Source organism: Dyadobacter frigoris (assembly GCF_005280585.1).
In the GTDB taxonomy this organism is placed as follows: Bacteria; Bacteroidota; Bacteroidia; order Cytophagales; family Spirosomataceae; genus Dyadobacter; species Dyadobacter frigoris.
On sequence record NZ_SZVO01000005.1, the window covers coordinates 57,672 to 115,342 of the forward strand.

Consider the following 57,671-nt stretch of genomic DNA (forward strand, 5'->3'; position numbering starts at 1 on the left):
GCAGGATTATGAAGGTCATCATAACTGGCAAACAATTTAAATTGTTTGGAGTCAATTACCTCTTCCGCCTTTTTCGCCGCCAGATCATAATATGTACTGCCTTTTTGAAGGGGATAACCAGCCATAGTAAGATATACTTTCGCCAGCAATGATTTTACCGCCCCTAAACTTACCTTCCCGGAAGGATCAGTCCATGGTAAGCCCGATGCCTCAGCTGTTGTTAAATCATCCACGATTAATTTGTAAACCTCTTCCGGATTTGCTTGTGAAGGTCTCAACTGTTCAGATTGCAATGAAGTAGGTTCAGTAACCAGAGGAATATTGCCAAATAACCGCACCAGATTGAAATAATACCACGCTCTCAGAAAGTAGGCCTCTCCCATCAATCGTTTTGCTTCCACAGCATCCATTGTGATACCTGGGATTTTTGCGATAGAAAGATTTGCATTTGCAATTCCCTTATAGTAAAACTGCCAATAACGAAGCCCGTAACTATTGTCAGAAGTATTTTTTAGATCTTTCACGAAGTAGCTGTTAACGGCCTGTCCTAAATCTGTGGCTGCCTGCCCGGTTGCAAATTCGGTCATTGACCAGTCCGCGCCGCCAAAACCACTCTCCATAATTTTACGCATATTGGCATAAATGGCATTAACAGAACTCCTCGCATGTTCCGGTTTGGTAAAATAATTCTCAACCGTAAAATTGCTCGGATCTGATTCATCCAAAAAATCGGAGCAACTGGCAAACCATAATGTGCCGGCGATTAATACCAGCAATCTATATTTTTTTAATATTCCGTTCATTGTTTCATCTTTAAAAAAGTCTGCAATAAATTATAATCCAATATTAAGACCTACCATAAATACCCGTGGTTTCGGGTAATCGTACAATGTCAGACCTTGATCGAAAGGCGCGCTGGAGTTGGAAACTTCCGGATCAAATCCTTTGTATTTTGTGACCACAAAGAAGTTTTGAATAGAGCCATAAACCCGAAGACGATCCAGTTTTAACCGGGAGGTTACCGTAGAAGGGAAAGTATAAGCAAGCAGAAGGTTACGGCCACGAATAAACGATCCGTCAGTAACTTTGTGACTGTCATTATTGGTAGTATAATAAGCATTAATAGGTCTGATTTGCGCTATTGGTGTATTTTGATTCGTTTCCGTCCACGCGTTTAATACTGTTTTATAACTATTTGCAATACCTTGCCTGTCCTCAGCCGAATGGATACTTCTGTCAAGTACATCATTACCATACATATATTGAAGGTCAACAGTCAGCGTAAATCCTTTATATTGGAAAGTGTTCAGGAATGTTCCAAATCCGTCAGGTATGCCTTTCCCGATAATGGTTCTGTCATTATCGTTTATAGTACCGTCATTATTCAGATCCCTGTATTTTATATCACCTGGCAGCATATTGTATTTCTTAGCTTCATCAACTTCATTGCTCCCCCATGTTCCCTGATTTACCCGGCCGAAGAAAGATCCAACAGGCTCGCCTACCCTAATCACCCCGTTACCTGAGTATATATCACTGCCACCGGATAAAGCCAAAACTCTGTTTTTGTTGACCGAAATATTAAAAGTAGTACTCCATGTAAAATCGCCCGCCTTAATGTTGGTTGAATTTACAGCAAATTCAACTCCTTTATTCTCCATACTGCCAACGTTAGAAAAGATGCTGGTATATCCGCTGCTATATGGCAATGGAGCATCCAGTAACATGTTATTAACTTTTCTACGATAGAGATCGAGCTCAAAATTCAGCCTATTAGAGAACAGACCAAGCTCCAAACCAAAATCTACTTGTTTTGTTTTTTCCCATTGTAAATTGGGATTCGCCATACGGTCAATACCAGTGCCAATATTACGTATACCATTGAAAATAACACTATAATCAATCGCTGATGTGTTATTGCTCAAACCTGCCAGTGACCGATATGCCGGAATTTCTGAATTACCGGTAGCGCCATAACTTGTTCGAATTTTCAAATTCGAAATAGCTGGTACATTCTTCATAAAGTTTTCTTCTGTAACCCTCCAGGCAAGTGCTGCAGATGGGAAAAATGCATATTGATTAGCCGCTCCGAATTTGGATGAGCCGTCTGCCCGTCCGGTAAAGGTTACAAGATATTTATTAAATAAACCATAATTTACACGGGCGAAATATGAATTCAGACCATAAGCTTGTCCATTGGATGACGGAGGCTGAGGACTTGATCCCGCACCAAGGTTATAAAACTGAAAGTAAGTATCGTTAAAGCCTTGTGTTGTGGCCTGATTATCAAAGCGATCAACATGCTGCCATGACAAACCGGCCATGGCGTTCAGAGAATGTATTTTTGCAAATTCTTTATGATAGGTAAGGTAATTTTCAAATTGCCACGAATTGTATCTATTATTACGTACATAGGCATCTCCGTTATCAGAAATGTATTGCATTCCTTTGGCGGCAAAATAGTCAGTCCGCTGGTTGATCACATTCGTACCAATTGTTGATTTCAGCTCCAGACCATCAGCAAGGCGAATGGTGGCGTACATATTCGCCAGCATTGTTTGGGTTCTCAGAAAATATAATCTGTCGGTCGACACCCTTAAAGGATTATCTCCACCTTCCATTCCCGGATAGTCCCGATTACTGGCCCAGGTTCCATCCGCATATTTTACCGGAATAATCGGCAATTCTTCCAAAACCTGCCGCATCATAGTAATACCGCCCCCATCGAGCTGGTCAACCTGTTTTTCGTTCTGATCAGTGTAGCCAAGGGTACCTCCAACTTTCAGCCAGCTTTTTATTTGTGTATCAAATACGAAGCGGCCTGAAAATCTTTTCTGCCACGAACCACGCGCAATACCATCCTGATTGCGATAGTTCAGAAAAGCACCATAACTTCCTTTTTCATTCCCGTTAGTAATGCCCAGCTGATGGTTTTGGGCGAAGGCTTTTTGAAATGATTCGGCTTGCCAATCCGTATCATAAAGCGGGTTTCCCTGCGAGTCAAACAATTTCGGATTGGTTCTTTTGGTTTTAGGATCGGTATATTTTGTCCCGGTTGCCCATCCTACCGGATCATATTTTGCTGCATTGGCATACGCCAGATCTTCAACAGCCAGAAATTCTTTTGAATTAAGTACTGCCAGTTTTTTTGGTGCAATACCAATGCTAAAATCAGTGTCATACGTTATCCTTCCACCTCCGGGAGTTCCGCGTTTGGTAGTGACCAAAATAACCCCGTTGGCGCCACGCGCTCCATAAATGGCTGTGGAAGATGCGTCTTTCAAAACTTCAATGGATGCAATATCATTCGGATTGATGTAGTCAATAGGTGTGCTGCCGTTTTGCAAATCAACTGCATTAAGTATTACACCATCAATTACATACAATGGATTATTAGATACACTCAAAGAGCTCGCTCCACGTATACGAATATTGGCCCGACCTCCCGGCCTACCTGAATTTGAAGATACATTTACCCCTGTTACCCGACCGGAAAGTCCCTGGTTAAGTGAGGACGCCGGACGTTCCTGCAAAGCTTCCGCTTTTACGGTACCCACCGCACCTGTCAAATCAGATTTTTTCACAGCACCATACCCTACCACGACAACCTCGTCCAATGCATTTTCGTCAGGAGCTAAATTCAGAGAAATTTTCGACTGGCTGCCAACAGTGATTTCCTGTGATTTGTATCCAACAAAACTGAAAACCAACACAGCTTTTTCATCCGGAACATCCAGTTGAAATTCCCCTTCGCCATTTGTTGAAGTACCACGCTGGGTCCCTTTTACAATAACACTTACACCAGGTAAACCTGAGCCTTTTTCATCAATAACTTTACCGGTAATGGTTTTATCAATGGCTGTTACCATCGTATGGCCATTTAGCGCATTGATAAGATTTACAGTATTCCCTTCGAAAAGCATCGCAGATTCTTTCCTTTCGACAGGCGCCGATACACTGGTTTTGACAGGTCCTTTACCCTCCACAATCACATAGGTGTTCTTGCGTGTCTTCTTAAATTTTAGTCCGTTTTGCGAAAGTATCAATTCAAGATTCTTTTCAAGTGGCTTGGTGAGATCCATGGATCCGGCAATAATATTAAGCTGTCCAACCAGGCGATCTTCGAAAACAATTTCGACACCGTAATGCTGCTGAAGATCCAGCAATGCATTTTTCAATTTCATTTCCTGCCTGACGGCCAAAGACTGGCGTGCCGGCATAGAGGCAAATGCAACGGTCTGGCTTTGGACTGCCTGCGAAAATTGTGTCGCAAAGACAAGCCCAATCCCCACCCAGTGCTTACGTGATAGTGTTAATTGCATATTGAAAGGGAGTTAGAAATAGTTAGTTATCTGTTATTATTATGGAATTACCGGCGGTTTCAATTCTGAGATCCAGTACTTCAGATATTGTTTTCAGCAATTCGTCTGCATCTTCGGTTTTGAAGTTTCCTGTAATGGTACGCCTCGCAATTCTCTCGTTTGCAATGATGATTTTTTTGCCAAAATTTTCCTGGATCATCGCGCTGATTTCCTTTAAAGAAGTAGCGTTAAATATAAATCGCTGTTCCTTCCAGGCACTGTATCTTTTGGTATCCGTTCCGTTCGTCAATTTAAGTTCACCTGCTTTTTCAAGGGTTACCAAATCTCCCGGATTCATTAGCAGTTGCTGTTTTTCATTTCCATGTGCATAATCAATTCTTATCTTCCCACGGGTAAGCGCTACTTTAGTGCCACGCGGACGGGCAAAAACTGAAAACTGAGTACCTAAAACCTCTACCTGAAAAGTATCCGAAGTTTTTACTACAAAACGCTTATGATCAATGGTATGACTGACAGAAAACTCAGCCTCTCCGTCCAGAACAACATTCCTGACAGTGCCATAAAATCCGAATCGGGGAATTTTTAAACGTGAGTTTGCATTAAGAGAAACGCTGCTGCCATCTTCCAGATAAATTTGTGTGGTCTTTCCGTATCCTGTTTCAAATGTTTTGTACAAAATAAGATTACGCGAAAACCAACCCCAGCAAACCAGCATCAAAACCGAGGCCGCAATCAGCCCGTACCTTTGGATTTGAATTGAATTTAAAGATTTGACATGCGACTTATCTTCTTCGGTTTCTTTTTTTGTTTCCTCATTATCCTGATTTATTCTTTGCAAAAGCCTGCTCATTGCCTTCTCCTGATCCGGTATAAATTGAGGAGAACGAGTTTCCCATTCCAAAAGCCATTGATGGAATATTTCCGTATGTTCAGTATTTTTCAACCAGTCCTCAGCAAGTTGTCTTTCAAGCGGATTCGCCCTTCCGGACAAATACTCAAAAAGAATATATTTCAAAGGTTCTTCCATGTTGTGTTATTTTCAATTCAAGAGATGGGCCAGCAATCGTCAGACAGGCTGGATGCTAAAAGTATCGATGAGCAAAAGAAGGCAGGGTAAAATCCATTCACCGTTCAATGCGATACGCAGATGTTTAAGAGCCTTTGAAATATGTACTTCAACGGTTTTGGGAGATATATTTAATTCTCTGGCAATTTCATGGTATTTCTTACTTTCAAAACGGCTCATCAAAAATACCTTCCGGCATTGTGTGGGAAGCTCACCGATAACTTCGTTTACTTTAAGAAAAAGGTGATTATAATGAATTTCTGCATCAGGCTGCTGTTGCTGAATAGATATTGTATTCTCAGTGGTAAGTTCAATGACATCCGTTTTCCCAAATTCACGACGTAAATGTGTAAAGCATTCATTACGGACCGCACGGAAAAGATAGCTGGTATAGGATGAAGTAATATGCTCGTAAGATTTTGTGCGGTAAAACTGAAAAAACACTTCACTTACCAGATCTTCCGCAATTTGTTTTGAATAAACAAAACGGACAGCATGGCTGCACAACGGTTTATAAAATCTTCTGAACAGAAGTTCCAGTCCTTTCGAGGGATTTTCTTGGAAAGTGGTTTTCAAAAATAACCCAGAGTCTATCCCCTGTGAACGAGGTTTGTCTTCCTGAGAAGGTGACAGAAAAGGATTTTCTGTCTTAGGTTCTTCATGTAGCAAAGGATCGCGCATTGAGTATTTTATTTTGTAATAATTAAAAGACTTTTTTGCACTAAAATTCCCCTAGTACGATAAGAAAATAATTGGAAAAATTTATATTAAATAAGGAAATGACGTTTTTTAGACAGAAAAAATCTTGCATTAAGATGTGACCTTTTTGTTTAGAAAAGTCTAATGTCTAAACCCTAATCAAGATTTTCATATGAAATTGCAGAATAAAATCGGCTTGCTACTAATAGGAACAATACTCGCTTTGGCAGGAATAAATCTTATTATCGATTCAGAAACAACAAAAAATTTCGGTGCAGTACTGGCACTTGCTGGCGTCTTGACTGATATTGTTGTGTTAATAACTTTACTAAAAAATGAAAAGTGGCTTGCTAAACTTTAGAGGATTTTACAAAAAAAGCTGAGTTTGAGAGACTCAGCTTTTGCTTTATGAATACATAAACCTCAAATAGTTTCTATAATTTTTCAATTTCTTTTTCCGACAAACCCGTTAACTCCTGAATAAGGGAAATTTCCATTCCTTTATTCTTCATAGCCAATGCGATTTCTTTTTGATTTTCTACTTTGCCTTCTTTAAAACCTTCTACTTTGCCTTCTTTAAGACCTTCCGCTTTACCTTCCTTCAATCCTTCCTTCAATCCTTCCTTCTTACCCTCAGCTTTACCCTCCTTAATGGCATAACTCATAGTACTGTAGTTATCCCATTTTATTTTCAAACTCTGATCGTAGGCCATTTTTTCTTTTCCCGTTAGATTGCTGACTTCTGCAATGTTAAACAATTTACTAAAAACTGGTTTACGTAAAAATACAGGAATTTTATCTAACCTGCTCATATTCTTCAACAAAAACAACCAGTTGTCCAGTTCTGAGGTTAGCTCATTTTCATTTTTCAAAAATTTGGGAATTTCGATAAAAACAAAACCAAGCTTATCATAAAATACCTCCAGGGTATCCGTCTTCATTAATTGAATTCTATGCAAATACTGTTCACTGTGTGTATCGTCAAAACTGAAATCCATAATGCCAATCAAATAAACCGGCTTCAGATGATAATTCCACTGTGGCCCTCCTTTGGGTGCTTGTTGTGTTATCAAGGATGAAGTGTAGTATAAAGAACGGTCTTTAAAATATTCCTGACGAACACGCTGCATCTCAATTATAAATTGTTCTCCGTTCGAGCCTGTACAAAGCAGATCGAAAATTGTTTTCCGATTTTCGGCCGAGTGACCAAAATGTTCAGTTGGATTGTAGGTCAGATCAACAATTTGCCTGTCTTCTCCCATGACCTGGTTAAGAAAATCTATTAGCAAATCTTTATTGGGCTCGGAACCGAATAATCTCTTAAAACCAAAGTCGGTAAAAGGGTCGATAAATCGTCCTGTCGGTAGCATATCCATATTTTTTAGTGTGTGTAATTTTCAACGCAAACATACAAAAAAGGGAGTCAAGTTTTGAAAACTTAACTCCCTCCGGAAATTTCTTAAATTCTCAATTATTACAAATTCTTCGCCTTCATCTGCTTTACTGCATAATCCACAGAGCGCGCAGAGAACGCCATATAAGTCAGCGACGGGTTCTGAGTCGAGGTTGATGTCATTGACCCACCATCGGTAACAAAAACATTCTTCGCTGCGTGCATCTGATTCCATTTGTTAAGGATCGATGTTTTCGGATCTTTACCCATACGTACACCACCCATTTCGTGAATATCATTACCTGGATTTCTATGTCCGTCGTGTGAACGGATATTTTTGAAACCCGCATTCGTGAACATTTCAGTAACCTGTTCGATATAATCCTTGATCATCTTTTCATCATTATCGTCATAGCCGATATTGATTTTCAGCTGCGGCATTCCGTATGGATCTTTCAAATCCTTATCCAGTGCAACATAACTGCTTTCCTTAGGAATTGTCTCTCCCATCATGTGAGACCCAACATTCCAGTTCCCGTATTTCGTATCAAGCAGACTTGATTTCAAAGATTCTCCGATATCACTGCGATCAGAATAAGTCATGCGGTTTGCACCAAAACCTGCTGCATACCCTCTCAGAAAGTCGGTTTCCTGTTTGTAAACATTTCTGAAACGTGGAATATAACCGCTGTTAGGCCGGCGCCCATCCGTAGTAGAATCCAGAAAACCTTCATATTCACCTGAAACGGAAGCCCGGTAATTATGAAACGCAACATATTTACCCAAAACACCGCTATCATTACCAAGTCCATTTGGAAAACGTGACGAAATCGAATTCATCAGAATAAGATTGGTGTTCAGAGCCGCAGCATTTACAAAAATGATATTGGCATAAAATTCCATCATCTCTTTTGTATTCGCATCAATCACGCGGACACCTGTTACTTTTTGTTTTTTATCATCATAAATAACAGAATGAACAACAGAATGCGGACGCAGTGTCATATTTCCCGTTTTCATTGCCCAGGGAATGGTAGAAGCATTACTGCTAAAAAATCCACCAAAGGGGCAACCTCTTTCACAAATCGTACGATTCTGGCATTGAGCACGTCCCTGATCCAGATGAATTTGCTGAGGATCAGTAAGGTGAGCCGCACGACCAATAATGATATGACGATCTTTGTATTGTTTCGCGACCTGTTCTTTGAAATATTTTTCAACACAATTCAATTCATGCGGTCTTAAAAATTCACCATCCGGCAAAGTATCAATACCATCTTTATTTCCTGTGATGCCGGCAAATTTTTCAACATGGCTATACCAGGGCGCTATGTCATTATAACCAATCGGCCATTCTACTGCGAATTTATCTCTTGCCGGTCCGTCAAAATCAAACTGACTCCAACGCTGGGTTTGTCTTGCCCAAAGCAAAGATTTACCACCAACCTGATAGCCACGAATCCAGTCAAAAGGCTTTTCCTGAACATAGGGATGTTCATTATCCTTTACAAAAAAATGCTGTGAAGATTCCTTGAAATTATAACATCTGCTAACGATCGGATTCGCATCCGTTACTTCCTTGGGCAAGCGCTCCCTGTGATCAAACTCCCAGGGCTGCATGTTCGTAGTCGGGTAATCTTTGATATGCTGAACATCCCGTCCACGTTCAAGAACAAGCGTTTTCAATCCCCTTTCCGTAAGCTCCTTAGCCGACCATCCTCCACTGATCCCTGAACCGATGACGATGGCATCATAGGTACGGGCTTTTTCACTATCAATATTAAAATTCGCCATTTTGGTATTTTCTAATTCTTTTTCTAATCTCTGATCCTGAGTTCTTATCTATTTTCCGGGATAAACTTACCCTTTCACAACAGGAACGCAACCATGATATCTTGCAGGAATAAATTCGAAATGTGTCAGGTTAGTCATCACGTACTCAGACGACATATATCCCTGAATCGTCAGGTTTTTCAATAACCCGAAAAACCCTTTTGTTTCCGGATCAGTGCTTTTTTCCGATTCCTGTAAAAGTTGCAGTTGTTGGTTCTTGTTGGCCTCTGTAAAAGATTTCCCAAAACTTTTATTGCTTTGGACATCCAAACCTGCAATTCCTTTGTTAAAAGTATCCTGCGTCTTTTTATCGTAGCAATCGGTCACCATACGCTGCACAAATATTGCAACACCCAGTTCTCCAGCTCCCGGCGTATTGGTTGCGGGAATAATTGCCTCCACAACCCCTTTCAAAATCTCAGCCTGGCCAGCCTTGGAAAACTTTACTTTTCCAAGTGAAGAGTCATTCCAACCCGAAGCCCACGCTGGCAAACTCACCATCACTCCCATGGCTGCTGCCATACTTTTAAGCGCTACCCGTCTTTCCATTTTATTATTTTTCAATGATTAATAAATCTAAGGAATATGTTGTCTTTCTATTCCTCTAAAAAATCCAGATCACGACCATGCGTTTCCGGAATAGTAAGAATAGAATAAAAGCCCAGTACAAAACAAATCAACCCAACCAGTGCTCCAGAATCAATGACAGAAAAAGAACCTTTAAAGGACGCGAACAACGTCGTCATAACCACCACCATTCCACGTACCATGTTAGGAACAGTAGTTGCAGCTGTGGCTCTAAGGTTTGTACCAAATTGTTCTGCTCCAATGGTAACAAACATGGCCCAGTATCCGATCCCGAATCCAAGTAGCGTTGCAACCGTATATAAACTCGAAGCCGTTTTAATTCCCGTATACAAATAAATTCCGCTGCATATTAACGTAAAAGACATCATAATAAATACAGCCTTTTTGCGTGATTCCAGCCAGTGGCTTAAAAAACCACTTAAAAAATCTCCGACAGAAAGTCCGACATAACACCACATGATCGAAAGACCGGGTTTTATTGGTTCGGTAATACCCAGCGCTTTTCCAAACTCATTACTAAAAGTGGCCAAAATTCCAATTACAAACCAGGTTGGGAGCCCAATACCGATGCATTTCAGATATCTGAAAAATCTGTCTTTGTTGGTAAACAAGGCAAAAAAGTTACCTTTTGCTATATGTTTTTGACTTTTAACACCCTCAAAAATACCCGATTCAAAAACACCAATACGAAGTAAAAGCAACGAAATCCCTAAACCGCCACCGATGAAATAAGCATTTCTCCAGGCAAAAAATTCAACCGTAAAATAACCTACAATCGCTCCTAATAAACCGATCCCTGCTACCAGCGAAGTACCAATGGCTCGTAAATGTTTTGGTAAAATTTCTGAAACCAGTGTAATTCCTGCACCAAGTTCACCAGCCAAGCCTACGCCTGCAACAAAACGAAGTAATTTATAAGTGGTTGGATCTTGTACAAAACCACAGGCAATATTGGCAAGAGAATAGGTAATAATTGAACCAAAAAGTACAGAAAGACGCCCCTTTTTATCTCCCAAAATACCCCAAAGAATACCGCCGATAAGCAAACCCGTCATTTGCCAGTTTAAAATGCTTGCTCCGGTCAATGAAATTTCTGCTTCCGAAAGCCCAAGCGAAGCAAGACTTGGCAGACGAACAATCCCAAAAAGAAGTAAATCGTATATATCAACAAAATAGCCCAATGCAGCAACAATAACAGGTGCACTGAAAAGATGTGAAAGGTTTGAGCGAGGTGTTACCAGAGTATTCATTCTGTTATTAAAAATTTTTCAGGATTTTATGCAATATTATATAAAATAGCCGGACTATTATCCGGCTATATAGACTATAATTGATATAAAAGTTAACTTAGAATCAGGTTCTGATAAATAAGCATTATAAGCTTACAATTCCAGACGTTGTTTATCTTTCAATAGCTGCTCTTTTAGTTTGGCATAATCCACTTCCTGAACGGAAACGTTTCTGTCAATAGCCTGAACGGCGGCAGTCGCTGCGCTTTGTCCGAGGATCATAAAAACGGGTTCCATGCGGATCGAGCCGTAGGCAATGTGAGAACTTGATAAACAAACCGGCACCAGCAAATTCAGACAATCTTCTTTTTTTGGAATAATAGAAGCGTAGGAAATGCTGTAAGGATTTTTTGGATGCACACCAATATCTCCTTCATTTTGAACAAAACCATCTGCTTTTACGTAACGCTGCGCATTATGCGCATCCAATGAATACGAGCCCATACCCACAGATTCTGAAACAGCTTTTTTGCCTAATGTTTCATTTTCCGTCATCACTTCCTGACCGATCATCCGACGTGCTTCCCGCACATAAATCTGGTGCGGCCAACCGCCATTATCTTTAAATTCATCTTTTGGCAGACCCCAGTTATTCATTTCCTTACGCACATCTGCCGGCACTTTCGAATCGTTTGAAAGATAGTACATCAGGCCTTTTTGATAAAGCTCGTGTTCTTTGATGATCTCTTTTCTTCTTTCGTAAGTTGCATCCGGATAATCGTAATTCATGCCAATAAAATCGGTACTGAACGGGCCGTGATTATTTGTATCCGTTTTTTTATTTGGAATCGGATCGTATTTGTTAAAAGTTTCCGTCCAGCCCGCTTTGTAAACGCGTGCAAGCAGCTCATATTTAGAAGCATCGTATCCTGTAGGTTTTGGAAAAGGGATACGGTTATCCGGATTTCCCGACAAGCACATCCGAAAACAATAAGCCTGGATTTTGTTATCACCTGCTCCTTTTTCACCAATTTTCTCCGCGGAAACATAAGGCAGCAATCCACTTTTCGGATCGCCTTCAATTTTATACGGGCTTATGTTTTTTTGAAAATAATGACCGTGCTGAAAAACTTCCGGTTGAATTCCGTCCCATTCTTCATTATAAACACTGTTCGCCTCACGTCCTACATGATATTTCACTCCGGCAGCCGCCATAAGATCACCTTCATAAGTGGCATCGATAAACATTTTGCCAGTAAAAGTTTTTCCGGAAAGGGTTTTGATAGAAATGATTTTACCATCTTTTTTGGTTACACCTTTCGCTCGGTCGAGCCACTCATCTCTGTAAATTTTGATATTGTTTTCTTTTACAAAATCCTCAAAAATCTTTTCAGCAACATGCGGTTCAAAAATCCACATCGTTCTGTCCGTTCCGTCCATGGCGGGTGTGCCCTGGCCTTTGTTACCATAGTCTTCTTTTTTCTGCCATTTCCATCCTTCCGGTTTGTCATACTCCATGTAAACGCGGTGGTAAAATTCTCTTGACAAGCCACCGATTACTGATTTATTCCCGGTGTCAGTAAAACCAAGTCCGCCGGAAGAAAGTCCTCCTAAATGTTTGTCGGGGGAAATGACGATAACTGTTTTTCCCTGTTTCACCACCTGAACAGCGGCCGTTATCGCTCCTGAGGTTCCTCCGTAAATGATTACGTCCGCATTGTAAGAATCCTTTGTTTTCTCAGCTGAACAGGAAGAAAAAGAAAATGCGAATATGGCTATTGTTATCAGCCTCAAAATTTGTCTCATTATTTAATCGGGTTAGGTTTTAGTTATTTAAAATCAGGAACAAACAAAACGGCATCTGCTACCAAAGTACCTGTCGCAGCTTTTGCAGATATTTTCACATTTGAAGCGGTCCCTTTTGGAAGATTGAATTTGCCTACGTGAAACCATTCTCCGGAAGTCTGGCCTTCCACAACAATATCAGATTCCTTGACGACGATTTCTTTATCTGTTTTACCATCAGAAACTGTCAAATCCATTTCTGTCGCCAGTTTTGGGATTTTAGGAAAATAGGCGTAGATATTATATTCTCCGTTTTTGGTTATAGTCGGCGTAAAGGTTACCGAACGTGAAGATTTTCCATTATCATCAGCTTTGATAAAAGAAGGACCATAACCACCTTTTTTTTGAACTGTCCAATCTCCTTCTGTCTTGATATGGCTGGCATCTTCATTATCAACCAATATTTCAGGAGCCGAATTATTGGCCAGCGGATTGGTTTTAAGCTGGTGCTGCAATTTTACAATATCAATTTTCTGAACAGACGTTTTTCCTTCAATCGCCATCACGGCAGCTGCGGCAGATGATTGTGCGAGCACCATAAAAACAGGCTCCATCCGGATAGATCCATACGCGATGTGTGTTGCTGAAAGACAAACCGGAACCAGCAAATTGCTGCATTCGGATTCTTTTGGAACCAAAGAATTGTAAGAAATCGGGTAAGGACCAAAACCGCTATGTTCGACATTTCCTTCATTTTTGACCATTCCGTTGACCACAATCCGTTGGCAATTGTGAGAATCCATCTGATAAGCGGCCATTCCAACGCCATCCTTCACGACTTCTTTTCCTTCACAATTCGCCTGGGTCATGACATAATTTCCGATCATGCGGCGTGCTTCACGAATATACAATTGCGGTGACCAGTTACCCGAATCTGTATATTCATCTTTGGGATAACCCCATTTCAACATTTCTTCACGGATTGCCGGCAATACTCTTTCATCATGTCCAAAAAAGTAAAGCAGACTTTTCGTGTAGCTTTCATGACTATCAATAATTTTCCTTCTGGTTTTGTAATCCGCATCCGGATACTCATAATCCATACCAATCATGTCGGTAGAAAAACCGCCTCTGTTATTGATATCCGTTTTATTATTTGGCATTTTACTCCAGATAAAATAATCTCCAAGTTTCGTTTTGGCCGGTTGTTTCTGCATCATTCTTACCAAAAGATCAAACTGAGAAGGGTCGTAATTTTCCGGTTTGGATATTGGAATACTATTTTTTGGATCAGAAGTAAGACAAATACGATAATTGTATGCCTGTACTTTTCTATCTCCGCTACCATTTGGATCAAGACTGCCGGTTGCAATTCCCCATAACAATCCACTTTCCGGTTTTCCGGGAATTTTATACGGGTCCACCCCGTCCGGTAACTGATGTCCATCCTGTAACTGGACGCCATTGATGGTTTCTTTATAATCGGAATTTGCTTCCCTCCCTGCTTTATAAGAAACACCCGATTTTGCCATCAAATCACCTTCATAGGTACAATCAATATACATTTTGGCAGAAATAACCTTATTGGTTTTGGCTTCCGGATTATCACTTTTTTCCAAAATAATGGACTGAATCACTTTTCCGGATTTGTTGACCTTTGTGATTCTATGCTGATATAGAACTTTGATCCCTGCTTCATCCAAATACTGCTGAAGGTATTTTTTAGCAACATGAGGTTCAAAAATCCATTGTTCAAATTTCCCGTAATGCGCACCTATTCGGCGGTAAAAATCTCTGGACAAGCCAGTTATCGCATATTTATTCCCGATATCCGTATAACCCAGTCCGCCGGAAGTCATTCCGCCCAAATGGTTGCCAGGCTCAATCAAAATGACTGATTTGCCCATTTTCTTAGCCGTATAAGCCGCAATTACGCCTGCCGAAGTGGCTCCGTAAATGCAAATATCGGCTTGTTCCGGGGTCTCAGTCTTAGACTGAAACCCCGATAAAACAAAAGCAACGATGCACGCGATATGCGCCAGTTTTATTTTCATTTTTATCGATAATAAAATAAAAAAATAGTTCTACAACTCAATAACCCGGATTCTGATCAGTAGCAGTAAGCGCTTTATTATACAAAAGTTCGGAATTCGGAATTGGCCAGAGCATGTGTTTTTCAGCTACAACGATGTTTTTGACTTCCAGTATTCTTTGTTTTGCAATACCCAATCTTTTCAAATCCAGCCAACGTTTTCCTTCATACATTGTTTCATAACCCCGCTCCTGAACAACCTTTTCAATAAACGTAGTCAGGGTGAAATCAGCAAGTTTAAAATCGACAGGAGAAACTGTTTCAGTCGGATACCCGTAAGCTCTGCGGTGTACCTTGTTCAGACTTTCAAGTGCCGCGGCAGTCGGTCCGGCATTTGCGCGGGCATCATTTTCAGCGTGAAATAACAGCAAATCAGCATAACGGTACCATGGATAATCGTTACCGCCGCCATTGGTAGCACTTGGGTCCCGGAATTTTCTGTAAAGACAGGAATTTGGCCCTAAACCTATATCAACATTGTAAAGAATGTGTGTTTTTCTCAAATCCTTGATATCCCATTTTTTAATTACAGAATTCGAAACCGAATCCGTGTATTGTGCATATACGCCACCGGGACCATAATAATTATATACACTGGTTTTCCGGTGCGCATAACCTACCAATCCAAATCCCTGCTGACGATTGTATTTAAAGTAGAATATTTCTTCCGGTGTATTAACTACTTCCGGTCCGTAGATTTTTTGAAAATCCTCAGACTGTGAAACGGCCACCAGTGAAAATTTACCGGAATCGATAACTTCCTTGGCTTTGGCACTCGAAGATTTCCAATCTTCTTTGTACATATAAATTTCAGAAAGCAATGTTTTCGCAGCCCATTTAGACGGTCTGCCAATAGCCGCCGGAACATCTGGAAGTCCTTTTTCTGCTTCCAGTGCATCAGCCAGAATTAGTTCATAAACCTCTGCAACGCTAGAACGTTTCAAATCGGCAATAGTCATATTTGCTTCCGTTCTTATCGGCACACCAGACCAGTTGCGAACAAGGGCGAAGTAAATCAGCGAACGCAAATATTTCGCCTCAGCGATATATTTCACTTTGTCTGCGTCTGAAATATTTGTTCCGTTTGGCGCATTGGCTATGACAAGATTAGCATTCCGAATGGACTGATAAAAGTTATCCCAGATCACGCCTACCCGATTAATGTTGGTATTATCCAAACCCTGGTACAAACTTACAGGAGTCTGGCTCCCGCGGGAGTTACCATAATCAGCCAAACCTTCCAGCTGAGACGGATAGTTTATTGAAAGGCCATCGCTAAGACGCATCGGGCCATAAATTGCATTTACCGCCGCCTCTACTTCCGCAGCCGTATTATAGAAATTTTCTGACGCAAGCGACTTTGGTTTTTCAACCAGGGAATCTGTACACGACGCCAGAAGAAATGCTGAAAATATATAAATCAGTAACTTATTCATATCAATATTTTTTGCTTGTAAAATTTAAAATCCAACTCTGATCCCCACGGTTGTTGTTTTGGCAACCGGATATACATAATGATCTATACCCTGCAAAATAGAGTTTGAACCACCATAGGAATTGATTTCAGGATCATACCAGGAATATTTGGTGATCGTGAAAAGATTCTGGGCACTTACATATATCTGAGCATGTGTCATCCATTTGATGTTCAATTTCGACACCGGAACATTGTAGCTTAGCTGAATATTTTTGAATCTTAGAAATGAACCGTTTTCAACAAAACGATCAGAAACCTGTGGCTGTGAAGAAGTTTTTATGACCGGATATTTCGCATTAGTATTTGTTGGTGTCCAATGGTTTTCAAAAACATCTTTTGGCATGTTCAACGCCTGTCCATAATCATTTGTCTGATTAACTGCGCTAAGGTTAAATATGTCATTTCCCTGGCTGCCCTGAACAAAAATTGATAAGTCAAAATTCTTATAACTCATATTTGAACTTAGGCCATACGTAAATTTCGGATTTGGATTCCCGATGATTTTTTTATCACCAGCATCACGGACACCGTTATTGTTAAAATCTTCATACACAACCATTCCTTTTTCGTCATATCCTTTTGAAACATATCCGTAAAAAGAACCCAGTGACTCACCTTCACGCAGGATATTGATATTATCGTTTACGACAGAAATATTGATGGCATCTCCCAGGATATCATTTCCGCCATAAAGTTTGACAACCTTGTTTTTGTTGAAGGAAATATTACCCGCCAAATCCCATTTAAAATCACCTTGCAAAACCTTTGCATTTGCAGAAAATTCAAAACCTTTGTTTTGTATTTTACCAATATTCTGAATGGTGTATGCGTAACCTAAGGATGAAGGTAACTGTACGTTATTTAAAAGATCTTTCGTATTTTTCACATAATAATCGGCAGTAAAACTGAAACGGTTATTTAAAATACTAAAATCAATTCCCGCATCGGTTTGTGCCGTTGTTTCCCATTTCAAAGGCCCTGCAAGCCGAACTCCCGGCGCATAGGCAGTAGTAAGTGCATCACCAAAAACAACCTGAGAAGAAGCAAGCTGATTTAAGGTCTGGTAAGGATTTATAGCTGTGTTACCAGTCTGACCATAGCCGGCCCGTATTTTCAGATCAGAGATAAAAGGTATTTTTTTAATAAAATCCTCTTCTGCCAATCTCCATGCCAGTGCGGCTGATGGGAAATATCCCCATTTCTGACCTTCGCTGTAACGGGAAGAGCCATCGGCACGGAAACTGATTGTAGCTAAAATTCTATTATTAAACGTGTAATTAGCACGTGCCAGGTAAGATATTAATGACCATTTTGAAAACTTGGAAACTGGAATCCCTTGCGTTGCTGCTGCACCGATATCATAACTTTCCTGTGTATTGCTGATAAAACCGCTCCCGGTAGCATTTAACGCGGTAGATGTGTAATCCTGGTACGTAAATCCGGCAACAGCCGAAATACTATGCTTTCCAAATTCTTTACGATAACTGGCTGTATTTTCACTTAAAAGACTGCTGACCCTAGTCGTATTGATAAGCGCGCTTCCCTTTGAATTTACAAATCTATTCGTAGTATAGCCATTTTCCCGGTCATCTGTACTTTCGATACCGCCCATTGTTTTAAGTACCAATCCGGGAATCGGCTCAAAAGTCACAGCGGCATTTGCCAGTACTTTATTTGATTGGATATGATTTGTTTGCTCGTTAATAAAATTAAGAGGATTTACAATAGCGTTAGATCCCCAAGCGTATGTTTCTCCGAGATTACTAAGTGTTCCATCTGTTTTATGAGGAGCAACCGTTGGATAACCCGAAAGCATTGCAGAGATCAGCGAACTTCCACGGTTCCCCTGTCCCGAATTCTTGGTATCGGAATCAATGCGGCTTAACACAGAATTGACATCAAGTTTAAACTTTTTCCCAAGGTCAGAATTGATATTAAACCGAAGAGAATTCCGCTTGTAATTACTCCCAATGATAATGCCATCCTGATTGAAATTACTTCCGGAGATCGAAAATCTTGTTTTTTCACTACCACCGTTTACTGATATAGAATGGTTTTGAACGGGCGCGGATTGCAAGACCTGATCCTGCCAGTCGGTTCCTTTTCCGAAACCTGCAATTTGATCCTGAGTAAAATGCGGAGCCAAACCATCATTCGCTGCTTGTTCGTTATAAAACTGGGCATATTGCGTGGCATTCATCAAATCCAGTTTTTTCCTGATTTTCTGAACACCGTAATATCCATCGTATTCAACATTAATACGGCCATTTTTTCCTCTTTTTGTTGTAATTAAAACAACACCGTTGGCGCCTCTTGAACCATAAATCGCAGTAGCTGACGCATCTTTTAACACTTCAATGGATTCAATATCAGCATTATTAAGCAATGTAGGATTTCCTGAATATGGGAATCCATCAACCACATAAAGCGGCTCGTTACTTCCCTGAATGGAGTTGGTACCCCGCACACGAACGCTGATTGGACTTCCGGGAGCACCTGTATTTTGAGAAACGTACACGCCCGCTGCCCTTCCAGCCAAAGATTGCACCATAGAGGTCGCCGGATAAGCATTGATTTCTCCTGATTTGATGGAAGCAACTGAACCTGTCAAATCACTTTTCTTTACCTGTCCGTATCCGATTACCACAATTTCCTGCAAAGACTTATCTTCCAAAGCCATATTAATCGTCAAAGAAGACTGGCTGCCCAACACGATTTCCTGGGTTTTGAAACCAACAAAACTAAAAACCAGAACTGCTTTCGAAGCGATATCGTCTCCAACTTCCAGTTTAAATCCTCCATCAACATCCGTTGTAGTTCCTGTTTGTGTACCTTTCAAAACAACACTTACTCCTGGCAAACCCAGACCTGCTTCATCCAGAACTTTTCCGGAAATATTCCTTTTGGGCGCATTACTTTTTACCGGTGGCGTCGGTTCTGGTAAATTATCCATCCTTTTCAGGATTATGATTTTTCCCGACAATTCGTATTGCAGTCCAAGCGGAGTCAATATATCGTCAAGTACTTCATACAAAGGTTTGTTCTGCGCCGCGACATTAACTTTCCGACCCGATTGAATAAGCCTGGAGCTAAATACAAACCGGACATCCACTTGCTTTTCAACCTGATTAAGTACTTTTTTCACTTCACTTCCATTAGCGGTAATGGAAATTTTCTGGCTTAGCAGGGTCTGTCCATAGCTTTCATGTGCATAGCCCGAGCTGATAAATAAGAACGCCAGGATAAATTGTGTAGCCGTTATTCGCATAATCCAAAGTAATACCTGATGGTATTGTACTGGTTTTTTCATAGATTTGATTGTTTTGTTAAGCTTGAAAATTTGGCAAAATGATCCCCGCCTCCTTTTCGGAGGTATACTGGTGCTAACCTGGGGGGATTCGATCCGGAGTCGGTAATGCGGGAACATTACCGGCTCTTTTTGTTTTTAAATTGTTATGTTATAATCTCAAATAATATAAAGTTTAGTGTTAATAATATTTTCCGGGTTATCTGATTATCTTACTCTTGTAATTAATTCCTGCACCCTTTTCCATGAACTACAATCTGTCCATCCAGAATTTCATAGTTTGCTTCAATGGCTTTGCATATAATGGTTAACTTTTCGTGAAGTGTCTGGTTGTCAAGAATCGCGGTCAATGGACATCCTTCCAGCAATTCTTCGTCATAAAGAATATCAATTCCATACGTTTTTGCGATAGAATCAAAAACGTCAGTAACCGGGACATCTTCGAAAATAAATTGCGGGATCTGCGCTTTGGGGATAATAATTTCAGGCTTTTCAACCAATGTTTTAACCATACGAACTTGATCACGGGCATAAATGATCTTTTGATTTGGAGATAAAACAATACCTTCCAGTTCATGATTAGCGGTTTTCTCCTTAATGTCAGGATCCGACTGGGCAAAAACGGATACTCTTCCGGTTTTTACTTCAACAGTTATTTCCTTTGAAGTCTTATATGCTTTAATTCTGAAACTCGTACCTAATACTTTCGTAACCAACTCATTGGCATATACAAAAAAAGGACGGTTAGGATCTTTTGAAATATCGAAAAAGGCTTCTCCGGTTAAATAAACTTCCCTTTTCTTATTTGCAAAATTTTCCGGATACCGAATTGTGCTTAAAGGTGCCAGCGTAATTTTACTTCCGTCCTTCAACACAATTAATATAGAAGCAGATGTGGAGTTGATTTTCTCTGTAAACTTTTCTTGCTCTTCTGTTACAATTTCTTTTTGAATATTACTTAACTGATTATTACGATTAAACCCGGATTTTGCCAGCCAGCCAAAAAGAATAATCAAAGTAAACGATGCAGCAATTTTGAACCAGAATTTTCTATAAAACGGAATAATTTCAAAACCGCCTTTCGAAGTATTATCCCCAAGTAAAGGTTTTGTCCTTGAAATCGTTTCTTTTACAATTTCAGCAATTTCCAGATTCGATATTTCCAATTCTTTTACTTGCAGCGACAAAACGATCTGTCTGGACTGATTGATTTTTTCAGCCATTTCAGGGTTTTCAGACAGCCATTCTTTCCATTTATTATCCGTTTCGCGCGTGGGTGAAAGTACCCATTGACGAAAGAATGTGTCCCAAACAAGATCTTCTATTCCGTAGTGTTTATAATCATTCATATGCTTCCATGTCATCTATCTTACGATAGACAAAAACATATCGGACATACCATTAATTTTTAAAGTATTTCTAAAAAAATTGATAAAACAATTATTTTGGTAGATTTATAACTTCAATTTATATAATAAAATGAATAAGAAAAAATATGAAAAGCTCTGATTTCCAATGCTTTTTTAACTGTTTGATAGCAATTTGAAGGAGGTTAGATACGGTTTGCGGAGAAATATTCATAACCTCGGAAATCTGGCTGCGATCCATTTCCTGAAAATATTTTAGATAAACTACTTCCTTTTGTCGCAACGGAAGTTCATCCAACAGTTTTTTTAGCTTTTGTGTGACAACAAGACTGGATTCATTTTCAATGTATTCTTCTTCCACAGAAAATTCAATCTCAAAATTTCCATTGATTTCTTCAACGGAATTATCAGACAATAAGGGTTTTGACATTGCACTTCTATGCATAAGGCGGCGTAGTGATGCCATTAAATATGGTTTGACGGCAATATCATGGCTGAGATTCTGCCGCCGCTCCCATAATATTAGAAAAAGATCCTGAATATTGTCTTTAACGAATTCTTTATCCCTCGAAAATTTGCTTCCATAACGAAATAACGTTCGAAAATGGAGCGTCATCAGGTGATCAAATGCTTCTACTTCTCCGGCAAGAAACCGCTGCCAGATGATTTTATCATCCGGAACTTCTTTCAAGTGGGTAGTAGAATGCATAGGTTTTTTAGAATTATACTTCAAAATAACACAAGCATACTACAAATCGCAATAGATTTTATATAATTATTTCTAATAATCAATCATTATTATGTAAAAGTAAAATATTAGTGATATCACGGATGCGTAAATTTGTAAATCGGACCCGACCTGCACCTCTCCAAAATCGGATTTCGAAGTTTGACAGTTTGGTAATTGAATAAACTAATGAACCTGGATATGCTTTGGCATCATCTGCTATTAACTCATCGTTAACCCAAAGATCATATCTACCCGGCATTACTTTATATTCCGGTTGCGCACTTTCTGGTTTTCTGTAAATTTGACCATCCACTGAATTATTAAGAACCCAGGTAATAGTCACAAGCGTTTTAAGAGGTAAAATACTACTATTTTTACCCATTTCTACATCGTGAACTTGGAAACCTGATGATAAAAAATTTAAAGTAAATCTACTAAACAATAGGTTGTTGGGGGTAATCTGATTGTTATCAGGATTAAAATTTTCTCCCGAATAAAAAAATACGGCATTAGCCCATGTTTCATTTATTTCCTCAACACTAAAGGAAATCTGAATATAAAGAGTTTCTGGATTTGGAGAAAAAGGTACTGCCTGAAGCGCTTTAAGATAACCTCCGGTTTGTCCATTTTCCAAGATCCTGACCATATCCATATAACCAGAACCAAATTCAAATTTTGAAAGTACCGGATTTGTTGTAATCAGGTGACTGAATTGGCTTACACCCAAAAAATTTTCCTGCATATAATTGGTCTGCGCGAACGAAAAACTAACAGTAAACGTAAAAAGCAATATTTTTAAAGCTCCAAATCTCTGGTAATATTTAATCATAATCAGCAAGTTATAATTAAAGTAAATACTGAAAGTTAGACGCTGACACCGGTATTGGTCACTTGGCTTTTTTGTACAAAACACAAAACTCCTTTTCTGAGACAAGCTCAAAAAAGGAGTTCCAAACTATTTCTAACCTTTTTTAATTAAGATGAACAATTTTAAAAACGCGCACCATGCCGTCTTCCTGTTCCAGGTGAATGAGGTAAGTCCCCGGAACATAAGATTTCATATCTATCCTCATCGATGCGGAAGAAACCTGCCCGTCAAACATCACCCTGCCGTAAGAATCTATCAGGCGGATCTTCCGGACTCTTCTGTTGTTAATAACGATTTGCAATACATCATTGACCGGATTTGGATATAGTTTCGCCCAGGAAAATTCCGGAAAATTCACCGATTTGATACGACTATAGGCAAAAGTACCATCCAGGTCAATCATTTTTAACCGGTAATAATTCATTCCGGATTCCGGTATGCTGTCAACAAAATTGTATTTGTTATTTGCGTTACCATTGCCAACTGCTGCCACCTTACCCAGCTGAATCCAGTTCTTCGCATCTGTACTTCGTTCAATTTCAAAATGGTCGCTGTCCAGTTCAGCTGATGTAAGCCACGTTAGCAACGAGGCTAAACCTTCCTTTATGGCATCGAAGCTAATCAGTGTCACTGGCAAAGGAGGTGTCGTCAGATCAACCGTTACGGTTGCCACATTGGTACCTTGCCCGTTTTTGTCAGTAACACTGTAAGTAAACGTATCAAGACCTTCGTAACCCGAATTAGGTTTGAACAAAAACTTCCCGTTTTTCTTAAAAACCAAGCCGTGTGCAGGAAGCCTAACAACTACCATCGTTGTGGTATCCAGGGCCGCACATAAAGACTGATCATTTTGCAGAACATCCAGAAGAAGCAGCTCGTTATTTTGTCCTGAAATCCTGTCGTCGACGGCAATAGGGACATTGTAAGTAAGCTGAATAGCCATCGAAACTCCTGAACTGCAGCCTTCTAAATTCAGTGCAAAAACGGTATAATTCCCCTCATCGGATACTGTCAATTCCTTTCCGGTCTGTCCTGAAACAATTTCTCCGTTTTTGTGCCATTCGTAACTGTTTGCATTAGATGATTCAGCCATTAACCGTAACGATGTCCCCTTACATATAGAAACCGGTTTTGCACCGCTTTGCGCAAAAGCGCAAGCGGGCAAAATCAGTATAATGAATATGAATAAGGGTACGAATCTCATGGATTGATTTAAATGATATTCTGCTTGTTTTATCAAAACATAGTGAATAGAAATAAATACAAAGCTTAGTTAAGTGTAAGTGTAGGTACCACAGGAAGCGGCAAATTGTTATTGATAGTCTTAGTTGCTCCTGTAATTGCATTAAGTATTTTTGTAGCCGTTGGTATAAAATTACCAGTGGTTGGCAATACATAAGACACTATGGCACTGTAAGTACCAGCAGCATTAACATCAAGTACGCTAGATGTGCCGGTATCTGTTCCTGTTACATCCACCGTTCCTTTTTTCCAGGCAAACGGAGAAAGAGTAACATCGAAAGCACCTAATCCGGTAACGGTAACACTTGCTGTAAGTTGTGTAGCAAATGCCAACTGATCACAAAAATTTTCTTTTCCATCCGGAGTTGTGATAGCCACTGTCAGTTTAGGCAATACTATAATCGTATGATCCAAAATTGAAGAAACGCAACTCGTTACCTGATCTACCACTCCAAAAGACAATTTATAGCTTTGTGCGGCACTACCAGAAGTATTATGGAATATATGCGTATAAATCCCGCCAGCTGTTGTTATTGTTTCAGTTGCAGTCCCCTCTAGTGTCCAAAGAAATTGTGACAAAACAGTACCACCTGGGATTACCGGAGTAAGTGTGAAAGAATCTCCATCCAAAACATAAAAGACACTGGCTTTCGACGAAGAAACAGCCATAACAATAAGCATAAAGCCCAGGCAAAGAGAAGTAATGATCTTTTTCATAACATTGATTTAATTTAAGAAGATTTACGTATTGATTGTTTTTTGGGGACGGGAATCACATTGATACCATCCATTCTGTTTTGTAATTTTAATAGCGTCCCTTTTTCTCGTTGAATAAAAGGTTTTGTCAAACACATTTCTTAAAAGTTTTGACATAGAGGAGTCAACATCTTTTCAATAAAGATTTCTAGGATTGAGTGAGAAATATTACCTGGTAATACACCGGCTTCAATGGTATAGTAATGTGTTGTAAAGACCTCATTTTATCCTGGTGATTATCCCTGCTGAATAAATATAAATTTGTCCAGTGATAAGCAATTCGCATGAATCTGGTAAGTCCGAAGGCGCGGACATGGCGGAGCAAGCGTCTTTTTCATAATGAATTCACTTTTTAATTGATTAAAGAAAGTTTACGTGTTACTGTTTTTTTATCTAAATCGCCATATGCTTAAATTATTACACTATTTTTAATTTAGAACGTATAACAATATACGCCCATAAAATTAGGGCATAGCTAGCCTGCATGCTTCACATACCGTTTTTCAAAACTGAAGTGAGGAGCGTTTATTCTGATAACAGAATTGAATTCAACAAAACTTCTACCTGGGATTTAAAGCCAACAGGAAATTTTGAAAGATTAATTCAAAGTTTGGGAATTGCTTTGCCTTATAAAAAAGGCACGTTTGAAGGCGAGGACTTCAGCATAGAGGAGTAATTGTTTTTTCATAACATTACAGATAATTAAAGTGAGAAATATTTAGTCAAATAGCTTATAAATTCTTTTTTCAAGGTGTTAGAGCAACCGAAGGAGTGACCGGCGGGTTGACAACATTTACAGTAACCTTAGTTCTGGATGACGGAGAACCTGTACTGCTGCTTTCACAGCCAGATTTCTGAATATCAACGTAATAACTTGACTGCCCAACAGCTGTTAAACCCGTTAGCGCTAAATTTTGTCCGCCGGTACCGGAACCTCCTGCTAAAACGGAGTACCACTTATAAGTAAAACTTCCAATATTTTGAATCGTACTCTGGGTAGTACTGGCTGCGAGTGTAGCAATACCAATGTTGGTACAGGCCGTAATATTTGATGATGCGGGAGCAATCGGCACCCGTCTGACATCAAAAATGTTAAAGCCGTTTGCGCTTCCTGACAAAAGGCTCCCAAGAAGACTGGCTGTGACATTGAAAGTCACTACGACCCTGTCGAAGACAGCAGGATTTCCACCAGCATCCTTTGGCGTCAAATATGCGGTAATAGAATTTGTAGAAGTTCCAAGCAAAGTTGAAGATAACAAATTCAACGATAATAATTCGTTAAATGGTGTTGCAGTTCCAACAAAGGCAGCTCCGTTAAATGCCTGGATAGTCAAACTGGAACCTATATCAATCGAAGCCAAAGCTGATGCTGAACCTTTCGAAAAAATAATCCTCACAGCATCTCCCGCATTTGACAATCCATTGAAGTAAAAAGTCTGTTTCATTGTTCCCGCAATTGAGGCAGTTATCGAGAACGCTGTTGCACTTGTAAGCGAATTATCAATTGCACTACCAGGAGATACAAAGGAAGCCAGTGTCACAGCTCCGCTACTCTCAGTCTCATCGACATTCGGCAGCCCACAATCAGCTACGTTGAAAGGGAAGGGATTTGTATCATTGGTAGCGCCAGGTCCATAAAAAGCATAATAAATATCTACCGACCCATCACCCAGCACAGCGCCCGCAGCCAATGTTATTCTAATGGATTTAAAGTTTGCCGTTGGCTTAACAGCAAAATAAATATTCCCGTCAGCGGTGTAATAAATTTTGGGAGCAGCAGCAATTGTAACTGGATTAGCAGTTCCGGTGTTCGTAGAGTATGCAGTAAACGTTAATCCTGCCCCTCCTACCAGGCCCAGTAATCCTGCCGCAGTTGTAGTTGCTTTAACATAAACCGTTGTGTTGGCTGGAACTACTGCATCTGTCGGCGTCGAGACAAAAGCTAACTGTATCCAAGCTGATGCACTACCCGTGAGAGTGCTTAGTGCGGTGGCTTTTAACGTTGTAAATTTTGCATTCGGTTTTGTAAAACTCGCATCCGTCGTGTTCGATATCGTATTCGTAATTGCGTTTTGAGGATTATCGACACTGGCACTTGATATACCAGCATGTGGATTACCATTTGTTTGCGAACTGGCATACACAGCATCACTGGGCTGGCAATAACCAACCCCATTCAACAAGCAAATAAAAATTAGTGGGTATAACAATCTGTTCATACACATGTACAAAATCCAATATCTTGTAGAACTATTTCTAGCCTAATGCAATGATATAGAATCTTTACTACATTCCAAATTATTTTTCAAAAAATTAAAAAATAATTTTGTTAACGGTACGCTGGCCTGTTTTTCATGTATTTAAAAAAATATTTCAAACAGCCAAATTGCATCTTATTTATATATCAGCAGCTAAAATAGTATCAAAAAAGTTAAAATATCACTACCAGATATTTTAACTTTTTTGTGATTTTTCTCAGTGAAGAATTACATTATCCCCAACGCAATAATAATTCCTTAAATGCATCCTTGTACTGATCACCCACCGAAATATTTGTAGTACCCAGCTGGACCGTACTTTTTGTAATAGAATCTACTTTATCAATCGCTACTACAAAAGACCGATGAATTCTCATAAAGCGGGTAGCCGGAAGTTTTTCTTCGATGGCTTTCAAACTGCTTAATGAAACGACCGGATGTGTTGAGTTGACCAGATGTATCTTGATGTAATCTTTCAATGATTCAATGTACAGAATATTATCGAAATCTATCCTTACCAGTTTATAATCTGCTTTAACAAATAAATACTTTTCGTCCTGGCTTTCAGGAATTAGCTGATTTTGTACCAATCCCTCAAAATGATTTTTTGCTTTGTTAGCAGCCCGAAGGAATTCTTCATAGCCAAATGGTTTTAGCAAATAATCCAGTGCATCCACTTTATATCCTTCAATTGCAAACTGATTATAAGCTGTCGTAAAAATAATTTTTGGTGCAGAAATCGTCTGGCTTAATACTCTGGCCAGTTCCATTCCATTTAATTCCGGCATTTGAATATCAAGAAATACAAGCTGCACATCTTCTGAATGAATGGCGTTAAGAGCCTGCACTGCATTCGAATACTGCCCCTTGAAGTCTAAAAATGCTGTTTGCTTAACAAATGCGCTAATCAGACCTAAGGCCAGCGGTTCGTCGTCTACGGCTATACAATTTATTTTCATGACATGTCAATTTGCAATTCAATATAGAAATTATTTTCGGCCTTATTATCTTCAATAGTGAGCTTATGCTTGCCAGAATATAATAAATCCAGTCTTCTTTTTGTATTGCTCAGACCAATTCCGCCACTATCCATCACCAGTGCATTCTTTTCATGAAAGACATTATTTTGGACCCGTAGTTGTAATATGTCTTTTTCAACTTCAATTTCTATTAAAATAGAAGTTTGTTGAAACGCACTGATCCCATGTTTAAATGCATTTTCAATAAAAGGAAGGAGCATCATCGGAGCAATCATATAATCTTTCAGCAGCTTTGGCTCTTGGAAAATCACTTCCGTACTTCCATGCAGCCGAAGTTTCATCAGCTCGATATAATCTTTTAAAAATGAAATTTCATTGTTTAAAACTGCTTTATCGCTCTGTGTTTCGTACAGCAGATAACGCATCATCCTGGACAATTTAAGCAAAGCATCCCGCGACAAAGTGACATCGGTGAAAGACAATGCGTAAATATTATTCAGCGTGTTGAAGAAAAAATGCGGGTTTATCTGCGCTTTCAAAAAGGAGAGTTCTGAGCGGATTTGTTGCTTTTCCATATCTTCACGAAGCAGTGCGTCGCGCTGCCAGCGTTGAATCACGGCCAGGCTCGTGCTTATGCCCAGGACCAAAAGTACCGTCATCAATAAAAATCCATCCAGAATACCTTTTCTTCCCGGCGGTCTTGGTCTCCTCATAATCTTTTCCATTTCCTGCGAAACATGAAGCAAACCGTCAAAATTATAAATCAGGTATAGTGCAAAAAGTGTCGCAGCAACAATCCACATGGAAAAAGGCACCAACTTATTTTTCAATAAGTATTCAGGCACAAAATAATATGTATTAACATAAAAAAGAATAACCAAAATGCACAGATGAGCGGTTTGTTTCGCCCAAAAGACATCTGGCAATTTCACATTCCATGTCAGTGGATGGTAAAAAATTAAGGTAAAGCCAAACAATGCCCAAGCCAGCAAGTGGACAAAAATCGTTACTACCTTTTTTGATGTTCCTGTAATCATTCTCATTTATTTAAAGAACAAGATTAACAGGATATGAAACCAAATCAAAGTCTATTCGATGCATAGATTATTTTTCATGATAAACAACCGTTTGATATAGAAGTACGGAATTTGGTTCAGTAAGCTTATCTGCTGCCACCGGAGTCTTTTATTTTAGCCAGTTCTTCTGCCATCAATTTAACCTTGTTAGGATACTGTCCTGCCAGATTATTTTTCTCGCTAATATCTTTGCTCAAATCATATAATTGCGGTTTCGGATCATTCCCGAGTTCCGTGCCTGTAAGTTTATTAAACGGCTCATTTGTGTTTGGTTCAATATATTTCCAGTTTCCTTTTGTAAACGAAAGTGCACCACCTTGTTTCACAATACTTTCCCGTCCGATTTTTTCTTTTCCAATCAGCGCATCCATAACTGCAAAACTATCGGTTGCATCCGTGTCTTCAATTTTTTGTTGAAAAAACCTGGCAAAAGAGGATAATAAATCAATCTGGCAGATCAATGCGCTTGAAACAGTTCCCGGCTTGATAACCTCGGGCCAGCGGGCAAGCCAGGGAACACGTGTTCCACCTTCAAAAGCGCTGTATTTTCCTCCGCGAAGTACACCGGCAGGTTTGTGGCCAGCTGATAGTTCAACCGCCTTATCGGCATAACCATCGTCAAGTACCGGGCCATTATCACTTGAAAAAATAACCAGCGTATTTTCTTCCAGATTCAGTGCTTCAAGTTTTTTCAGAATTTCGCCAACGGTCCAATCCATTTGTAAAATCACATCACCACGCAATCCCATTTTACTTTTTCCTTTGAATTCGGTACTCGGCATCCGCGGGACGTGAATGTCGTTCAATGAAAAATACAGAAAAAACTGATTTTTTTGGTTCTCTTCGAGAAACTGTTCCGCTTTACTTAAAAATACATGCGCAATTTCCTCATCCGCCCAACGCGCCTGTTTTCCGCCACTCATAAAACCAATCCGGCCGATACCATTCACGATCGTATTATTATGCCCGTGACTGGCAGAAGATTGTAATTTTAATAATTCAGGATTTTCCTTGCCTGTCGGTTCCTTACCAACCTTTTCTATATAATTAACTTCAATCGGATCTTCTTTTTCATAACCGACAATATTGTGGTTCTCAATAAAAACGGTTGGCACCCTGTCGGAGGTTGCAGGAAAGAAATAGGCATAATCAAAGCCGATTTCATTAGGCCCCACCTGAAGGGGCTTATTCCAGTTAATATCTTTTCCGGGCGAGCCCAATCCCAAATGCCATTTTCCAATGGCTCCGGTTTTGTAACCCGCATTTTGAAAAACCTGCGGCAGGGTAATTTTGTCAACAGGGATGATCAGCGATGCATTTCCGGGTAAAACGCCGGTTCCCTTTTTACGCCATGGATAATTTCCGGTCATCAACGCATATCGTGAAGGCGTGCAGGTTCCGGAAGTCGCATGCGCATTTGTAAATTTGAGACCTTCTTTGGCAAGCCGGTCAATATTGGGCGTACTGATTTTGGTAGCTCCGTAAGAACTCAAATCGCCATAACCAAGATCATCAGCATAAATGAATATGACGTTGGGTTTTTGTTTTTTTTGCGCAAAAACAAGAGGCGGGAAGAGCGAGGTAATGACTATTGCAAAGGTAAAAACTGTTACCAAATTATTTTTGTGTTTAAGTATTCTGATAACTTTTTGAGTAATAAAATTCATATAAACGCGGGTTAAGCAAACTTTAAATGATCGGGTTCGGGTAATTTCAGTGTTAAAATATCAGGTCAAATATAAGTCTAAAAAACAAATCCCGTGACAGGGATCAGCCATCACGGGATTTCAATATTTTTTAAAAAGCTACTTGCGTGCCGTAAGTTGTTTTATCAAATCAACCTCTGCCTGTTTGTAGGGTTTTCCGCTTTTTCTGAAAATATCATGAAACCAAAGAGATGGCTCGCTTGTGTATGTCTTTTTCCAGCTATCCCAAGGATAAATAGTTTGCGACTTGCCATCAACCAAACCCCAGTTGATTGCGCCAACATTATATTTTTTCGCGATTGGCAAAGAACCCTCAAAGAAACTGCCATTTCCGCGCGACATGTATTCGGTACAAATCAACGGGCGGTCATATTGCTGTAATTGTTTAATACGTTTTTCAAACTCGTTTGCATTATCATAATTATGGAAAGAAATCACATCCGATTCATCGATACTCGCTTTTTCTATCGGTTTCAAAGTTTCGTGTGAAGTCCAGTCACCTGCCCAAACACCGGCGGTTAACGGCTGCACAGGATTTACCGATCTTGCCCAGCCAAAAGCTTTTTTCATTAACGGCAATACATAATTCACTTTGTCAGGAAGCTCAATTTTTCCATACGAGCTGTCATTTGTATTATCCGGCTCATTCCAGACATCCCAGGCCAGAACGCGGTCATCATCTGCAAATTTTCTCACCACACCTTTTACATATTGTTCCAGACGAGGATATTGCGTACTGTCTTTCAAAGCGTTATATCCCGGACTTTGTACCCAACCGGAATTATGAACACCAGGTTTCGGCGCGCGCTGCGTTCCTAATTTTGGGAAAGGATCCCAGCAAGAATCGAAAATGACAAAAACAGGTTTAATCTTATGTTTGTCTGCAATGGCAAGAAAAGTATCCAGTCTTTTCAAAAATCCTGTTGAATCCTGCTGCCACAACAGATCGTGAAGATAAACGCGCATGGTATTCATCCCTATTCCTTCTGCCCAACCCAATTCTTTGTTAATTGTTGCGGTATCAAAAGATGCTTCCTGAAACATTTCAAGCTGGTTAATGGCGGTACTTGGTAAGAAGTCAGCACCAACAATCCAATCCTTTTCCCCATACCATTCCTTGGCTTGCTCTTTTGTCCAGATTTCTCTGGATGCTGATTTTTGTTCGGTTGTAGTTTCTTCCTTTTTTTCTTCTGCTTTTTTAGCGCAATTTTGAAAGGAAAGGCCAATAAGTAATGCACAGACTGTCGTTTTTAAAAATTTCATTTATAAAGATTTATAGTTGAATTTTAATATTTCATTGGTTTTTCACGCAAAGAGGGGAAGATAAAACGCTAAGATCGCTAAGTATATTCTTTGTGCTCTTTGCGCTTAAACTTTTTGGCTTTGCGTGAAATAAGTTCATTTAAAAAAAGCAGCTTCATGCTCTTCCATACTTGGTTCTGACAAATAATAATACTGAATAACCTGACAGCTTACTGGATATTTGAGAAAAATGGACATAAAATAATTCGATGCATTTATTCAATTAATATTCTCTATCAATATAATAATAGTTATATATATCAAATCCACGTTTCACAAAAAATAAATTACAGGTTACATATAACAAATGTTTTCCCGAAAATACCCGATCGATTATCCTTTATGTTATTACCGCCATTTAAGATTTAAAAGATATCTGAGGCCATTAGATTACATGCATAGTAAAATTTGCAAAATGTAATTTTTACTTATTAAAATATGTAAAAAAAATTTGTGCCCACGCTACACAATTTACAAATCCAGACCAAACACAGTTTGAATTATTTTTATGTTTAGTTAGTTTTGTGATAATTATACCAGATGCCAATATTATAGTAAATATTCGCTATTTTGATGTAGATATTCTTGACCGGGAAAATTTGATTCTGTTGAGAGGAGCTTTTATTTATATCAACAAATTTTTATAAGAGCGTATAATGAGAATAGTATTGCCAGATAAAATAACGGCGTACTAAGGTTGCTTAAACAATTTAAAAAGTAATATGAATAGCGCTCGTTACAGGTTCAGCCGGATTGATTGGAAGTGAATCCGTTGCATGATCTTACAAAAAGATCCTATCCCTCTTAATCAGTTTAAAATATATTGAATGCATAAGTCTATTTTTCAATACACCAGACTCCCCATTTACGCGATGGAGTCATTGATAAACACTCGTGCAGGACGATGGAAGTTTTCATTTTTTTTGTTCCTCTTCGTACTATTAACTACCTATCCAAAATATATAGAGATATTGAACGAAGGCTCTCCGCTTAATACGTATGCGTTTTTTTTCGAAAAGATAGAACATCCTTTATCTCCATCTATTTCAAACGATATTGAAAGTCACGGTTCAAAAATCGCATTTAGATTTACCCCTTCGTTAATTGCCAAGCTGTTAGGAAATTATAAAGTAAAGAACGGCAAAGGAATACTGCAACTCTTCGTATTCCAGTCCCTGCTGCTATTGCCATTCTTTTATCTGTTAATAAAAACTGTTAAGCGCTTTTCAAGCAATTTTAACACAGTACTGATCGCATTATCTTTTTCAGCAATTTATACCACAAAGGCATTTTTCTGGGATTACGATTTTTGGTTTGATGGCTATGCCTATTTCTTTCTATTACTTGGAATGTATTTCAGAAATATGGCCGGCATATTTTTGTCTTTACAATTGGCGTGCTGGACCGATGAACGGGCAGCCGTTGCTTTGGCATCAATTTTCATGTTTCATTTACTTGAAGAGAACAATTTTTCTCTTCCGGCAGTAGGCTCTTTACTGAAATTCTCGCTTAAAAAATCATCCATTGCTGTGCTATTATCAGGACTCACGTACATTGCGACGAGAATTCTGCTTTCTGTTTTTTTAGAATTAAGCACACCAATGGGGGACAAAGCAGGAGTTGGCCTGGAACTCATTCCATTCCAAATAGCTAATCGGCTTATCGGAATACTTTTATCCTTTGAAGGGCTTTGGCTTGTATTCTTAACTGCGTTGTCTTTTCTGTTTGCAGAAAAAAAGTTTTTTTTAGCGGCAATATTGATTTTACTTACCTGTGCGCATATACTGATTGCTTACAGCGTATTTGATATTACACGTAGTCTGGCTTATTGTTTTCCTATTTTCATTATAAGCGCCGCTCTTGTCCAGACGTCAAAATCTGACAATAGTGATTTCATTTTCCTTTTATCCGCCCTGGGCTGCATTTTGGTACCTACACAATTTCTGATATTTTTTGTCAGGCAAATCCCGTGGACCATTTTCTCCGTAACCGAAATTACACAAGGAGTAAAAAATATGTTGCTCTTATTGGGAATTAATTGATTAGACTAAACTCAAGACAACGGTTTCTTAAACGCCAGCGACTTCTAAAACTATTTTAAAATCCGGAAAGCTGCATTTCCATAACCCACAATACGTGCATACACCCAATTTGTTAATCATTCATTATCCAAAAAAGTTATGTTTGACAAGGGGAGAAAATGGAACTCCCTAATTGCACCCCAAACCATACAAATATTACTATTACTTTCTCAGAGGTTATAAAATAAAAAAGCGCAAAACCAATGACCGGCTCTGCACTTTTTATAATTTAAAATATTCTTTTTATAATGCTTTCAACTCGTGAATTAACGACTGAACCTGTTCCAAAGAGGTAGCTGGGAAGTTTGCAATACGTAACTGGGAAGATTTAAACTGACCATAACCACTGCCAATTACCATTCCTTTTTCCTTAATTGTTTTGATGATACCAGCAGACGACTGGTCGGTATTTGTTACTATGACAGTCTGAGATCTGTATCTTTTCTCTTTTACAAAAGAAGAAAAACCATTCGTACTTTCAATGAATTTATAAAGCAGATCTGCCTTTTGTTCCGTTTCCTTCCGGAGATTTTTTACACCAATTTTGTTAAAATCCTCTGCGATTTTACCCAACAAATAAATCCCCATGACATTAGGAGTTGCGGGTGTTTCATTATTTTGAGCGTTTTTCCAAAGCGTTGGCAAATCATTATGCGCACCGATAGAATACTGCTTTTTGATTTCCTCTGCCTTTCTCAAACATTTTTCATTCACAATCCAGACACCAAGTCCGGCTGGTAATCCAAATGCTTTCTGAACAGAGAAAAATGCCGTATCAATTAAATTAAAATCCAGCTCAGGATAAGGTGCTGACGACACGATGTCGACCGCGATAAGTTTATCCGGATATTTTTGTTTCAATTTATGAATTTCAGAAACCGGCATTTGTACGCCGGAACTTGTCTCATTATGTGTCGTGCAAATTAATTCTGCATACTCAGGCACAATCACTTCCGACGCACTAAAACCTTCGCCCATAGGCTTTTCCTGGCTGTGCGCATATTTGCACAAACCCAGAGAATAATCATAGAATTTTTTCGAGAAAGATCCATTCACCAAATGAAAGCTTTCAAGCTCAACACAGCTAAATAAAATACGTTCCCAGGCTTCTGACGCAGAACCAAGAAATAGTATAGCGTGTGAATCCGGAACGTTCAAAAGCGTACGAAGCTGGTCTACCGTAAATTTATGTAAATCACGATATTGCTGGCTGCGATGTGAAATTGAACCCAACTGCTCACTTACAAAAGTCTGTAAATGTTTTTCAAATGTCGGGTAAAGCTGCGCAGGACCTGGGGTGAAAAAGGTTAGTGACATCTTAATATGGCTGGAAAGTGGGGATCATTTTTGCTGCTCGTTGATTGTCAGGAAGTAGTCAGGGATTGTCATTTATAGTCAGGATTTGTCAAGTATCGTTAAACTACTCCTGACTACCCTTGACAATAATTGACCATCCCTGACAACAAATGACTACTTCTTAACAACTTCCTGACTCTATAATATTAATACAACATTCTAAAACGAATTGTACCTTCTACTTCTTTTACTTCCTGAATAAATTCTTCTGTATATCCTTTGGCGATATCCACGATTACGTAACCGATTTTCTCGTTCGTTTTCAGATACTGACCTGTGATATTGATATTATTTTTCGCGAAAATATTATTCAGTTTTGCTAAAACACCCGGCACGTTTGCGTGAATGTGAAGCAAACGGTGAGAATCTTTTAGTTTTGGCAATTGTACTTCCGGGAAATTTACACTTCCGTAAGAGCTACCATTGTTCATAAATTCCAGCAATTTGGAAGGAACAAAATGACCGATATTTTCCTGAGCTTCTTCGGTACTTCCTCCGATATGTGGGGTCAAAATTACATTTGGCAATCCGCGTAATGCACTTTCAAAAGATTCATCGTTCGTTTTCGGCTCTTTCGGGAAAACGTCAACGCTCGCTCCGGCTACTTTTCCGCTTTTTACAGCTTCGGCCAAAGCTTCAATATCAACTACATGTCCGCGGGAAAGATTCATGAAAATCACGCCGTCTTTCATCAAACTGAATTCACGTTTGCCAATCAGGTTTGCATTTTCTTTACGGCCATCCACGTGCATACTGATTACGTCCGCAACGGAAAGCAATTCTTCAAGAGAATTAACTTTACGGGCATTTCCAAGAGAAAGTTTTTCAACTTCATCATAAAAATACACTTCCATACCCAAAGCCTCAGCCACAACCGAAAGCTGAGTACCGATGCTTCCGTAACCAACCATTCCCAGTTTTTTCCCACGAACTTCAAAACTTCCGTTCGCAGATTTATCCCAGATTCCGGCGTGCATCTGGTTGCTTTTTGTTACAATATTTCTGATCAGCAAAATCATTTCACCAACTGCCAATTCAACCACAGAACGCGTGTTGCTATATGGCGCATTGAAAACGGCAATACCTTTTTCTGCTGCGGCTTCCAAGTCAATCTGATTAGTACCGATGCAAAACGCACCGATTGCCATCAAACGATTCGCATTTTCCAGCACGCGTTTGGTAATATTTGTTTTAGAACGGATACCGATAATGGAAACATCCTTGATACGCTCGCAAAGTTCATCCTCATCAAGCGCACCTTTTACAAACTCAACATTGAAACCCTGCTCTTCAAAAGCGCGCAAAGCAACCGGGTGAACATTTTCAAGCAAAAGAACTTTAATCCTGCTTTTCGGGTAAGACTGACTTCTGCTTAATTTATTATCATATAAAAAGTCATCAAAAGAAGTTGCGATATGATCTGCAACGGCTACGACTTTTGGACGTTCTACGTTTTCCGTAAATGCATAAAAACGGTTTGCAAAACCTGCTTCTTTTATCTGATAATCGGTATAACCATCACCAATCGCGTATACTTCGCCTTCAAGTTTCAGAGAAGAAAGTAATTTTATTTTTCCTCCGTCGGTCGACAAAACATTTTCTTCATCAATTCCAATGATATTTCCTTCTTCATCAAACCGGAATTCGTTAGCATATACATGATCCGCGCGCAGGCCAAGTTCAGTTACAACCGGAATTATAAATTCTTTAAATCCACTTGAAACGATAAAAATATGGTCTGCATTTTCAGTCAAAAACTGTTTGTTGCGTTGGAAAGAATCAGAAACTTTGGTCTTTAAAAAAGAAACCAATTCTTCAATATTGGCACGGTTAGCCTTCAAAAGATCAATGCGCTTGTGAAGTCCTTCCGAAAAAGACATTTCCCCGTTCATACCCATATTCGTCAGGTCAGCAATTTCCTGAACAATCTTTTCACGTTGCGGATGCCCTGTCAATGCAATGGCAGCAAGTTCGTCCAGTCCTTCTACTTTCGTGAAAGTGCTGTCAAAATCAATAATGATATGCGGGGGATTGAGTGTTAATGTCGGCATGAAGCGGGAGATAACTGAATAAGTATCAAATTAAAATGTGAACGTTTCAAACGGTGAAATTTGGTTGAATTCCCAATTTTGTCACAAAATTACGAATCTGTTTTCTATGACCCTAAAAAAATGTTAATCTGACGCTTTTTATTATTGTTTTCAGAATTTAACAAAGGTCATAAAAACAGAAAATTCCTGTAATAATAACTGATTATCAATATGTTATTATTACATCTAACAAAATACAGTTAAAATAAATAATCGGGTACTGTACATATTATTACAACAGAAATTTACTGCCAAGAAATTCCAATGCACGTAATTCTGACCAGTAATTAGTTTGGGACAAACCCGAAGGACGGAATCCGCAATGCCCTCCGAAATCAGATATTTCTAATAAAACATTGGGAAGAGTTTCAATCAGCGACGCCGGAAGGCTGTTTTCCGGAACAATCGGATCATTGGCAGCATTGACGATTAAGGTAGGAATTGTTATGTTTTCGACAAAAAACATAGCGCTGCACATGGCGTAATAATGGTCGGCATTTTGAAATCCGTGAAGCGGTGCTGTGAAAATATCGTCGAAGTCGTATAACGTATTTACAAATTTGAAATCAGCAGGCTTGATATCAGCAGGAAAATGAACTGCCTTTTGATCAACTTTTGGCTTTAAGGTTCTCAAAAATCTGGATTGATAAATACGGTTTTCAGGTTTTACAATAGCCAGACTGCACGCTTTCAAATCCATCGGAACACTAAAAACAACAGATTTTTTAATCCTGGAATCTGTTCTTGTATTTTGTTCTCCTAAATATTTTAGTGTCAGATTACCACCCAGACTAAATCCCATTAAATCAACGTGGGTATATCCTTTTTCAAATGCGTTACAAATGACAAGATCCAGATCTTCGGTAGCGCCGCTATGGTAAAACCTGGAAGTTTTATTCATTTCGCCACTGCAGCTGCGAAAATTCCAGGCCAGACAATCGTAACCTTCCGCATTCAGAAACCGCACCATGCCTAAAATATATTGGCGGGTACTATTTCCCTCCAATCCATGTGAAAGAATCACAAGTTTATTTTTGTGCTTAAACTCCATTTTTTTCGTCGCAAGTGACCAATCCAGATCCAGAAAATCATGATCCGGTGTGACAATGCGTTCGCGTTGATAATCAACAGAATTAATCTTTCTAAAAAGTGACGGATAAATAGTTTGCAAATGGCCGTTTGGAAGCCAAAAAGGAGGATTATGGTTAGAACTTCTGACTACTGGCATGCTGACATCCGGATAACTTAATAAGGAAACAAAGAAACCAGTAAAATGTTTTCGGAAGTAAAAATTTAAGAAATATTTAAAATTTGAGATCGTTTTTGAAGAATTTTCAACACGAATTAAGTAGTCTACCAATCCTATCGGAAATAATTAATTTTTACTTTTTCTAAATTAAAAATAATTTTTCTCTTGTATATCCAAAACACGTTCGTATATTTGGTCTTCAAAATATATAAGAACAATACTAATGGCAGAAGGTACAGTAAAATTTTTCAATGATTCCAAAGGATTTGGTTTCATTTCTCCATCTAATGGAGACCAAGACATTTTCGTTCACGTATCAGGTCTTCAGGACGATATCCGTGAAAATGACAAAGTGTCTTACGAAGTAGAAAATGGCAAAAAAGGTCTAAACGCAGTTAACGTTAAAGTTATCTAAGTTTAATCATAATATCATTTGGAAAGCCTGATATCGCGATATCAGGCTTTTTTTGTACCTCTTACTTTTTATTCATTTCTTCGAAAGCCTTCTGGATTTCCCCATTTGTTGGCTCTTCACGCATAAGTTTCTTACGCATTTCTACGTCGGGAATCCATCTATAAATCCAGGAAAAGCCGTTTTTGCCATAATAATGCAATGGTGATTTGTAAACCGGATCCTTCATTGCTTCATCCAGGCTTACAAATTTATATTTCCTGTTTTTTAATTGATTAACAATTTCTGGAAGATAATCGGCATTTAGCTTATTATCGTGACAAAGATAGATATGGCTGATTGACCTGTTGTACATTTTTAACGACAGGCTGTCAAAGTAAGTGAACAACCGCAATGTGAAATCCACATATTGCGCTCCAATCCAGGAAGCTGTCTTTGTATCGCCTTCTGCCAACGCTTTGTCATATAAAATTGCATGGAGCCAATCTTCGCTTTCCACAGTATACGGAGTGGATATATATTTTTTCTCTTTTAAAAATTGGAGCGCTTTCATTTGCTCCAAACTATCATTTCCTGCTCCGTTAAACGGAAATCTAAAATACCGTAATTCCTTCTTCTCTTGTTTCAGCAGTTCTTTTGTAACGACTTCGCCTTTAAGCACATCTTCTTTAAAGGCATCAAACCCGACATCAGCAAAATTTTTATGCGCAAAACCGTGGTTTCCAGCTGTGATATAATCTTTAACCAGCCAGCTTTTCAACAGATTTTTGTTCCTGTCCAACACCGCCGGCTGCCCTAGATTCACTTCATTGATAAAAATCGCAATAGGGATATGTAAAGAATCCAGCTTTTTTTGAAGCACTGAAGAAAAATTCGAGGCCTCAAATAATCCCATATTAGGTACATCGTCGATTGTTATTGCAACAGATCGTTGTGCCTGGATTATTTTTGCGGTGCATAAAAACAGAAAAATAAAAAATATTTTCTTCATGGAAACGGCTAATTTTAATGAATTACGAACTTACGTAATTGACGTGATTTCGAAGCCTTTTTGTAAAAAACACATAAAAATACCGAGCGAATTAATTATCATGGCTAACAGATTAATCCACCCGGTACTCGTTTATCTTTTATATTTCCTCAGCAACCACATCTCATCAGCCGTTTCGGATTGCCAGTTTACCGGCGTTTTCAAATTTTGCATTTTAGCCTGGATCTCTGATTTATAAGGTACTACCCTCGGATCATTAGCGTCAAGTAATTCGCTCAAATATGGAATTTGTGTATCGCCAAGGTCTAAAATATATTCCATATCCAAAAACTGAGCATGATTTGGATTGTACCAGGTAATGAGACGATCCCAATCCACAAGGCCGAAAGACGCCACAACAAAGTAAATTACCCAAGCATTCTGGCGCAGCAAATACCAGTTCGTTTTGACTTTGTAGATTTTTACGATCGTCAGATATAAGCCAATTCCACTTAATAACATTCCAATAAAAACACAGATCCTTTTGTATGTCAGTCCAAAGGCATCAACATAAAGTATGTTTTTGTAGCAGGTGAAAAGAATTAACAGACCATTAAGAATAATCCATATTGTCGCAAATTTTACCAGCTTATCTTTTTTGTTATAAAAATTCTGATTCTCACGGAAGTAATACATAATGAGAACAATAGCCGCAGCAATACTCAAAATAAGGACCTCAAATCCCTGATGAACCTGATCGGAATGTCCTATCGGATGATGATTCAGGGAAGGAAAAAATATCTGTAAAATATTAAAACCAAGAAACACGGCTATTAAGGCATTAAGCATTACAAACATGATAACGCCTTGCTTATTTTCATAATACAACCCCATGATTGTAAATTTCCCCCCTTTCACTTTGGTCTGGTTTCTTTCAAGCAAATCAGGTTTTGCTAAATCCCATTCGGTGAGACGGCCAGGTTTTCCAGGAAAAAATAAAGGGCAGATAATAATACTCCCAAATATGGTATAAGCTATCCAACCTCCGTCAAACTGCCACTCAGGAAAGTTAACTGAAAGAAAAAAATCGGGATTTGCCGCACCATATAACAGATAGAAAATAACTGTTACTGAGATTGGCACGATGTAAAGAGAGGTTTTTTTAAAGGCCAAATGAGATTTATTTGATGTAAAAATTGCATTGATTAAATCTACAAATCCTCCATAAACTGTAATAACAAAGCTGTAAAAAATGCTTCGATACATGCTGTTGATAAAGGCTACCGGCAAGCTGCTTCTGGCGGACACAACATATCCAGCCAGTACATAAAATGACAAGTGATACGTGACTTTACTAAGATCATAGCTATGCAAGGCAACCGCCAGAGCCGAAATAAGATGACCGGCAGCTGCCATCCACCATAGTTTTTCATTTTTAAGTCCGTGATAGACTGACACTACCCCGACTGTCAGAGCAGAAAACAAAAGTGCATTAACACCCGTACCATAATCATAAAACAAATAAGTGTGAAGTACTGCAAGCGCAATCCAAAGCAGATAAGTACGAATCTTAGACATGATTAATATATTTTAAAAGTACTTTGAATTGCAAAGTAAATGTATTTAAAGTTAAAAATACAAGACTGCCTGAATATTTATTTATAAAAAAAGGACGTAATCATAAAATGACCACATCCTTAAACTTTATGTTGTATCTAATTTTACCTCGCAACCTCAATCTTAAACTTCTTCCCTTTCATTTTTTCATCTGAAATCAGGCTCAGCATAGATTTAACCTGGCTTTTTCTAACAGCAGCAAAGGATATATTATCCTTTACTTCGATCAGTCCAAGGTCCTGTTTTTCAAGTTTTCCTTTTTGAATTAAAAAGCCCACAATATCCATTTTATTCAGCTTGTTTTTCTTTCCTCCGCTGATGTAAATCGTTGTCCATTCTGATGGAGCGGGTAATGTATATTTTGCAGGTAAATCCAGAACCTGAGGTTTTCTTACAATATATTCAGGTAAAATTTCGTCTGGATTTAGCAAAATATAAGCAGTTCCTTCTGTCAGCATACGTGCGGTACGACCGTTACGATGTCTGAATTCATCTGCTTTCATCGGAAGTTCAAAATGTATAACATGCTTCATATCAGGAATATCCAAACCACGAGCTGCCAGGTCGGTAGCTGCAAGATATAGTGTAGATCCATTACGGAAACGGATTAAAGCACGTTCTCTTTCTTCCTGTTCAAGTTTTCCATGGAAATAAGCACAATCGATTCCTTCTTCTTTCAAAATCGTACTTAGCCGTTCAACAGATTCGCGAAGGTTGCAGAAAATCAATGTTGATTCGGAACCAAGATAACTCAAAAGCTGAACCAGTTTTTCTGTTTTATCTTTTTTCTCTGATAAAACAAGTTTTACAGTCAGGCCACTTTCCTGATTTTTATTGGCGATAAAATCCAACAAAACAGGATTTTTAACACCTGTAAACGAAGGCACTTTAGAACCTTCCGTCGCCGAGACCAAAATTCTCTTTTTCAATCCACGGAGATTACCCATAATCTCAGACATTTCATCCTGAAAACCCATTTCCAGAGATTTATCAAATTCATCCAGAACCAGTGTTGTAATTTTTCTGGTTGTGAAAGTCTTTCTGAAAATATGATCCATTAACCTTCCCGGCGTTCCGATTAAAAGTGCCGGCGCTTCACTCAGACTTCTGATTTCAGTCTGCATATCGTGACCGCCATAACAGCAGGTTACTTTAAAACCGGTTGACATTTTCCTCCAAACCGATTCAATCTGCAATGCTAACTCCCTGGTTGGCACAATAATAAGACACTGAACCTCTGATATATCCTTTTGCAAAACTGACATGATCGGAAGTAAAAACGCAAGTGTTTTACCTGAACCTGTCGGGGATAACAAAAGTATTTCTGAATTTTCCTGAATCGCAGTATTTGCCTGTTGCTGCATTTCATTTAACGCAGCGATTCCCAGCCCTGATAGCGTGGTTTCTAAATTTTCCTGATTTGACATGATACAAAGGTACTTTGTTCTGCCGCCAAATCCGTATAGTTCTAATTATTTCACTTTTACCGTGCCTTTAAATTCCTGTTCCTGATTGTATAAAACCAGTCCAAGTAGTTTCCATTGATGATCTCCCGTTACATTATAGTTGATAATACCATTTTTCATTTCGGTATAAGTCAATCCGGGATTCCATCCATGTCCAGATATCAGGCCCGTTACCAGGATCTTCGAAGACAATTTTCCATTGTAGGTCGAGTCTTTTGTGTAAATGTAACTGAGATCCAAATGATAGGAAATTGCACTTTCCAGATTCTTCATTCCAACGGCTTCATTTTGTTTCATTTGATATCCCTTGTCCTGGTTACTCACCACCGATCCTTTTATGAAAGAAAAAATGCCAATGACAAAAATGATGGTCGAAACCATCCCCATTTCTTTCAAAAACAATTTTAAGGCACCGAATGCGATTAAAAGAAACCAAACAAGCATTCCGATATTAAACAGAGACCATAAAAGGTAAATCATTAATAAACTGATTAGAGAGGTTGGAAAAAGTAAAGCAGCCGGATGTCCAGCTGCCTTTACTTTTCATATTAAAAAAATTTATTGCGGAAGTCTGTCTCGGCCCTGGCGCTCAAACATCCACTGCGGATATTCAGTATTCAACATACTGATATCATACAATTGCGCCAGATCAGACTGGGACAAAGAAACGGTTGTCGCCGCTATATTGTCTTTCAATTGTTCAGGTTTTTTGGCACCAATAATGACGCTGGTTACGCTTTTCTGATTTAGCAACCACGCTAATGCAATTTGTGCAACCGACACGCCATGAGATTCCGCGATTGGCTGAATCACCTCAATAATATCATAAGCTTTTTCTTTATCAATCGGTGGAAAATCAAAATTGTCGCGACGGTTATCACCCGATGTTTCATTATTTCTTGTATATTTCCCCGAAAGAAAACCTCCTGCAAGCGGGCTCCACGGCATCAAAGCCAGGTTTTGATCTGCCATCATTGGAATCAGTTCGCGTTCGAGATCACGCCCTGCTATGCTATAATAATGCTGACAGGCAACAAATTTTGTCCAGCCATTTTTTTCTGCAATGCCATTCGCTTTCATGATTTGCCAGGCCGCGTGATTACTCACACCCAGAAAACGCACTTTTCCGGAACGAACAATATCTTCCAATCCACGCATGGTTTCTTCCAGAGACGTGTAGGCATCCACACCGTGAATGTAAAAAAGATCGATATGATCCATATCCAGACGGCGCAAGCTATCATTTACAGAATCCATGATATGTAATCTCGACAAACCGATCTGATTAGCACCCGGTGCCATTCTGCCTCGCGCTTTTGTAGCTACGACCACTTCACTCCTGCTTATTCCCAGATCTTTGAATGATTTACCAAGTATTTCCTCCGACTTACCGTAGGAATAAACATTGGCTGTATCAAAGAAATTAATTCCACTGTCGAAAGCTGTTTTTACTAATGCATTTCCATCTTCTTGCTGAAGCTTACCAATAGCCTCCCAATATCCATCACCACCAAAAGTCATCGTTCCGAAACATAATTCCGAAACCAGGACGCCGGTATTTCCTAAAAACTTATATTTCATGATCGTTTGTTTTTGAATGAATACGATTACCGCCCTTAAAATTAAGGTTTATTTCAGCAGGGCAATATGATTTTTCAAACAAATCTTTCGGAGCGATTCCGCTATTTTAACCAACATCACAAAACACTCTTTTAATCAAAGTTTGATTAAAAGACATCAAAGCATAGATTTTTGATACTTCTTGAAATAAAGTAATTAATTTCGAATCAGATACATACACTTTAAACAATTATTCTCATGCTCCACTCTCCTTTTAAATCCAGCTTTAACAAGATAACGAAAGCAATTGTTATTGCATTTATTTTTATTCTAAGTGCAATCAATGTTAATGCTCAGATTAAATTTACAGAAGGTGTAATAATATATAAAGTTGATTCTATTATATCAGAAAAACCGATAGATTCTTCAAATATTTCTATCAGCGAAATAAGAATATATAAAAAAAACAATCTTCGAAGAATGGATTTCATTAGTCCACCATCCACAGAATCATCACCGTCTTACATAATTACACAAATCTTAAACGAGAAAGGATTGTACTTTACAATTGAGTCACAGTTATTTGATAACACAAAAAAATCTGCACTTTTTCAGACTATCGAAGAGATTGAAAAAAGTAAAGATGAACACAAAATAACCAATAAAATACCCGAATTTAGGTTTAAAGAAAGCGCTAAAAAGCGAATGGTTTTGGGAGCTCAGGTAGAAACAGTTTATCGGGTAGAAAAAGATCCAAACCGAACCTGGCAATTATTAGTAGCCAAGAATATTGATACTTCGTTTGGCTTCTTCTTTACTGAATATCTATATCTAACAGGAACACCATTCCAATTTTACTTTGATGATAATACCACCATATATCATCTGACGGCCCAAAGTTTGACTGAAAAAGTTATTGATGATGATCTCTTTGTCATTGGTAAGGAATATGATATCACGCCATACAATACTGAAAAGTCTCCCTTTAAAAAAAATTAAAAAGAGACTTTCAATATCAATCATTCAAACAAATCCTCAGAACGATCCAGCATCAAAATAGACCCTTGGGGAACAATCACATATTTCTCCCCATCATATTCCAGATCAATTGCATTTCTTTGCAGATAAATAGCAATATCACCTTCTTTGGCCTGTAAAGGCATATATTTTAGTTTTTCTTCCGATTCTTTCCAGGGTTCATCTTCCGAAGCCGTTGGAATCGGATAGCCAGGACCAACTTTAATCACATAACCACTCTGAACCTGTTCTCTCTCTGTAACCGTTGGTGGCAAATATAAACCACTATTGGTGCGGTCGGTAGGACTTTTTGGTTTTATCAAAACGCGATCTCCTACGATGATCAATCTTCTTAACCGGTTGTCAGCTGTAACTTCGTACATATCTATAAATCTGTCGTGGTGCGACGTTAGTTTAAAATCAGTAAAAATGCATTGTAAAAAATAGTACTAGATCGTTTCTCTGTCAGCTTGGCAGAAATTCAATACGCGCTTAGTCAAACTTTTCAAAATTCACTTTGAAAGTCTGTCACTAAAACTCAGTAGTAAATCAAAACTGGAAATAAATAAACTGGTTTGTTGTAACAACCCCCAGGAAGTAAGTCAGGAATGAAAGTGTAATAAAAAGGACAAAAAATCCTGCTGTATTTTTTGTAGGGATGTTTTGGTAATAATGCTCCTTGATTAGGAGAAACAATATCAAAAATACACAAAACCACATTTCAACCTGATTGAACGGTGTTTGTATTTTATCAGCAAAAGATAAAGTTGGAATCTTCTTCAGAATAATGATTGAATTTCGGAGGTCATTTCTGAAAAATATCCAGGCCAAGGTTACCAGAATAAAAGTTACCAGAACCCCAAGCATCCTGAAAACCCAATTGTCAGGGAAAGAAATTCCAGCCTTTTTCATCCACTTGTCACGCAAAGCCGCTGTAACCTGATAAGTACCATGCAGACCGCCCCAAATCACAAATTGCCAGCTTGCGCCATGCCATAATCCGCTGACCAGAAATACGATAAACTGGTTACGATATTTATTAAATTCTCCTTTTCTGTTTCCACCCAAAGGAATATAAAGATAATCCCGAAACCAGGTTGACAGGGAAATATGCCATCTCCCCCAGAATTCCGCTACCGATCTGGCTTCATAAGGAGAGCGAAAATTGTCCATCAATGTAAAACCCATCACACGGGCGGCGCCAATAGCGATATCGGAATAACCTGAAAAGTCGCAATAGATCTGAAAGGAGTAGAAAACCATTGCAGTGACAATGGTCAATCCGTTTTGCTCTGCCGGATTAATATAGGCGAAATCTACAACCTGAGAGAGCCTGTCTGCAATAACAATTTTCTTGAAAAATCCGAACGCCATTTGTACCAAACCCGACTTTACCTGTTCAAAATCGTACTTGAAATAAGAATGAAATTGGTACAGCATATTCTGTGGACGCTCGATCGGGCCAGCCACCAGCTGCGGGTAAAACATAACGTACAAGGCATAAATCCCAAAATGTTTTTCGGGTTCCTGATTTCCCCGATACACTTCAATGGTATAACTCATCGCCTGAAACGTGTGAAATGACAAACCGATCGGCAATAAAACATGGCCGGCATTGTTGACCATCCACGTCAGAATAACCTCCGGAATTACTCTTTCCAAATGTGGAATCACAGGCCTGAAACCAATTACCTGAAGTGCGTGGTTTACAGAATTTTCAAGAAAATCGTAGTATTTAAAAAAGCAGAGAATCCCAATATTTGATATCAAGCTGATAATCAGCAGCAATTTCTTCTGTTTCTGATCTTTTGTTTTTGCAATCCAGATACCCGCGTAGTAATCGATGACAATGGTACCAAACAGGATCAGAATAAAAACCGGCTTAAAAACCATGTAAAAATAACAACTCGCCGCCAGCAGAAGAATCCATCGTCCGCGCCACGACAGGCTGAAATAAGCCAGCGTAACAACAACGAAAAAAATCAGAAACTGTATGGAATTGAAAAGCATTTGTTAAATATACTCGCGGTTAATAATCTCTTCTTTAACAATGTACAAAGGACGATTTTTTGATTGAAAAAAGATCCTGAGCACATATTCACCAATAATGCCAAGCGCCAGAAGCTGCACGCCGCTGAATAGGATGATCACAAAAAGTAATGCTGTGAACCCTTCAATTACCTGGACAAAAAAGAGTTTTTTGATTACAACAATAATGAAATAAACCAGCGAAATCAGAATGGCTAAAACGCCCATTCTGCTCATGAACTTAATTGGAAATTCACTGAAATTAAATATCCCGTTATATGCCAATCCAAATAATTGCCTGAAGGAATATTTTGATTCACCCGCCACACGCGCATCCCGTTCGTATTCAAAACCTGTTTGATTAAACCCGATCCAGGAACGCATACCACGGAGATACCGGCTTTCTTCCGGCATTTTATTCATCACATCCACAACACGACGGCTGATCAATGCAAAATCTCCGGAATCAAGCGGAATTTCAACATAGGAAATCGAACGCAGCAAGCGGTAAAATAAATGATATCCGGTCTTTTTGATAAAACTTTCTTTTCGTTTTTTCCGTACCGCATAAACCACGTCATTGCCTTCCTGTAATAATTTGTAAAAGTCGGGAAGCAATTCAGGTGGATCCTGTAAATCCCCATCGATCACAAATACGGCCTCACTACCACGTGCAGATGCAATACCAGCTGTCAGCGCAAGCTGATGACCATGGTTTCTCGATAAAAATACGCCATGATAACGCTCGTCCGTTAAAGCCAGCTGACGGATCCGCAAAGCTGTGTCGTCCTTGCTCCCGTCATCGATCAGCACCACTTCAATCGTTAGCGGACTGGAATCCATTAATGCGCTGAGACGCTGAATCAGTTGTGGAAAAGACTCTGACTCATTGTACAACGGAGCAACAATCGATATTTGCGGGGTTTTCAATATGCTTTTTTTAAACGATTAGACAACGGTCGCAAAAATACGCCTTTAAACGAAATTTGGAATCATTGATTTATTTAAGGTATTGTAATGCTTTTCAATATTCCGCCGGTGACTTCATCTCCATTCACTTTTACAACGCCTAAATCGTAAGATCCCGGAAGCAGTGATGAAAATGGCACTTCAACATTGGAACCATTAAAATATTGCCTGAATATATTTCTTCCCGCATATTTGTTCTGTTCCAGTTTGAACAAATACAGCTGATCTTTATTTTTCACAAATGCATACTGACCTGTATTTGAACTTAATCTGGCAGTAGAATCCTGAATCAGGATTTTCCCGTCCAGCGTTGTGGCCCAAACATCAAAATTTGCCGGGACAGCTGTTTGTATCCTGTTTATCTCAGTAACAAGATGATTTGTTTCGGCCGGATACTTGTAAATATTCATAGCCACCATTTCTTTCATTAAAATATCGACGTATTTGGCACCAGCTGAAAACGGTACGTGCCCTAATCCATATCCGTTGAAATTCTGATTGTATCCGTTAATCGAAAGATATTTCTTCCGTTCCTGAATCACTGGCAAATAACTGTAAATAGAAAAACACCAGATTAAAAGACTCAAAACGATAGCAAGTTGAAATCCTCTTTCCTGCAAATTGATTTTCACCGTTGATGAAATAAAAGACAGATATGCAATGATCAGGAAAAGTGCCGGATACATTTTGTAATTACTTACGATCATCACAAAAAAACCAAATCTCGGCCTTAACAATCCGATTACCAGCGCATTCATCAACAGAAAAATAAGTATCCCCAATAGAAACTCCTGAAATGATTTCCGCCCTTTTTCATTGACGGAAAAAGTATCAACAAATTCCGGTAGTTTTTGGGAGTTATTGAAGGTCTTTTTAAACCAGGATAAAACAAGTGTCAAAAGCCAGATTCCGATCCAGACCATTACAGCCAGCCCCATAATGACGGGAAGAACCGATCTGGTCACAATTGTTTTTTCAGGAAAAAAGTCGAACAGACCGCCCAGAAAAGCAAAGAAACCAAGGAATGAAAGATGAGGGTATTGCTTGAAATAGGCGATGCTGCTTTCGTTGCCCTGGGTTGTTAAACCGAAAAAATAAAATCCAATGGCCGCAGCACCCGTAATGCACCAGATTCCGAGAAGCTTATAATTTGATCGTAAAATCAGGATCACAGCTCCTGAAACCCAGACAAAAATCCCATTGCTCATGGAATACGTCGCGCAAACGGCAGCCAAAAGTGCCCAGCCAAAACGATTTCTGGCAAGCAATAACATGGAAAGGCTTACAAAAAAAATAACCGGCTGATGCTGAAGGCTGCAAATGGCCCAAAGAAAAACCAGGTGATATTGCAGTTGGAACAATAAAAAAGGTACCGGTAAAAAATACCACCCTTTTAATTTACTGTCTCTGAAAGATGTCCAGAAAAGCCACAAAGTTCCGAGTGTAAAACAAGCTCCTGCAATATGAAGAAACGTAAAATTCAGATGTCCGGTAATACTGTAATAAAACAAGGTAACCAGCTTACCAATCACCATCCGGTGTTCATTGTTTGGCTGAAAAAGCAATCGTAAATGATCCGACAGAGACGCACTATTGATCCATTGACGAAGAAAATCCGGGAATGGATCAAAATCATCATACCAGGGTACGTTTACGGAATTATTCAGGATAACAAATACCCAAAAAACAATAGGTATAGCTACTAAACCACTAAGTATCAGTTTATTTTTATTCACTTTGTTTCTTTCATAATGATAGCCTCTTTTCCAAAATAACCTGCCATACATTTATTCCACCAATGGTCCCGGTTCGTTTTAATATCATCAAAATAAAGAGACGAAGGTCTGGTTTTGATTGGAGGTAAATAAACGATACGGGTCTTTGAATTCTGGATCATGGCATATCGCTCATCCGTTTCTCTGCTAAAAGCAGCAGCTCTTCCTTTCAATAAATCCGAATAAATCATTTTTACATTAGCACTGCGAAAGAAAGAAAAGGCAATGGAAATGACCAATAACGAATAAAGTACACCATAACGAAGAAACGATAATGGAAAATTCGGTGCATATCGTTTATGGAAATAATGGAATATAACCCCGATCACATAAAACCATCCGATAAGGAAAAACAGATAAACACAGTTTACGGCGCGTAAGGAAGGTTCTATTCCTATACCATAATACGATGGAAATATCTGACCTGCTAATACGCCAATATAAAGTAAAATGGCAAACCAGACCGGCATGGAAAAATAATTGCGCGCTCCAACAGAAATCTTTGAAAGGACAATAACCCATGCCATGGAAAAAATCAGTAGCGGGGTTTTAAATATCCAGGCGAAACTTAAAATCGCCAGTTGCTTAAATGATGAAACTACTGAAAATACGATGTTTCTGCTTAGTGGATTTCCATCCAGACGCGCCTGATTTCCGGGAGCTGCCAGGAACAAATAAATTGATAAAGCCCCCACAATCAGCAGACTCATCATTAAGCCATCAATTTTTCTATGAAAAACAAGCCTGTAAAACCATAATGCACCCAGCAGCATCACCATAATAATCAGGTTGGTTTCACTGCAACCAATAATAGCAAAAACCAGAAAGTTGGCTAATACGGCAAGCAATTTCTTTTTTGTATCCTGACGATACCAGTCCAATACCACAGTAACCCATAACAATGTGAGAATATTCGGTACTGTGTAAGTAACAAAAGCTGCCATCCAGTAGAAGCCTTCCACAATACTTGCCATTTTCAGGATGTAAAGGAAAAAGACAACACCTGCAAAACCAAGATGTGCAGCACGCGATAAAGTGGGTGTAAGATGCCGGAACAAATTGTACAAAGCAAACAACATCGCCGCAAATAAAACCACAGGAATCACTTTAAATCCGGTAATGGAGTGAAACAACAGGGGGTTGGAATGATTCAGGAAAATACCAAAATAACGGCCCGTCCAACCTGAATAATAAAAATTCATGGCTTCCAGCCAACTGTATTTGAAAACCGTATCGATATAGCAATAATCGTCGGCGGGCGACGGATGATTAAAATAAGATAATGCCAGCAATGGTAAAAGCACGCTTAACAAAAGAAGCATGTTTATTGAATTGCCCACTGTGCGGTATTTTTTATAAAATCTATTCATTAATTGTTTTTTCAATAATGTAGCGTGGACGACCTTTTACTTCTTCATATATTTTCCCGATATATTCGCCGATTAATCCCAGCGCCATCATATTGGAGCCGCTGAAAAAAGTGAGCGGTAACATGGTGGAAGTCCAGCCCGGAACCGTATGTCCGATGATATAGGAAAGGAAAATATAAGCCACGATGACCATGGCGACCATAAAATTAAAAACGCCAAAGTAAAGCACGAGCCGCATTGGAAAGGTAGAAAAGGAAGTGATCCCGTTCCAGGCAAAAAGCAGCATTTTACTTAACGGGTACTTCGTCTCACCCGCTGCACGTTCCAGACGATCGTAAATCACTTTATCGTTCCTGAAACCGACCAGCGGAACAATGCCGCGAAGGAACATATTAATTTCCTTGAAATTGCCAAGTTCCTGAAGGACCCGGCGATCCATCAACCGAAAATCAGCATGGTTAAATACGACCGGCACACCCATTTTCTGCATAATGACATAAAAACTTTCTGCCGAAACACGTTTGAACCAGGTATCAGAGCTTCTGTCGCCTCTCACACCATAAACCACCATAGCACCTTCCCTGTGTTTTTCAATCATGGAAGTGATTGCATTGATATCATCCTGCAAGTCGGCGTCGATGGTGATAAAGCAGTCGAACTCGTCAATATATTTTTCCAGACCGGCCATAATTGCACTCTGGTGACCGAAATTCCTGGAAAGCTTGACACCAATAATCGTATCATCCCGCTCGCACAATTCTTCGATAATATCCCAGGTTTTATCCCGGCTGCCGTCATTTACAAAACAGATTTTGCTATCCGGCGCAATAAGTCCCCGCTCCTTGATACCAGCATAATAAGCTTTAAGCGTTGAATATGTCAGATTCAAAATCGCCTCCTCATTGTAACATGGTACTACTAAAAGTAAACGGGATAAATTCATGTGTTCAAATTTGTTGATGCGACAAAAATAGTAGTTATATGTTAATTAAGTAGTTTTTGTCGTTTTTTGAAAAGTTATTCCGTTTAATATGGGGTACAAAAGTACTGCGAGCAGGATTAAAACTGTTCCCATATAAAAACCCTGTGTCATTCTTTCCTTTTCTCCAAAATAGAAAAAAGCCAGTGCAATCCCATAAACCGGCTCGAGATTGATCGTCAGATTAATGAGGTAGGCCGAAAACTGTTTCATAAGCTGAGTAGCCATTGTGCTCGCATAAACGGTACATATCCATGCCAGAAACAAAATCCAGATCCAATCCTGTCCTTGCGGCCAAACCGGCATATTGTTTGTCCAACCCTGCGATTCTGCAATAATCAGGAACAGCAAAGAAAATAAACTGGCCCCGACCATTTCATAAAAAGTTATTGTAAAAGCATCAATCCGCTGAACTAATCTGCTATTTGCAACCGTGAACATGGCAGCCAGTAATGCCGAGGCAAGTGCCAGGCCCAACCCTAATGCATGATCAAATTCAAAACGAAAAACGACATATAATCCTGCAAAAGCCAATATTCCCAAACCAACTTCCAACGGTTTTATGGGCCGACGATTAACCAAAGGTTCTATTAAACTTGTCCAGAGTGAAGTTGTGGCCATTCCGGCCAGACAAACCGATGCGGTGGAAACACGTGCGGCGGCAAAAAAAAGTATCCAGTGAGATGATAAAATACATCCAACAAAAAACATTCTGCGAAGATCTGCGCCTGTAACGTCAAATTTCTTTTTCTTAACAAGCATCACAACAGCCAAACCCAAAGCAGCCAGAAATGTTCTGTAAAAAACCAGCGCTATGGGAGAAACCGAAACCATCAGACCGACTATGGCTGTAAAACCCCAGATCATCACCAGAAAATGCAGATGTAAATAAGACCTGAAAGTTGTTGATGTGAACATAAAATTATCTTGGTAATGTTTTATACAGCAACAATCCGATGAATGAAAATACAATATTGGGCAGCCAAACCGCAAATAATGTACTTACCGTCCCCGCTTCTGCCACTCCTTTTGACAAAAGAAAAAAGAGAATATAAATAAATGCCAGCATAAATCCGAGTGCAATTTGCCAGCCAACACCTCGCCTGCTTTTTCGGGCCGAAACGATTACACCAATGGAAGTTAGAATTAAAATAGCAAATGGCTGGGTAAAACGAACGTATTTTTCAATCAGATAAACTTCCAGTCCGTCGGCTCCCCTGCTTCGAAGTAAGTCAATATAATTATTTAATTCCGGCAGTGTGAAGGTTTCGTAAAGGTTAAAATCGCTTTCAAAATCTTTTGGAGAAAGATTGATCGTCGTGTCCATGTCCTTGGGATAGCTCAGATTTTCCCTCAAACTGTCAATAGTTCTTACCTGAATATTCTGAAGCTGCCATTTTTGACTTTTTTGCTGCCAGACAATCTTATCTGCGGAAAGTTTCTGAAGAAGTTTATTTCCTTTGATCGTTTCCATAGTAAATTTATTCCCTGTTTTGGTAGCATTGTTATAACTTTCCAAGTAGGCATACACATCGGGGGCAATTGTTATATGAACATTGCGGCCACTATATGTAAACTCATTTTTGACATAGATTTTTTCAAAAGTATTCCTGATTTTATTCGCTTTTGGCAAAATCCAGCCCACCTGAACAAAAGTTACCGCACCAAGTACCGAAGCACCGATCAGATAAGGCAATAAAATTCTCCCAAAACTGATTCCACTGCTCAGCATGGCCACAATTTCCGTCCTGGCCGCAATCCTTGATGTGAAGAAAACGGTAGCAATAAAAACCATCAGCGGACTGATATAATTGATCCAGTAAGGAATCAGATTGAGATAATAATCAACCAGGATTTCATTAATTGGCGCTTTCTTTTCAAGAAAATCATCCACCTTTTCTGTATAATCGATCATACAAATGATCAGTACGATCACAAAGGCAACGAAAAAATAAGTAATCAGGAAATTCTTGATCAGATAACGATCTAATATTTTCAATCTCATGGCTGGGTAAGTCTCATCGGCGTTGTACTAGTAAATTTTTAGAAACCTCAAGACTTATAAATAACGTTTGTTTATCTTCAATCTGTACAGACGCAGATTTATCATATTCATTAATTTCTTTTATTTCCAAAATACACCCAAGCGTAATCCCGGCCCTGTCCAGATGCTGTAAAAACGAAGGCGCATGATCCAGAACGCCCATCATTCTTACTTTTTCACCAATTTCAACATCCGTTAAAATCAGATAATCAGGTTCTGTAAGATTACCTTTTGCGTCAGGAATCGGGTCGCCGTGCGGATCAAAACGTGGATGTCCCAAAAATGAATCCAGACGTTCTACCAGGTGATCCGATGGAATATGTTCCAGTTCTTCTGCAATATCATGCACCTCGTCCCAGCCAAAACCAAGTTTTTCCACCAAAAACACCTCCCAAAGGCGATGTTTACGGATTACATTGATCGCAACCTTTTCGCCGGATTCCGTCAATCGCACGCCCTGATACTTTTTATAATGTATCAATCCCTTTTCCGCAAGCTTGCGAAGCATATCCGTAACGGACGCAGCACGAGTGGAAGTACTTTCTGCCAAAGCATTGGTACTTACTTCAAGCCCATCACGCCCTGAAAGAGCATGAATAATTTTCAAATAATTTTCTTCTGTGAACGAGTTCTGCATCGTATGTTTATCCCAAAACCTCAATATGTCAGCAAAAGTACAATTTACTAATCGTATTTAAAAAAATTTAGACCAACCTAAAAATTGATTTAAAGAATTCCTTATCTTTGTTTTCAATAAACCAAATTGTTTATTTTAGACATTCGAAAAATGTTTGACAATTTAACTACCAGGGATTCATTGCTTAGAAACATCACAGACGATACCAATAAACTTGCTTCGTTGTCAGAAGTTCACGCTTCAATAAATATTCCGGAAGGCGCTGGTTTCTGGAAAAAACTGATGGCTTTTACCGGTCCTGGTTTGATGGTAGCTGTTGGTTATATCGATCCGGGCAACTGGGCCACGGATATTGAAGGCGGTTCCCGTTTTGGCTATACCTTGCTTACGGTCATTCTGGTATCCAATTTATTTGCGATGTTGTTACAGCATCTGGCTTTAAAGCTGGGTATTGCATCTGGTCGTGATCTGGCGCAGGCATGCCGGGATTATTATTCCAAACCGGTTTCTTTTATTTTATGGATATTGTCGGAAATAGCCATTGCAGCAACGGATCTGGCAGAAGTAATCGGCTCAGCCATTGCACTAAATTTATTATTCGGCCTGCCGTTAACGGTCGGAATTATTTTCACATCACTTGATGTATTGCTTGTTTTATACTTTCAGCAAAAAGGATTCAGGATTATCGAAAGTATTGTTGGCGCTTTGATGGGAATCATTTTGTTAAGCTTCATGTACGAGATGATCGTTTCGCAGCCTTCAGTTTCGGGTATGCTGGGGGGACTTCTTCCAAAAACGGAAATCATTACCAATCCGGGAATGCTTTATATCGCGATCGGGATTTTAGGAGCGACGGTAATGCCGCACAATTTATATCTGCATTCCAGTATTGTCCAGACCAGGAATTTCAAGCGTGATGAAGAAGGTAAAAAAAGCGCTATCAAATTCGCTACAATCGATTCTACGGTTTCTCTCGGACTTGCATTTTTTATAAACGCTTCGATATTAATTCTCGCCGCAGCAGCCTTTCACCAAAACGGTCACAGAGAAGTTGCCGATATTACGGACGCATATCATTTGCTCGATCCTTTGCTCGGTGTAAGTTTCGCCGGAATTTTCTTTGCTTTGGCATTACTTGCTTCGGGACAAAGCTCAACGTTAACCGGAACCCTCGCCGGTCAGATCGTAATGGAAGGATTTTTAAATATCCGGCTTAAACCCTGGATACGCCGGTTGATCACCAGAGCTATCGCCATTATTCCTGCCTTGATAATCACTACACTTTATGGTGAAAAAGGTATGGCCGAATTGCTCGTTTTCAGCCAGGTTATACTTTCTCTTCAATTAAGCTTTGCTGTGGTGCCTTTGGTGCTGTTCACATCAAACAGCGGAATTATGGGAAAATTTGCCAACTCCAAAGGGCTAATGGTAATTAGCTGGGTTATTACTTTAATCATCATTACTCTAAACGGTTACCTGCTTTTCAGGACACTTTTTTAACTATACGTAACCCTCATTAAATTAAATTTTGCCCTACAAGTACCTTCTTTGCCTGCGGTTTCCTAACTTTCGCTGTTTTTAGAACAAAAATGAATGGAACCCAAACACAATTTTGATAAAATTTCTGCTGCCGGTATTCTTATTGCATTCGGAATTATTTATGGTGACATAGGTACATCGCCGCTTTATGTAATGCAGGCCATTATTGGCAAAGAAGTTATCACAGACGAAATCATTTATGGTGCCCTCTCCTGCATCGTATGGACTTTGACTTTACAAACCACGGTAAAATACGTAATCCTGATACTTCGCGCAGATAACCGTGGTGAAGGCGGGATTTTTGCTTTGTATGCGCTGGTCCGGAAACATGCGCGCTGGCTGACTGTTCCCGCTGTTATTGGTGGAAGTACCTTGCTGGCCGATGGGATTATTACACCGCCAATTTCCGTTTCCTCTGCTGTCGAAGGACTTCGGA

The 57,671-nt window shown here is 39.2% G+C and carries 45 protein-coding genes (2 of these 45 cut by a window edge); 6 read left to right on the top strand and 39 right to left on the bottom strand.

Annotated features, from left to right (window positions below; all coding sequences use genetic code 11):
• The 4 genes in view from FDK13_RS11625 to FDK13_RS11640 are tightly spaced (at most 39 nt apart) and all read right to left on the bottom strand, a layout consistent with a single transcriptional unit that may run on beyond the window.
• A protein-coding gene (locus tag FDK13_RS11625; RefSeq protein WP_137340172.1) for a RagB/SusD family nutrient uptake outer membrane protein crosses the window boundary here: on the bottom strand, positions 1-803 show its 5' portion. 700 nt of this gene lie to the left of the window's left edge; 803 of the gene's 1,503 nt are visible here — the first part of the coding sequence; it begins with the start codon at positions 801-803; its stop codon lies off the left edge, out of view.
• A 30-nt stretch (positions 804-833) separates the two neighbouring features.
• Positions 834-4,322: a SusC/RagA family TonB-linked outer membrane protein gene (locus FDK13_RS11630; protein ID WP_137340173.1), complete on the bottom strand. Its 3,489-nt coding sequence runs from the start codon at positions 4,320-4,322 to the stop codon at positions 834-836.
• 22 nt (positions 4,323-4,344) lie between these two features.
• Positions 4,345-5,349: a FecR family protein gene (locus FDK13_RS11635; RefSeq protein WP_137340174.1), complete on the bottom strand. Its 1,005-nt coding sequence runs from the start codon at positions 5,347-5,349 to the stop codon at positions 4,345-4,347.
• 39 nt (positions 5,350-5,388) lie between these two features.
• A complete protein-coding gene (locus FDK13_RS11640; protein ID WP_137340175.1) occupies positions 5,389-6,069 on the bottom strand; it encodes an RNA polymerase sigma-70 factor in 681 nt (226 codons plus the stop codon).
• Between the two features lie 190 nt (positions 6,070-6,259).
• Between FDK13_RS11640 and FDK13_RS11645 the strand changes: the two genes are divergently transcribed.
• Positions 6,260-6,448 carry a hypothetical protein gene (locus FDK13_RS11645; protein WP_137340176.1) on the top strand — a complete coding sequence of 63 codons (189 nt, stop codon included), beginning with the start codon at positions 6,260-6,262 and terminating at the stop codon, positions 6,446-6,448.
• Positions 6,449-6,521: 73 nt separating this feature from the next.
• On the opposite strand, the gene FDK13_RS11650 is transcribed toward FDK13_RS11645, so the two are convergent.
• The 18 genes from FDK13_RS11650 to FDK13_RS11735 form a co-directional block, all read right to left on the bottom strand.
• Positions 6,522-7,457 (bottom strand): Rpn family recombination-promoting nuclease/putative transposase, encoded by a 936-nt coding sequence (locus FDK13_RS11650; protein WP_137340177.1) that lies wholly within the window; start codon positions 7,455-7,457, stop codon positions 6,522-6,524.
• 104 nt (positions 7,458-7,561) lie between these two features.
• The gene (locus tag FDK13_RS11655) at positions 7,562-9,274 is read right to left on the bottom strand and encodes a GMC oxidoreductase (RefSeq protein WP_137340178.1); all 1,713 of its coding nucleotides are present in this window, start codon (positions 9,272-9,274) and stop codon (positions 7,562-7,564) included.
• 66 nt (positions 9,275-9,340) lie between these two features.
• Complete coding sequence (locus tag FDK13_RS11660) at positions 9,341-9,862, bottom strand: gluconate 2-dehydrogenase subunit 3 family protein (RefSeq protein WP_229216016.1); 522 nt, start codon at positions 9,860-9,862, stop codon at positions 9,341-9,343.
• A gap of 47 nt (positions 9,863-9,909) precedes the next feature.
• A complete protein-coding gene (locus FDK13_RS11665) occupies positions 9,910-11,151 on the bottom strand; it encodes an MFS transporter (RefSeq protein ID WP_137340179.1) in 1,242 nt (413 codons plus the stop codon).
• A 132-nt stretch (positions 11,152-11,283) separates the two neighbouring features.
• Positions 11,284-12,936, bottom strand: a complete 1,653-nt coding sequence (locus FDK13_RS11670) for an FAD-dependent oxidoreductase (RefSeq protein WP_137340180.1) — start codon at positions 12,934-12,936, stop codon at positions 11,284-11,286.
• Positions 12,937-12,959: 23 nt separating this feature from the next.
• Positions 12,960-14,969: an FAD-dependent oxidoreductase gene (locus FDK13_RS11675; protein WP_137340181.1), complete on the bottom strand. Its 2,010-nt coding sequence runs from the start codon at positions 14,967-14,969 to the stop codon at positions 12,960-12,962.
• A 37-nt stretch (positions 14,970-15,006) separates the two neighbouring features.
• On the bottom strand, positions 15,007-16,443 hold the full coding sequence (locus FDK13_RS11680; protein WP_137340182.1) for a RagB/SusD family nutrient uptake outer membrane protein: 1,437 nt from the start codon (positions 16,441-16,443) through the stop codon (positions 15,007-15,009).
• A gap of 24 nt (positions 16,444-16,467) precedes the next feature.
• Positions 16,468-19,794, bottom strand: coding sequence for a TonB-dependent receptor (locus FDK13_RS11685; protein WP_229216017.1), 3,327 nt, complete (start codon positions 19,792-19,794; stop codon positions 16,468-16,470).
• A gap of 221 nt (positions 19,795-20,015) precedes the next feature.
• Complete coding sequence (locus FDK13_RS11690) at positions 20,016-21,140, bottom strand: FecR family protein (RefSeq protein ID WP_137340183.1); 1,125 nt, start codon at positions 21,138-21,140, stop codon at positions 20,016-20,018.
• Between the two features lie 118 nt (positions 21,141-21,258).
• Positions 21,259-21,867 (bottom strand): RNA polymerase sigma factor, encoded by a 609-nt coding sequence (locus tag FDK13_RS11695; protein ID WP_137340184.1) that lies wholly within the window; start codon positions 21,865-21,867, stop codon positions 21,259-21,261.
• 79 nt (positions 21,868-21,946) lie between these two features.
• Positions 21,947-22,630 carry a hypothetical protein gene (locus FDK13_RS11700; protein WP_137340185.1) on the bottom strand — a complete coding sequence of 228 codons (684 nt, stop codon included), beginning with the start codon at positions 22,628-22,630 and terminating at the stop codon, positions 21,947-21,949.
• A 229-nt stretch (positions 22,631-22,859) separates the two neighbouring features.
• Positions 22,860-23,960 (bottom strand): Ig-like domain-containing protein, encoded by a 1,101-nt coding sequence (locus tag FDK13_RS11705; RefSeq protein ID WP_137340186.1) that lies wholly within the window; start codon positions 23,958-23,960, stop codon positions 22,860-22,862.
• Between the two features lie 65 nt (positions 23,961-24,025).
• On the bottom strand, positions 24,026-24,715 hold the full coding sequence (locus FDK13_RS11710) for a hypothetical protein (protein ID WP_137340187.1): 690 nt from the start codon (positions 24,713-24,715) through the stop codon (positions 24,026-24,028).
• 785 nt (positions 24,716-25,500) lie between these two features.
• Positions 25,501-26,973: a hypothetical protein gene (locus FDK13_RS11715; RefSeq protein WP_137340188.1), complete on the bottom strand. Its 1,473-nt coding sequence runs from the start codon at positions 26,971-26,973 to the stop codon at positions 25,501-25,503.
• A gap of 272 nt (positions 26,974-27,245) precedes the next feature.
• The gene (locus tag FDK13_RS11720; RefSeq protein ID WP_137340189.1) at positions 27,246-27,971 is read right to left on the bottom strand and encodes a LytR/AlgR family response regulator transcription factor; all 726 of its coding nucleotides are present in this window, start codon (positions 27,969-27,971) and stop codon (positions 27,246-27,248) included.
• Positions 27,968-29,029 carry a sensor histidine kinase gene (locus tag FDK13_RS11725; protein WP_137340190.1) on the bottom strand — a complete coding sequence of 354 codons (1,062 nt, stop codon included), beginning with the start codon at positions 29,027-29,029 and terminating at the stop codon, positions 27,968-27,970. The genes FDK13_RS11720 and FDK13_RS11725 overlap by 4 nt, the downstream gene beginning before the upstream one ends.
• Before the next feature lie 125 nt (positions 29,030-29,154).
• On the bottom strand, positions 29,155-30,735 hold the full coding sequence (locus tag FDK13_RS11730) for a sulfatase family protein (protein ID WP_137340191.1): 1,581 nt from the start codon (positions 30,733-30,735) through the stop codon (positions 29,155-29,157).
• 138 nt (positions 30,736-30,873) lie between these two features.
• Positions 30,874-32,037 (bottom strand): glycoside hydrolase 5 family protein, encoded by a 1,164-nt coding sequence (locus FDK13_RS11735; RefSeq protein ID WP_137340192.1) that lies wholly within the window; start codon positions 32,035-32,037, stop codon positions 30,874-30,876.
• Between the two features lie 866 nt (positions 32,038-32,903).
• Between FDK13_RS11735 and FDK13_RS11740 the strand changes: the two genes are divergently transcribed.
• Entirely contained in the window at positions 32,904-34,118 is a 1,215-nt protein-coding gene (locus tag FDK13_RS11740) for a hypothetical protein (protein WP_137340193.1), read from the top strand.
• A 282-nt stretch (positions 34,119-34,400) separates the two neighbouring features.
• On the opposite strand, the gene FDK13_RS11745 is transcribed toward FDK13_RS11740, so the two are convergent.
• The 3 genes from FDK13_RS11745 to FDK13_RS11755 all read right to left on the bottom strand — a co-directional run bounded on the left by FDK13_RS11745 (position 34,401) and on the right by FDK13_RS11755 (position 38,831).
• Positions 34,401-35,474, bottom strand: coding sequence for an aminotransferase class V-fold PLP-dependent enzyme (locus FDK13_RS11745; RefSeq protein ID WP_137340194.1), 1,074 nt, complete (start codon positions 35,472-35,474; stop codon positions 34,401-34,403).
• A gap of 185 nt (positions 35,475-35,659) precedes the next feature.
• Positions 35,660-37,564 (bottom strand): phosphoglycerate dehydrogenase, encoded by a 1,905-nt coding sequence (gene serA / locus FDK13_RS11750; RefSeq protein WP_137340195.1) that lies wholly within the window; start codon positions 37,562-37,564, stop codon positions 35,660-35,662.
• Between the two features lie 271 nt (positions 37,565-37,835).
• A complete protein-coding gene (locus FDK13_RS11755) occupies positions 37,836-38,831 on the bottom strand; it encodes a YheT family hydrolase (protein WP_137340196.1) in 996 nt (331 codons plus the stop codon).
• Positions 38,832-39,075: 244 nt separating this feature from the next.
• Here FDK13_RS11755 and FDK13_RS11760 point away from each other — a divergent pair, with 244 nt between their 5' ends.
• On the top strand, positions 39,076-39,267 hold the full coding sequence (locus FDK13_RS11760) for a cold-shock protein (RefSeq protein WP_090339609.1): 192 nt from the start codon (positions 39,076-39,078) through the stop codon (positions 39,265-39,267).
• Between the two features lie 61 nt (positions 39,268-39,328).
• On the opposite strand, the gene FDK13_RS11765 is transcribed toward FDK13_RS11760, so the two are convergent.
• The 5 genes from FDK13_RS11765 to FDK13_RS11785 all read right to left on the bottom strand — a co-directional run bounded on the left by FDK13_RS11765 (position 39,329) and on the right by FDK13_RS11785 (position 44,898).
• The gene (locus tag FDK13_RS11765) at positions 39,329-40,255 is read right to left on the bottom strand and encodes a polysaccharide deacetylase family protein (protein ID WP_137340197.1); all 927 of its coding nucleotides are present in this window, start codon (positions 40,253-40,255) and stop codon (positions 39,329-39,331) included.
• Positions 40,256-40,387: 132 nt separating this feature from the next.
• Positions 40,388-41,812 carry a DUF4153 domain-containing protein gene (locus FDK13_RS11770; RefSeq protein ID WP_137340198.1) on the bottom strand — a complete coding sequence of 475 codons (1,425 nt, stop codon included), beginning with the start codon at positions 41,810-41,812 and terminating at the stop codon, positions 40,388-40,390.
• 143 nt (positions 41,813-41,955) lie between these two features.
• A complete protein-coding gene (locus tag FDK13_RS11775) occupies positions 41,956-43,278 on the bottom strand; it encodes a DEAD/DEAH box helicase (protein WP_137340199.1) in 1,323 nt (440 codons plus the stop codon).
• A gap of 45 nt (positions 43,279-43,323) precedes the next feature.
• Positions 43,324-43,797 carry a hypothetical protein gene (locus FDK13_RS11780; protein WP_137340200.1) on the bottom strand — a complete coding sequence of 158 codons (474 nt, stop codon included), beginning with the start codon at positions 43,795-43,797 and terminating at the stop codon, positions 43,324-43,326.
• A 78-nt stretch (positions 43,798-43,875) separates the two neighbouring features.
• Positions 43,876-44,898 (bottom strand): aldo/keto reductase, encoded by a 1,023-nt coding sequence (locus FDK13_RS11785; RefSeq protein ID WP_137340201.1) that lies wholly within the window; start codon positions 44,896-44,898, stop codon positions 43,876-43,878.
• A 237-nt stretch (positions 44,899-45,135) separates the two neighbouring features.
• Here FDK13_RS11785 and FDK13_RS11790 point away from each other — a divergent pair, with 237 nt between their 5' ends.
• Entirely contained in the window at positions 45,136-45,876 is a 741-nt protein-coding gene (locus FDK13_RS11790) for a hypothetical protein (RefSeq protein WP_137340202.1), read from the top strand.
• Positions 45,877-45,896: 20 nt separating this feature from the next.
• Here FDK13_RS11790 and FDK13_RS11795 read toward each other — a convergent pair whose 3' ends face one another.
• The 9 genes from FDK13_RS11795 to FDK13_RS11835 form a co-directional block, all read right to left on the bottom strand.
• Entirely contained in the window at positions 45,897-46,277 is a 381-nt protein-coding gene (locus tag FDK13_RS11795; protein WP_137340203.1) for a co-chaperone GroES, read from the bottom strand.
• A 166-nt stretch (positions 46,278-46,443) separates the two neighbouring features.
• Complete coding sequence (locus FDK13_RS11800; protein WP_137340204.1) at positions 46,444-47,904, bottom strand: MBOAT family O-acyltransferase; 1,461 nt, start codon at positions 47,902-47,904, stop codon at positions 46,444-46,446.
• A 3-nt stretch (positions 47,905-47,907) separates the two neighbouring features.
• Positions 47,908-48,852, bottom strand: a complete 945-nt coding sequence (locus tag FDK13_RS11805; RefSeq protein WP_137340205.1) for a glycosyltransferase family 2 protein — start codon at positions 48,850-48,852, stop codon at positions 47,908-47,910.
• Positions 48,853-48,926: 74 nt separating this feature from the next.
• Positions 48,927-50,627: a hypothetical protein gene (locus FDK13_RS11810; RefSeq protein WP_137340206.1), complete on the bottom strand. Its 1,701-nt coding sequence runs from the start codon at positions 50,625-50,627 to the stop codon at positions 48,927-48,929.
• On the bottom strand, positions 50,624-52,036 hold the full coding sequence (locus FDK13_RS11815) for a DUF6056 family protein (protein ID WP_137340207.1): 1,413 nt from the start codon (positions 52,034-52,036) through the stop codon (positions 50,624-50,626). Before FDK13_RS11815 ends, FDK13_RS11810 begins: the two co-directional genes overlap by 4 nt.
• Entirely contained in the window at positions 52,029-52,979 is a 951-nt protein-coding gene (locus FDK13_RS11820) for a glycosyltransferase family 2 protein (RefSeq protein WP_137340208.1), read from the bottom strand. The genes FDK13_RS11815 and FDK13_RS11820 overlap by 8 nt, the downstream gene beginning before the upstream one ends.
• 45 nt (positions 52,980-53,024) lie before the next feature.
• Positions 53,025-53,933 carry a DMT family transporter gene (locus FDK13_RS11825; RefSeq protein WP_137340209.1) on the bottom strand — a complete coding sequence of 303 codons (909 nt, stop codon included), beginning with the start codon at positions 53,931-53,933 and terminating at the stop codon, positions 53,025-53,027.
• A gap of 4 nt (positions 53,934-53,937) precedes the next feature.
• On the bottom strand, positions 53,938-55,014 hold the full coding sequence (locus tag FDK13_RS11830; protein WP_137340210.1) for an LptF/LptG family permease: 1,077 nt from the start codon (positions 55,012-55,014) through the stop codon (positions 53,938-53,940).
• 19 nt (positions 55,015-55,033) lie between these two features.
• Entirely contained in the window at positions 55,034-55,696 is a 663-nt protein-coding gene (locus FDK13_RS11835; RefSeq protein ID WP_137340211.1) for a metal-dependent transcriptional regulator, read from the bottom strand.
• 150 nt (positions 55,697-55,846) lie between these two features.
• Between FDK13_RS11835 and FDK13_RS11840 the strand changes: the two genes are divergently transcribed.
• Together FDK13_RS11840 and FDK13_RS11845 are read left to right on the top strand one after the other, a co-directional pair.
• On the top strand, positions 55,847-57,196 hold the full coding sequence (locus tag FDK13_RS11840; protein ID WP_137340212.1) for an Nramp family divalent metal transporter: 1,350 nt from the start codon (positions 55,847-55,849) through the stop codon (positions 57,194-57,196).
• Between the two features lie 93 nt (positions 57,197-57,289).
• A protein-coding gene (locus FDK13_RS11845) for a KUP/HAK/KT family potassium transporter (RefSeq protein WP_137340213.1) crosses the window boundary here: on the top strand, positions 57,290-57,671 show its 5' portion. The gene runs 1,562 nt beyond the window's last position; only the first 382 of its 1,944 coding nucleotides appear in the window; its start codon is at positions 57,290-57,292; its stop codon lies beyond the right edge, outside the window.

Excerpts from the sequence above, each read along its gene's own strand:
- FDK13_RS11715 (WP_137340188.1), bottom strand. The coding sequence starts at position 26,973 with ATGAACAGATTGTTATACCCACTAATTTTTATTTGCTTGTTGAATGGG.
- FDK13_RS11825 (WP_137340209.1), bottom strand. The coding sequence starts at position 53,933 with ATGTTCACATCAACAACTTTCAGGTCTTATTTACATCTGCATTTTCTG.
- FDK13_RS11770 (WP_137340198.1), bottom strand. The coding sequence starts at position 41,812 with ATGTCTAAGATTCGTACTTATCTGCTTTGGATTGCGCTTGCAGTACTT.
- FDK13_RS11630 (WP_137340173.1), bottom strand. The coding sequence starts at position 4,322 with ATGCAATTAACACTATCACGTAAGCACTGGGTGGGGATTGGGCTTGTC.
- FDK13_RS11740 (WP_137340193.1), top strand. The coding sequence starts at position 32,904 with ATGCATAAGTCTATTTTTCAATACACCAGACTCCCCATTTACGCGATG.
- FDK13_RS11665 (WP_137340179.1), bottom strand. The coding sequence starts at position 11,151 with ATGAATACTCTGGTAACACCTCGCTCAAACCTTTCACATCTTTTCAGT.
- serA (WP_137340195.1), bottom strand. The coding sequence starts at position 37,564 with ATGCCGACATTAACACTCAATCCCCCGCATATCATTATTGATTTTGAC.
- FDK13_RS11735 (WP_137340192.1), bottom strand. The coding sequence starts at position 32,037 with ATGAAATTTTTAAAAACGACAGTCTGTGCATTACTTATTGGCCTTTCC.
- FDK13_RS11775 (WP_137340199.1), bottom strand. The coding sequence starts at position 43,278 with ATGTCAAATCAGGAAAATTTAGAAACCACGCTATCAGGGCTGGGAATC.
- FDK13_RS11765 (WP_137340197.1), bottom strand. The coding sequence starts at position 40,255 with ATGAAGAAAATATTTTTTATTTTTCTGTTTTTATGCACCGCAAAAATA.
- FDK13_RS11685 (WP_229216017.1), bottom strand. The coding sequence starts at position 19,794 with ATGAAAAAACCAGTACAATACCATCAGGTATTACTTTGGATTATGCGA.
- FDK13_RS11660 (WP_229216016.1), bottom strand. The coding sequence starts at position 9,862 with ATGGAAAGACGGGTAGCGCTTAAAAGTATGGCAGCAGCCATGGGAGTG.
- FDK13_RS11655 (WP_137340178.1), bottom strand. The coding sequence starts at position 9,274 with ATGGCGAATTTTAATATTGATAGTGAAAAAGCCCGTACCTATGATGCC.
- FDK13_RS11795 (WP_137340203.1), bottom strand. The coding sequence starts at position 46,277 with ATGTACGAAGTTACAGCTGACAACCGGTTAAGAAGATTGATCATCGTA.
- FDK13_RS11745 (WP_137340194.1), bottom strand. The coding sequence starts at position 35,474 with ATGTCACTAACCTTTTTCACCCCAGGTCCTGCGCAGCTTTACCCGACA.
- FDK13_RS11820 (WP_137340208.1), bottom strand. The coding sequence starts at position 52,979 with ATGAATTTATCCCGTTTACTTTTAGTAGTACCATGTTACAATGAGGAG.
- FDK13_RS11635 (WP_137340174.1), bottom strand. The coding sequence starts at position 5,349 with ATGGAAGAACCTTTGAAATATATTCTTTTTGAGTATTTGTCCGGAAGG.
- FDK13_RS11725 (WP_137340190.1), bottom strand. The coding sequence starts at position 29,029 with ATGATTACAGGAACATCAAAAAAGGTAGTAACGATTTTTGTCCACTTG.
- FDK13_RS11650 (WP_137340177.1), bottom strand. The coding sequence starts at position 7,457 with ATGCTACCGACAGGACGATTTATCGACCCTTTTACCGACTTTGGTTTT.
- FDK13_RS11835 (WP_137340211.1), bottom strand. The coding sequence starts at position 55,696 with ATGCAGAACTCGTTCACAGAAGAAAATTATTTGAAAATTATTCATGCT.
- FDK13_RS11640 (WP_137340175.1), bottom strand. The coding sequence starts at position 6,069 with ATGCGCGATCCTTTGCTACATGAAGAACCTAAGACAGAAAATCCTTTT.
- FDK13_RS11840 (WP_137340212.1), top strand. The coding sequence starts at position 55,847 with ATGTTTGACAATTTAACTACCAGGGATTCATTGCTTAGAAACATCACA.
- FDK13_RS11675 (WP_137340181.1), bottom strand. The coding sequence starts at position 14,969 with ATGAAAATAAAACTGGCGCATATCGCGTGCATCGTTGCTTTTGTTTTA.
- FDK13_RS11720 (WP_137340189.1), bottom strand. The coding sequence starts at position 27,971 with ATGAAAATAAATTGTATAGCCGTAGACGACGAACCGCTGGCCTTAGGT.
- FDK13_RS11790 (WP_137340202.1), top strand. The coding sequence starts at position 45,136 with ATGCTCCACTCTCCTTTTAAATCCAGCTTTAACAAGATAACGAAAGCA.
- FDK13_RS11700 (WP_137340185.1), bottom strand. The coding sequence starts at position 22,630 with ATGCAGGAAAATTTTTTGGGTGTAAGCCAATTCAGTCACCTGATTACA.
- FDK13_RS11670 (WP_137340180.1), bottom strand. The coding sequence starts at position 12,936 with ATGAGACAAATTTTGAGGCTGATAACAATAGCCATATTCGCATTTTCT.
- FDK13_RS11760 (WP_090339609.1), top strand. The coding sequence starts at position 39,076 with ATGGCAGAAGGTACAGTAAAATTTTTCAATGATTCCAAAGGATTTGGT.
- FDK13_RS11815 (WP_137340207.1), bottom strand. The coding sequence starts at position 52,036 with ATGAATAGATTTTATAAAAAATACCGCACAGTGGGCAATTCAATAAAC.
- FDK13_RS11730 (WP_137340191.1), bottom strand. The coding sequence starts at position 30,735 with ATGAATTTTATTACTCAAAAAGTTATCAGAATACTTAAACACAAAAAT.
- FDK13_RS11785 (WP_137340201.1), bottom strand. The coding sequence starts at position 44,898 with ATGAAATATAAGTTTTTAGGAAATACCGGCGTCCTGGTTTCGGAATTA.
- FDK13_RS11800 (WP_137340204.1), bottom strand. The coding sequence starts at position 47,904 with ATGCTTTTCAATTCCATACAGTTTCTGATTTTTTTCGTTGTTGTTACG.
- FDK13_RS11705 (WP_137340186.1), bottom strand. The coding sequence starts at position 23,960 with ATGAGATTCGTACCCTTATTCATATTCATTATACTGATTTTGCCCGCT.
- FDK13_RS11710 (WP_137340187.1), bottom strand. The coding sequence starts at position 24,715 with ATGAAAAAGATCATTACTTCTCTTTGCCTGGGCTTTATGCTTATTGTT.
- FDK13_RS11695 (WP_137340184.1), bottom strand. The coding sequence starts at position 21,867 with ATGCATTCTACTACCCACTTGAAAGAAGTTCCGGATGATAAAATCATC.
- FDK13_RS11690 (WP_137340183.1), bottom strand. The coding sequence starts at position 21,140 with ATGAATGATTATAAACACTACGGAATAGAAGATCTTGTTTGGGACACA.
- FDK13_RS11645 (WP_137340176.1), top strand. The coding sequence starts at position 6,260 with ATGAAATTGCAGAATAAAATCGGCTTGCTACTAATAGGAACAATACTC.
- FDK13_RS11680 (WP_137340182.1), bottom strand. The coding sequence starts at position 16,443 with ATGAATAAGTTACTGATTTATATATTTTCAGCATTTCTTCTGGCGTCG.
- FDK13_RS11780 (WP_137340200.1), bottom strand. The coding sequence starts at position 43,797 with ATGATTTACCTTTTATGGTCTCTGTTTAATATCGGAATGCTTGTTTGG.
- FDK13_RS11755 (WP_137340196.1), bottom strand. The coding sequence starts at position 38,831 with ATGCCAGTAGTCAGAAGTTCTAACCATAATCCTCCTTTTTGGCTTCCA.